At 72.4% G+C, this 56911-nt stretch carries 49 protein-coding genes, 2 tRNA genes and 1 riboswitch (1 of these 52 running past the window's edge); of the genes, 17 read left to right on the forward strand and 34 right to left on the reverse strand.

The genetic code is table 11. From position 1 onward, the window contains the following. Positions 1–211: 211 nt before the first annotated feature. From BM385_RS17945 to BM385_RS18015, 15 genes are all read right to left on the reverse strand, one after another. Positions 212–5083: an Rne/Rng family ribonuclease gene (locus BM385_RS17945; protein WP_093843670.1), complete on the reverse strand. Its 4872-nt coding sequence runs from the start codon at positions 5081–5083 to the stop codon at positions 212–214. Positions 5084–5289: 206 nt separating this feature from the next. Further along, positions 5290–6093, reverse strand: a complete 804-nt coding sequence (locus tag BM385_RS17950) for a TIGR03936 family radical SAM-associated protein (protein WP_019432867.1) — start codon at positions 6091–6093, stop codon at positions 5290–5292. Positions 6094–6216: 123 nt separating this feature from the next. Further along, positions 6217–6774 carry a GNAT family N-acetyltransferase gene (locus BM385_RS17955; protein WP_175543030.1) on the reverse strand — a complete coding sequence of 186 codons (558 nt, stop codon included), beginning with the start codon at positions 6772–6774 and terminating at the stop codon, positions 6217–6219. Positions 6775–6777: 3 nt separating this feature from the next. After that, positions 6778–8706: a TIGR03960 family B12-binding radical SAM protein gene (locus tag BM385_RS17960; protein ID WP_019432865.1), complete on the reverse strand. Its 1929-nt coding sequence runs from the start codon at positions 8704–8706 to the stop codon at positions 6778–6780. Positions 8707–8991: 285 nt separating this feature from the next. Continuing rightward, on the reverse strand, positions 8992–10122 hold the full coding sequence (gene rodA, locus BM385_RS17965; RefSeq protein WP_078575918.1) for a rod shape-determining protein RodA: 1131 nt from the start codon (positions 10120–10122) through the stop codon (positions 8992–8994). A 61-nt stretch (positions 10123–10183) separates the two neighbouring features. Further along, positions 10184–12496 carry a penicillin-binding protein 2 gene (gene mrdA, locus BM385_RS17970; protein WP_093843671.1) on the reverse strand — a complete coding sequence of 771 codons (2313 nt, stop codon included), beginning with the start codon at positions 12494–12496 and terminating at the stop codon, positions 10184–10186. Then, positions 12493–13206, reverse strand: coding sequence for a rod shape-determining protein MreD (gene mreD, locus BM385_RS17975; RefSeq protein WP_019432863.1), 714 nt, complete (start codon positions 13204–13206; stop codon positions 12493–12495). Before mreD ends, mrdA begins: the two co-directional genes overlap by 4 nt. Before the next feature lie 3 nt (positions 13207–13209). Next, positions 13210–14289, reverse strand: a complete 1080-nt coding sequence (gene mreC / locus BM385_RS17980) for a rod shape-determining protein MreC (protein WP_093843672.1) — start codon at positions 14287–14289, stop codon at positions 13210–13212. A 129-nt stretch (positions 14290–14418) separates the two neighbouring features. Then, complete coding sequence (locus BM385_RS17985) at positions 14419–15438, reverse strand: rod shape-determining protein (RefSeq protein ID WP_019432861.1); 1020 nt, start codon at positions 15436–15438, stop codon at positions 14419–14421. 352 nt (positions 15439–15790) lie between these two features. Further along, a complete protein-coding gene (gene ndk, locus BM385_RS17990) occupies positions 15791–16204 on the reverse strand; it encodes a nucleoside-diphosphate kinase (RefSeq protein ID WP_019432860.1) in 414 nt (137 codons plus the stop codon). A 101-nt stretch (positions 16205–16305) separates the two neighbouring features. Continuing rightward, positions 16306–16653: a DUF4233 domain-containing protein gene (locus tag BM385_RS17995; protein WP_019432859.1), complete on the reverse strand. Its 348-nt coding sequence runs from the start codon at positions 16651–16653 to the stop codon at positions 16306–16308. Beyond that, a complete protein-coding gene (folC, locus tag BM385_RS18000) occupies positions 16653–18245 on the reverse strand; it encodes a bifunctional tetrahydrofolate synthase/dihydrofolate synthase (protein ID WP_093843673.1) in 1593 nt (530 codons plus the stop codon). The genes BM385_RS17995 and folC overlap by 1 nt, the downstream gene beginning before the upstream one ends. A 29-nt stretch (positions 18246–18274) precedes the next feature. Then, the gene (locus BM385_RS18005; protein WP_093843674.1) at positions 18275–19042 is read right to left on the reverse strand and encodes an ABC transporter ATP-binding protein; all 768 of its coding nucleotides are present in this window, start codon (positions 19040–19042) and stop codon (positions 18275–18277) included. Positions 19043–19092: 50 nt separating this feature from the next. Then, entirely contained in the window at positions 19093–21906 is a 2814-nt protein-coding gene (locus tag BM385_RS18010; RefSeq protein ID WP_093843675.1) for an FtsX-like permease family protein, read from the reverse strand. A gap of 30 nt (positions 21907–21936) precedes the next feature. Next, the gene (locus tag BM385_RS18015) at positions 21937–22137 is read right to left on the reverse strand and encodes a hypothetical protein (protein WP_093843676.1); all 201 of its coding nucleotides are present in this window, start codon (positions 22135–22137) and stop codon (positions 21937–21939) included. 273 nt (positions 22138–22410) lie between these two features. On the opposite strand from BM385_RS18015, the gene BM385_RS18020 reads away from it, so the two are divergent. Genes BM385_RS18020 through BM385_RS18040 form a run of 5 tightly spaced genes read left to right on the forward strand, consistent with a single transcriptional unit; the run spans position 22411 to position 26550 of the window. Continuing rightward, positions 22411–23184, forward strand: a complete 774-nt coding sequence (locus BM385_RS18020) for an AfsR/SARP family transcriptional regulator (protein WP_093843677.1) — start codon at positions 22411–22413, stop codon at positions 23182–23184. 54 nt (positions 23185–23238) lie between these two features. Continuing rightward, a complete protein-coding gene (locus BM385_RS18025; protein ID WP_093843678.1) occupies positions 23239–23769 on the forward strand; it encodes a MauE/DoxX family redox-associated membrane protein in 531 nt (176 codons plus the stop codon). After that, the gene (locus BM385_RS18030) at positions 23766–24272 is read left to right on the forward strand and encodes a thioredoxin domain-containing protein (RefSeq protein ID WP_093843679.1); all 507 of its coding nucleotides are present in this window, start codon (positions 23766–23768) and stop codon (positions 24270–24272) included. The genes BM385_RS18025 and BM385_RS18030 overlap by 4 nt, the downstream gene beginning before the upstream one ends. Then, positions 24269–26056 carry an ABC transporter ATP-binding protein gene (locus BM385_RS18035; RefSeq protein ID WP_093843680.1) on the forward strand — a complete coding sequence of 596 codons (1788 nt, stop codon included), beginning with the start codon at positions 24269–24271 and terminating at the stop codon, positions 26054–26056. The genes BM385_RS18030 and BM385_RS18035 overlap by 4 nt, the downstream gene beginning before the upstream one ends. 38 nt (positions 26057–26094) lie before the next feature. After that, on the forward strand, positions 26095–26550 hold the full coding sequence (locus BM385_RS18040; protein ID WP_093843681.1) for a S26 family signal peptidase: 456 nt from the start codon (positions 26095–26097) through the stop codon (positions 26548–26550). Here the strand turns inward: BM385_RS18040 and BM385_RS18045 are convergent. Next, positions 26519–29152: a valine--tRNA ligase gene (locus tag BM385_RS18045; protein ID WP_093843682.1), complete on the reverse strand. Its 2634-nt coding sequence runs from the start codon at positions 29150–29152 to the stop codon at positions 26519–26521. The two genes, BM385_RS18040 and BM385_RS18045, sit on opposite strands and share 32 nt — an antisense overlap. Positions 29153–29330: 178 nt before the next feature. Here BM385_RS18045 and BM385_RS28245 point away from each other — a divergent pair, with 178 nt between their 5' ends. Continuing rightward, positions 29331–30182: a hypothetical protein gene (locus tag BM385_RS28245; RefSeq protein WP_093843683.1), complete on the forward strand. Its 852-nt coding sequence runs from the start codon at positions 29331–29333 to the stop codon at positions 30180–30182. Positions 30183–30294: 112 nt separating this feature from the next. Further along, positions 30295–31392, forward strand: coding sequence for a hypothetical protein (locus BM385_RS27220; RefSeq protein WP_175543031.1), 1098 nt, complete (start codon positions 30295–30297; stop codon positions 31390–31392). Between the two features lie 120 nt (positions 31393–31512). On the opposite strand, the gene clpX is transcribed toward BM385_RS27220, so the two are convergent. The 5 genes from clpX to BM385_RS18085 form a co-directional block, all read right to left on the reverse strand. Continuing rightward, positions 31513–32817, reverse strand: coding sequence for an ATP-dependent Clp protease ATP-binding subunit ClpX (clpX, locus tag BM385_RS18065; protein ID WP_019432846.1), 1305 nt, complete (start codon positions 32815–32817; stop codon positions 31513–31515). 200 nt (positions 32818–33017) lie between these two features. Next, entirely contained in the window at positions 33018–33677 is a 660-nt protein-coding gene (locus tag BM385_RS18070; RefSeq protein ID WP_019432845.1) for an ATP-dependent Clp protease proteolytic subunit, read from the reverse strand. Positions 33678–33734: 57 nt separating this feature from the next. After that, complete coding sequence (locus BM385_RS18075) at positions 33735–34400, reverse strand: ATP-dependent Clp protease proteolytic subunit (RefSeq protein WP_086024446.1); 666 nt, start codon at positions 34398–34400, stop codon at positions 33735–33737. Between the two features lie 187 nt (positions 34401–34587). After that, complete coding sequence (tig, locus tag BM385_RS18080) at positions 34588–36012, reverse strand: trigger factor (protein WP_093843685.1); 1425 nt, start codon at positions 36010–36012, stop codon at positions 34588–34590. 147 nt (positions 36013–36159) lie between these two features. Next, positions 36160–36236: transfer RNA gene (locus tag BM385_RS18085), tRNA-Pro, on the reverse strand. A 139-nt stretch (positions 36237–36375) separates the two neighbouring features. Between BM385_RS18085 and BM385_RS18090 the strand changes: the two genes are divergently transcribed. Further along, positions 36376–36446 (forward strand) — tRNA-Gly (locus BM385_RS18090). A gap of 46 nt (positions 36447–36492) precedes the next feature. Here BM385_RS18090 and BM385_RS18095 read toward each other — a convergent pair. Beyond that, positions 36493–36708: a hypothetical protein gene (locus tag BM385_RS18095; RefSeq protein ID WP_019432842.1), complete on the reverse strand. Its 216-nt coding sequence runs from the start codon at positions 36706–36708 to the stop codon at positions 36493–36495. Between the two features lie 199 nt (positions 36709–36907). On the opposite strand from BM385_RS18095, the gene BM385_RS18100 reads away from it, so the two are divergent. Then, the gene (locus tag BM385_RS18100; protein WP_051131070.1) at positions 36908–38059 is read left to right on the forward strand and encodes an acyltransferase family protein; all 1152 of its coding nucleotides are present in this window, start codon (positions 36908–36910) and stop codon (positions 38057–38059) included. 65 nt (positions 38060–38124) lie between these two features. On the opposite strand, the gene BM385_RS27875 is transcribed toward BM385_RS18100, so the two are convergent. Next, positions 38125–38847, reverse strand: a complete 723-nt coding sequence (locus BM385_RS27875; RefSeq protein WP_093843686.1) for a M23 family metallopeptidase — start codon at positions 38845–38847, stop codon at positions 38125–38127. Between the two features lie 183 nt (positions 38848–39030). Next, positions 39031–40185, reverse strand: a complete 1155-nt coding sequence (locus BM385_RS18110; protein WP_019432839.1) for a PP2C family protein-serine/threonine phosphatase — start codon at positions 40183–40185, stop codon at positions 39031–39033. A 128-nt stretch (positions 40186–40313) separates the two neighbouring features. Here BM385_RS18110 and BM385_RS18115 point away from each other — a divergent pair, with 128 nt between their 5' ends. Further along, entirely contained in the window at positions 40314–41543 is a 1230-nt protein-coding gene (locus BM385_RS18115; protein ID WP_093843687.1) for a GNAT family N-acetyltransferase, read from the forward strand. A 127-nt stretch (positions 41544–41670) separates the two neighbouring features. Here BM385_RS18115 and BM385_RS18120 read toward each other — a convergent pair whose 3' ends face one another. The 5 genes from BM385_RS18120 to BM385_RS28395 all read right to left on the reverse strand — a co-directional run bounded on the left by BM385_RS18120 (position 41671) and on the right by BM385_RS28395 (position 47262). Next, positions 41671–43284: a dipeptide ABC transporter ATP-binding protein gene (locus BM385_RS18120; protein WP_093843688.1), complete on the reverse strand. Its 1614-nt coding sequence runs from the start codon at positions 43282–43284 to the stop codon at positions 41671–41673. Further along, positions 43284–44246, reverse strand: coding sequence for an ABC transporter permease (locus BM385_RS18125; protein ID WP_093843689.1), 963 nt, complete (start codon positions 44244–44246; stop codon positions 43284–43286). The genes BM385_RS18120 and BM385_RS18125 overlap by 1 nt, the downstream gene beginning before the upstream one ends. Continuing rightward, complete coding sequence (locus BM385_RS18130) at positions 44246–45193, reverse strand: ABC transporter permease (RefSeq protein ID WP_019432835.1); 948 nt, start codon at positions 45191–45193, stop codon at positions 44246–44248. The genes BM385_RS18125 and BM385_RS18130 overlap by 1 nt, the downstream gene beginning before the upstream one ends. Beyond that, entirely contained in the window at positions 45190–46872 is a 1683-nt protein-coding gene (locus BM385_RS18135; protein ID WP_093843690.1) for an ABC transporter substrate-binding protein, read from the reverse strand. The genes BM385_RS18130 and BM385_RS18135 overlap by 4 nt, the downstream gene beginning before the upstream one ends. Before the next feature lie 246 nt (positions 46873–47118). Continuing rightward, positions 47119–47262 carry a putative leader peptide gene (locus BM385_RS28395; RefSeq protein WP_354341114.1) on the reverse strand — a complete coding sequence of 48 codons (144 nt, stop codon included), beginning with the start codon at positions 47260–47262 and terminating at the stop codon, positions 47119–47121. A 50-nt stretch (positions 47263–47312) separates the two neighbouring features. Continuing rightward, positions 47313–47431, forward strand: a riboswitch (SAM riboswitch). Positions 47432–47532: 101 nt separating this feature from the next. Here BM385_RS28395 and BM385_RS18140 point away from each other — a divergent pair. After that, positions 47533–48870, forward strand: a complete 1338-nt coding sequence (locus BM385_RS18140) for an aminotransferase class V-fold PLP-dependent enzyme (protein ID WP_254791635.1) — start codon at positions 47533–47535, stop codon at positions 48868–48870. On the opposite strand, the gene BM385_RS18145 is transcribed toward BM385_RS18140, so the two are convergent. From BM385_RS18145 to BM385_RS18155, 3 genes are read right to left on the reverse strand one after another with little or no spacing between them, the layout of a single operon-like run. After that, positions 48855–49667, reverse strand: coding sequence for an Fpg/Nei family DNA glycosylase (locus tag BM385_RS18145; protein WP_019432832.1), 813 nt, complete (start codon positions 49665–49667; stop codon positions 48855–48857). The two genes, BM385_RS18140 and BM385_RS18145, sit on opposite strands and share 16 nt — an antisense overlap. Further along, the gene (locus BM385_RS18150; protein ID WP_019432831.1) at positions 49667–50143 is read right to left on the reverse strand and encodes a ribose-5-phosphate isomerase; all 477 of its coding nucleotides are present in this window, start codon (positions 50141–50143) and stop codon (positions 49667–49669) included. Before BM385_RS18150 ends, BM385_RS18145 begins: the two co-directional genes overlap by 1 nt. A gap of 33 nt (positions 50144–50176) precedes the next feature. Continuing rightward, positions 50177–50758: a biotin transporter BioY gene (locus BM385_RS18155; RefSeq protein WP_019432830.1), complete on the reverse strand. Its 582-nt coding sequence runs from the start codon at positions 50756–50758 to the stop codon at positions 50177–50179. Positions 50759–50939: 181 nt separating this feature from the next. On the opposite strand from BM385_RS18155, the gene BM385_RS18160 reads away from it, so the two are divergent. Further along, positions 50940–51209 carry a hypothetical protein gene (locus BM385_RS18160; protein WP_026047260.1) on the forward strand — a complete coding sequence of 90 codons (270 nt, stop codon included), beginning with the start codon at positions 50940–50942 and terminating at the stop codon, positions 51207–51209. Between the two features lie 152 nt (positions 51210–51361). Here BM385_RS18160 and BM385_RS18170 read toward each other — a convergent pair whose 3' ends face one another. Then, a complete protein-coding gene (locus tag BM385_RS18170) occupies positions 51362–52705 on the reverse strand; it encodes an NsdA family TPR-like regulatory protein (protein WP_093843692.1) in 1344 nt (447 codons plus the stop codon). A 126-nt stretch (positions 52706–52831) separates the two neighbouring features. Between BM385_RS18170 and BM385_RS18175 the strand changes: the two genes are divergently transcribed. The 4 genes from BM385_RS18175 to BM385_RS18190 all read left to right on the forward strand — a co-directional run bounded on the left by BM385_RS18175 (position 52832) and on the right by BM385_RS18190 (position 55269). Beyond that, the gene (locus BM385_RS18175) at positions 52832–53959 is read left to right on the forward strand and encodes a tetratricopeptide repeat protein (protein WP_093843693.1); all 1128 of its coding nucleotides are present in this window, start codon (positions 52832–52834) and stop codon (positions 53957–53959) included. Continuing rightward, complete coding sequence (locus BM385_RS18180) at positions 53956–54201, forward strand: hypothetical protein (protein WP_254791637.1); 246 nt, start codon at positions 53956–53958, stop codon at positions 54199–54201. The genes BM385_RS18175 and BM385_RS18180 overlap by 4 nt, the downstream gene beginning before the upstream one ends. Before the next feature lie 170 nt (positions 54202–54371). After that, the gene (locus BM385_RS18185; RefSeq protein ID WP_019432825.1) at positions 54372–54557 is read left to right on the forward strand and encodes a hypothetical protein; all 186 of its coding nucleotides are present in this window, start codon (positions 54372–54374) and stop codon (positions 54555–54557) included. A gap of 73 nt (positions 54558–54630) precedes the next feature. Continuing rightward, positions 54631–55269 (forward strand): superoxide dismutase, encoded by a 639-nt coding sequence (locus tag BM385_RS18190; RefSeq protein WP_026047259.1) that lies wholly within the window; start codon positions 54631–54633, stop codon positions 55267–55269. Between the two features lie 90 nt (positions 55270–55359). Here BM385_RS18190 and BM385_RS18195 read toward each other — a convergent pair whose 3' ends face one another. Beyond that, complete coding sequence (locus BM385_RS18195; RefSeq protein ID WP_019432823.1) at positions 55360–55989, reverse strand: mycothiol-dependent nitroreductase Rv2466c family protein; 630 nt, start codon at positions 55987–55989, stop codon at positions 55360–55362. A gap of 152 nt (positions 55990–56141) precedes the next feature. Here BM385_RS18195 and pepN point away from each other — a divergent pair, with 152 nt between their 5' ends. Beyond that, a protein-coding gene (gene pepN, locus BM385_RS18200) for an aminopeptidase N (RefSeq protein ID WP_093843811.1) crosses the window boundary here: on the forward strand, positions 56142–56911 show its 5' portion. 1819 nt of this gene lie beyond the right edge of the window; the window shows 770 of its 2589 coding nt (coding positions 1–770); its start codon is at positions 56142–56144; its stop codon lies off the right edge, out of view.

A 56911-nucleotide genomic window follows, 5' to 3' on the forward strand; every position in this document is an offset into this window, starting at 1 on the left:
AGCCGGGCGGGGCGGCGGTGAAGCACGGTGCCCGGCCTCTCCCGGGGCGCTGACGCGCACAGCACGGGAGGTGGATGCTCAGAAGCAGTGACGGGTCTGCTGACACGCCGAGGGTCAACTTTAGTTTTCACCGGGTGACGGGGTCAAATTCCGGACAGACGGCTGCCCCGTACCCGCCGGCGGGTACGGGGCAGCCACGGCCCGGGGCCGGTCAGTCCTCCGCGGAGGCGGACACCGACGGCGGTGCCTGCTGCTCCGCCGCCGCCGTCTTCTTGGCGGTGGACTTCTTCGCGGTACCGCTCTTCTTGGCCGCGGTCTTCTTGGCGGTGGCGGTCTTCTTCGCCGCCGTCTTCTTCGCCGTGGCCTTCTTGGCGGTGCTCTTCTTCGCCGTGCTCTTCTTGGCCGCCGTCTTCCGGGCGGTCTTCTTCGCCGGCGCCTCCTGCTCCGGCGCCTCCTGCCCGGCCTCGGGGGCCTTGGGCCCGGCCTCGGGGCGCTCGGCCTCCGGCCGCTCGGACGACGCGATCACCGTCACCGCCGCCTCCGCACCGCCCTCGGGCGAACCGGCCGGCGCGGACACCCGCCGCACCACCCGGCGCCGCCTGGGCGCGGGCTCCTCGGCCACCGGCGCGGGGGCCGGCTCCCGCGGAGCGGGCTCCTCGGCCCCGGCCACCGGCTCGGACGGCACGACCACCAGGGCCGGCGGCTCCTCGGCGGCCGGCTTGGGCGACCCGGCCGGAGCCGACGCCTTACGGGTACGGCGCCGCGGCGCGGGCTCCTCCGCCGCCGGGGCGGGCTCGGCGGGGGCCACCGGCTCCGGCGCGGCCTCGGTCGCCGGAACGACTGTCACCGCCTCCTCCTCGGCTGCCGCCACCGGCTTCGGGGACCCGGCGGGGGCACCCGCCCGGCGCCCGGCCCGCCGCCGGCCACGCGGACCGCGCCGCGCCGCCTCCTCGGCCTCGGCCACACTCCCGTACAGCTCCTCGTCCGGCGTGATCACCGTCGCGGGCTCGCTGACGGGCACCACCTCGGGACGGGTCTCCTCCCCGGCCTCCGGCAGCGGGGCGGGGACCGCCTCCGGCTCCGCCACGGGCTCGGGCACCGGCGCGGCCCCGACCTCGGGAGCGGGCGCCGCGGCGGCCTTCTCCTTGCGGCCGGCCTTGCCGCCCTTGCCCTTCTTGCCGCCACCGGCACCGGCGTGCGTGTGCGGCTGCTCCATGTGGACGATGACGCCCCGCCCGTTGCAGTGCACGCACGGCTCGGAGAACGACTCCAGCAGCCCCTGCCCGACCCGCTTGCGGGTCATCTGCACCAGACCCAGCGAGGTGACCTCGGCCACCTGGTGCTTGGTCCGGTCCCGGCCCAGGCACTCCAGCAGCCGCCGCAGCACCAGATCGCGGTTGGACTCCAGCACCATGTCGATGAAGTCGATGACGATGATGCCGCCGAGGTCCCGCAGCCGCAGCTGCCGCACGATCTCCTCGGCCGCCTCCAGGTTGTTCCGGGTGACGGTCTCCTCCAGGTTGCCGCCCTGCCCGGTGAACCGGCCGGTGTTCACATCGATGACCACCATGGCCTCGGTGCGGTCGATCACCAGCGAGCCGCCGCTGGGCAGCCACACCTTGCGGTCCAGCGCCTTCATCAGCTGCTCGTCGATCCGGTAGGTGGCGAAGACGTCCACCTCCGAGGTCCACCGCTGGAGCCGCTCGGACAGATCCGGCGCCACCTGCGAGACATAGCCGTGGATGGTGTTCCACGCCTCGTCACCGCTGACGATGACCTTCGAGAAGTCCTCGTTGAAGATGTCCCGCACCACACGCACGGTCATGTCGGGCTCGCCGTACAGCAGCGTCGGGGCGTTGCCCTTCTTCGCCCGCTTCTGGATCTCCTCCCACTGCGCCTGGAGCCGCTCGACGTCGCGGGTCAGCTCCTCCTCGCTGGCGCCCTCGGCGGCGGTCCGCACGATGACGCCCGCGTCCTCGGGAAGGATCTTCTTCAGGATCTGCTTCAGCCGCGCCCGCTCGGTGTCCGGCAGCTTGCGGCTGATCCCGGTCATCGACCCCTCGGGCACGTACACCAGGTACCGGCCGGGCAGCGAGATCTGACTGGTCAGCCGCGCGCCCTTGTGCCCGATCGGGTCCTTGGTGACCTGGACGAGCACGGGCTGGCCGGACTTGAGCGCCGACTCGATACGGCGCGGGCCGTTGCCGAGCCCCAGCGACTCGAAGTTGACCTCACCGGCGTACAGCACCGCGTTGCGGCCCTTGCCGATGTCGACGAACGCCGCCTCCATCGAGGGCAGCACGTTCTGCACCTTGCCGAGGTAGACGTTGCCGACGTAGCTGGAGGACTGCTCCTTGTTCACGAAGTGCTCGACGAGGACGTTGTCCTCCAGCACCCCGATCTGGGTACGGTCGCCCTGCTGCCGCACCACCATGACCCGCTCGACCGCCTCGCGGCGGGCGAGGAACTCGGCCTCGGTGATGATCGGCACCCGGCGCCGGCCCTGCTCCCGGCCCTCGCGGCGGCGCTGCTTCTTGGCCTCCAGCCGGGTGGAGCCCTTGATGGACTGCACACCGTCGCCGGCCTCGGTCGGCTCGTCCTTCTTCTTGCGCGGCTCGCGGACCTTGATGACCGTGCGCTCGGGGTCGTCGGTGCCGGTGGCCCCGCCCTCGCCCGAGTCCTCGCTGCGCCGGCGGCGACGGCGGCGGCGCCGGGACGAACCGGAGCCCGACCCCTCGCCCTGCGCGTCCTCGGCGCTCTCCTGCTCCTCGGCGGCCTCGGCGGCCTCGGCTGCGGGCTCCGCCGGGACGTCCTCGGCGGCGGTCTCGGCCTCGGTCCCGGGCCGGGAGTCGCTGTCGCCATCGGTGTCGGTCTCGGAGGCGCGCTCGGCGCTCTCCCCGCGCCGGCGGCGGCGCCCGCCACGGCGACGGCGGCGCGAGGGCCGCTCGTTCTCCTCGGCGAGCTCGGCGTCGTCGGTCTCCTCCACCAGCTCGGCCTCGTCGGGCTCGGCCTCGGCCTCGGCCAGCGCGGCGGCCTCGGCGGCGGCCCGCTCGGGCGTCTGGAACATCGGCGCCTGGAAGACCGGCGGCTGGAACACGGCGGTGGCCGGCACCGGCACGGCGGGCGGCTGCGGCTCCGATGCGCTCCCCGCACGGTCCTCGGTCACAGATCCCCTGGCCTTTCCCTCATCGATCGGCGCGGCGGCCCGCACGGCCCGCCGACGCCGGCGCGGCGCGGCGGCGTCCTCCTCGGAACCGCTCAGGTCAGCCTCCACGGCCCGCGCCCCGTCACCGCCCTGCGACACGCCCCGATCGCGGGACGGCTCGGCGGCGGCCGACCGGGTGGCCTGGCGGCTCCGGCGCGGCGCGGCGGTCTCCTCCGCCGCGTCCGTGCCCCGCGCGCTCTCGCTCGCGGCGGTGCTGTCGGGGGCGGACGCGGCCCGGGTGGCCCGGCGGCGGGTACGCGGCGCGGCGGGCTCCTCGGTTCCGGCTTCGGTCCCGGGCGCGGAGGACGGCTCGTCCGCCGCTGCGGCGGCCCGGGTGGCCCGGCGCCGGGTACGCGGCGCGGCGGGCTCCTCGGTCTGCTCGGTCTCCTGGGTGGCGGCCTGCGCCGGTGCGGCGGTCTCGGTGCCGGACTCGGCCCGGGTGGCCCGGCGGCGCTTGCGCGGCGCCGGCTCCTCGGACTCCGCCGGCTCGGCGGGAACGGCGGCGGGCTCGGCAACGGCCTCCGGCGCGGCAGCGGGACGCGTGGCACGACGGCGCTTGCGCGGCGGCGCGGCCTCGCCCGCCACCGGCTCGGCACCAGCCTCCGCCGGAACACGCGCGGGCTCCTCGGGGGCCACCGACGCGGCGGCAGCACTGTCCGCGACAGCCTCCGGCGCGGCAGCGGGACGCGTGGCACGGCGACGCTTGCGCGGCGGCGCGGCCTCGTCCGGCACCGGCTCGGCGGCGCTCTCCGCAGGCGCGGCAGCAGGCTGCTCGGCAGCCGGTGCGGTCGCGGTCTCCGCGACGGCCTCCGGCGCGGCAGCCGGACGCGTCGCCCGGCGGCGCTTGCGCGGCGCCGCGGCCTCGTCCGCCACCGGCTCGGCGGCGCTCAGCGCGGCGGAGGCGTCGGCCGCGTCGCTGTCCTGCACCGGCTGGTCCGTCCCGGCCGGGGTCTCCGGCGCGGCGGCCGGACGCGTCGTGCGGCGGCGCTTACGCGGCGCCGCGCTCTCCTCCTGGGGGGCGGTCTCGCTCGTGGCGGGTGCCTCGGTGGTCTCCGGTGCGGACGCCGCGGCCCGGGTCGTACGCCGGCGCCCGCGCGGCGCGTCGCTCTCGGCGGCGGCGTCGTCCGGGGCCGTGGCCTCGGCGGTCGCCGCCGGTTCCGGGGCGGACGCGACGCGCGTCGCCCGCCGCCGGCGGGCGGGGGCCGCCGCTTCCTGCGTGTCCTCGGACGTGACGCGCGTCGCGTCGGGCCCGGGCGCGCTGTCCTGACCGGCCGGCGCGGACGCGGCGCGGGTCGCGCGGCGGCGGCGCGGTGCCGTGGCCCCGGTGCCGCTCTCCGGCTCGCGCGTGTCGTCGGCCGGTGCGACGCGCGTCGCACCGCCGTCCTGCGTGCTGTCCTGGGCGGTGCCGTCCCCGGCGGCGGTCGTCCCGGCCGGAGCCTCGGGCGCCGCGGCGGGGCGGGTGGCGCGCCGGCGCGTTCGCGGCGCGGGCGCGGCGGTCTCGGCCGCTGTCTCGGCCGGCTCGGCTGCGGCAGCGGAAGCGGCGGTGCGGCGCCTGCGGCGCGGCGCGGCGGGCTCCGCCGTCCCCGCGTCGGCGGCGGTGTCCGCGGCGCTCGCGCCGCGCGTCACCTCGCCCGTCGCCGTACCGGCCCCGGCGGGCTCGGATGTCTGTCCGGCGCTGTCACCCGATGCGGGCGCCACCTGGGAGGCCGTCGTCTCGTTGTCGGTTGCGGCCGGCGGTCCTGCCGGCCGACTCGCCGCCCGGCGCCGCCGGCGCGGGGGCAGCGTGTCGCTGGGGGTGTCGTGGTTGTCGTCACGGTCGCGACCGAGGTCGCGTCCTGTGGTCTCGTCCGCTCCCGCGGACCCGTTCGATGCGTGCATGCGGGCGGTTCTCCCGTCACGCTCCCGGGCGCCTCGCCGATGGGCGGCGGGCAGCGCCGCTCAGGAGCTGTCGTGTCGCTCGCCGGTTCCGGTCCGTTCCCTGCGGTCCGGCTACGGCGAAAGTCTGCTGGTCGGTGCGCCTGCCGGTAACAGCCGGGCCCGAGTGGCTCCCTGGCACCATGCGGTTGGGCGGCGCGGTGACAACGTCACTGTCCGGTGATCTCCGGCGCCGCCGCGGCCTGCTGCCCGGCGGCCGTGGGTAGGGCGGCCGTGGCAGCGTCGCGGTCGGGCGCAAACGGGTCGGTCACCGTCCCGGTCCGCTCATCGAGCGGCCCCTGCGCCAGCCTGGTCACCCCAGCGGGGACCGGCGGCGCCAGGTCGGCCACACTACGCAGACCGGACAGGACGTCATCGGGTCGTACGGCAGGTGTGAGATGCCGTACTACCAGGCGCAGTATCGCACAAGGGACGGACGCGAGCGCATCGGACCCGCCGGAGGGCGAAGGGGAGGCGAACGCGTCCGCGGCTTCCAGTGCGGTGACCGCGGCTCTGGCGTCAAAAGTTCTGATGCCCTTCTTCGTCTCTCTCGACACCTCGACGGACGAAGTCGTCAGAAAAACTTTCGCGGCCCGCTCCGCTTCGGCCGGATCCACGCCCTCCAGGCGCAGTTCCCAGGCGGACGCCTCCAGCCGTTCGGCGAACCCCGAGGTCTTCGCCTCGACCGCGTCCACGATGTCCAGGCCGGCCGGCAGCGACTCGTCGAGCCGCTCCCTCAGCCAGGCCACCTCGCGCGGCGCGGCCAGCGCGATCTCCAGATACTCGGCCTCACTGGCCGTCCCGGTCGGCGCCGCGTTGGCGTAGCTGACCTTGGGATGGGGGGTGAATCCCGCGGAGTAGGCCATGGGCACCTCGGCCCGGCGCAGTGCGCGCTCGAAAGCGCGCTGGAAGTCGCGGTGGCTGGTGAACCGCAGGCGACCGCGCTTGGTGTAGCGCAGTCGTACACGCTGCACGGCGGGCGCCGGCGGCGGGCCTACGGGCTGTCGCTTGCCCAGTGTCGTCAGTCCTTCGGTGGGTACGTGCCGTACGTTTCCGTAACGGTGGCCGCCCGTGGGCGACGTTGTCTGCCCACCAGGTTACGCGCCGCCCGCGTGCGCCCCGGTCGGGATCCAGTAACGGAGCTTCTCGGCCCGCCGGTCCTCGAACACGCCCCCGGCCGCCTCGATCACCTTCCGTGACCCCACGTTGTCGAAGTCGCAGGTCAGCAGTACCTCGTCGAGCCCGAGCGCCCGCGCCCTCGGCAGCGCCGCGCGCAGCATCGCCGTCCCGTGTCCGCGCCGCCGGACCGAGGGGCGCACGTCGTACCCGATCAGCCCGCCCCACTCCAGCAGCCGCGGGGTCAGCCGGTGCCGGATGGAGAGCCGCCCCAGCCACTCGGTCCCGTCCACCCACCACAGGACGGTGGACGGGACGAACCCGGCCGGCCGGCCGCTGTCCTCGTGCGCGTCGGCCAGCGTCTCCTCGACGTAGGCGGCGAACACGGCAGCTTCCTGCCAGCGCGGCGCCCAGCGCAGGATGTCGCGCCCCAGCATCGAGTTGTCGCCCGCGCCGCCCCGGCCCTCGGCGCGGAACTCCTCCACCCCCGCGAGGAAGGAGTCCCGTACGGTCTCGGTCGGCCGGACCAGCGCGGGCACCGGCTACTTCCCGACCACGGTCAGCGGCAGCAGCTTCTTACCGGTCGGGCCGATCTGGATCTCGGTCTGCATCTGAGGACACACACCGCAATCGAAGCACGGAGTCCAGCGGCAGTCCTCGACCTCGACCTCGTCCAGCGCGTCCTGCCAGTCCTCCCAGAGCCAGTCCTTGTCCAGACCGGAGTCCAGGTGGTCCCAGGGCAGGACCTCCTCGTAGGAGCGCTCGCGGGTGGTGTACCAGTCGACGTCCACGCCGTAGCCGGGCAGCACCCGGGCCGCGCACTCCATCCACTGGTCGTAGGAGAAGTACTCGCGCCAGCCGTCGAACCGGCCGCCCGCCTCGTACACCGCGCGGATCACCGCGCCGACCCGCCGGTCGCCGCGCGACAGCAGGCCCTCGACGATGCCGGGCTTGCCGTCGTGGTAGCGGAAGCCGATGGAGCGGCCGTACTTCTTGTCGCCGCGGATGCGGTCCCGCAGCTTCGCCAGCCGGGCGTCGGTCTCCTCGGAGGACAGCTGCGGCGCCCACTGGAACGGGGTGTGCGGCTTGGGTACGAAGCCGCCGATCGACACGGTGCAGCGGATGTCGTTGGAGCCGGACACCTTGCGGCCCTCGGCGATGACGCGGGTGGCCATGTCGGCGATCTGGAGCACGTCCTCGTCGGTCTCGGTGGGCAGCCCGCACATGAAGTACAGCTTCACCTGCCGCCAGCCGTTCCCGTACGCCGTGGAGACGGTCCGGATCAGGTCCTCCTCGGAGACCATCTTGTTGATGACCTTCCGGATCCGCTCGCTGCCGCCCTCGGGCGCGAAGGTCAGGCCGGAGCGGCGGCCGTTGCGGGTCAGCTCGTTCGCCAGATCGATGTTGAACGCGTCCACCCGGGTCGAGGGCAGCGACAGACCGATCTTGTCCTCTTCGTAGCGGTCCGCGAGCCCGCCCGCGACATCCGCGATCTCGCTGTGGTCGGCGGAGGACAGCGACAGCAGCCCGACCTCCTCGAAGCCGGTCGCCTTCAGGCCCTTGTCCACCATGTCGCCGATACCGGTGATCGACCGCTCCCGCACCGGACGGGTGATCATCCCCGCCTGGCAGAACCGGCAGCCGCGCGTGCAGCCCCGGAAGATCTCCACCGACATCCGCTCGTGCACCGTCTCGGCGAGCGGCACCAGCGGCTGCTTCGGGTACGGCCACTCGTCCAGGTCCATCACGGTGTGCTTGGACACCCGCCACGGCACCCCGGAGCGGTTCGGCACCATGCGCGCGATCCGGCCGTCCGGCAGGTACTCGACGTCGTAGAACCCCGGGACGTACACCCCGCCGGTCTTCGCCAGCCGCAGCAGCAGCTCCTCGCGCCCGCCGGGGCGGTCCGCCGCCTTCCAGGCGCGCACGATCTCGCTGATCTCCAGCACGGCCTGCTCGCCGTCCCCGATCACCGCGCAGTCGATGAACTCCGCGATCGGCTCCGGGTTGAACGCGGCGTGCCCGCCCGCCACCACCACCGGGTGGTCCTCGGTGCGCTCCGCCGCGCTGAGCGGGATGCCCGCCAGGTCCAGCGCGGTCAGCAGGTTCGTGTAGCCCAGCTCGGTGGAGAAGGACACCCCGAACAGGTCGAAGGCGCCCACCGGGCGGTGCGCGTCCACCGTGAACTGGGGCACCTCGTGCTTGCGCATGAGTTCCTCCAGATCCGGCCACACGCTGTAGGTGCGCTCGGCCAGCACGCCCTCGCGCTCGTTCAGCACCTCGTAGAGGATCATGACGCCCTGGTTGGGCAGCCCGACCTCGTACGCGTCCGGGTACATCAGCGCCCAGCGCACATCGCAGGCGTCCCAGTCCTTGACGGTGGAGTTCAGCTCACCGCCCACGTACTGGATCGGCTTCTGGACATGCGGAAGCAGGGCCTCCAGGCGCGGGAACACCGACTCGACAGGCATGAACTCGTGTCTTTCCGAAGAGGGCTGAATCGCCTGCCCAGGTTACAGCTCCCGTTCGTACCCCTCGGCCAGTTCCCGCTCCCGCCCGCAGCGGCGGCGCGGCCAGCAGGTGCGCCAGCGCGTCCCGCAGCGCCCGGTACCGCTCGCTCTCCAGCGCCCGCACGGCGGCCACCGGCCCGGTGCCGGTCACCTCCGGCAGCGGGCCGGTGGCCTTCTCCAAGCGCTCCGTTCCGCTCGCGCCGCCGACCGCCATACGCCCTCACCTCCACGGTAGGGAGCGATGGCTCAGGCCGACAGCGGGCGCTTCATCCGGATGGACTGGAGCAGCCCTATCGCGATCCAGCCGACGAACATGGAGGTGCCGCCGTAGGAGAGGAACGGCAGCGGGATCCCGGCGACCGGCATGATGCCCAGCGCCATGCCGATGTTCTCGAAGGACTGGAACGCGAACCAGGCGACGATCCCGGCGGCGATCAGCGTGCTGTACAGATCGGTGGCTTCCTTGGCGATGCGCAGCGCCCGCCACAGCACGACGCCGATGAGCAGGATTATCCCGCCGGCACCGACGAAGCCGAGTTCCTCGCCGGCGACGGTGAAGATGAAGTCGGTCTGCTGCTCGGGCACGAACTGGCCGGTGGTCTGGGTGCCCTCGAAGAGGCCCTTGCCGAACACGCCCCCGCCACCGATGGCGATCCGGGCCTGGTTGGTGTTGTAGCCGACGCCCGCCGGGTCGAGCGCGGGGTTGGCGAAGGCGGCGAAGCGGTTGATCTGGTACTCGTCGAGGATGTCGAGGAGCCAGACGAGGACGCCGCCGACGACGGCCGCCGCGAGCAGTCCCGAGGTCCACCACAGGGAGGCGCCGGAGGCGAGCAGCATGCCGAGGACGATGACGCACAGGACCATCGCGGTGCCCATGTCGTCGATGAGGACGATGGTCACCGGCACCATGGCCAGGGCCAGCGCCTGGAGGACGGCGCGGCGCCTGGGGTGTTCGCTGTCGCCGGCGTCGACCTGGGCGGCGAGCACCATGGCCATCACGAGGACGACGGCGACCTTGGCGAACTCTCCCGGCTGGATGGTGTAGCTGCCGATGGAGAGCCAGTTGCGCTGGCCGTTGATCTCGGTGCCGAGCGGGGTGAAGACCAGCAGCATCACCACGAGGGTGAAGCCGAAGTAGACGGGGACCGCGCTGCGCAGCCGGTGGTGTCCCAGCCACATGACGGCCACCGCCAGGGCTATGCCGACGGCGAGGTTGATGGACTGGCGGATCAGGAAGTACTGCGGGTCGCCGTTGTTGATCTCGGTGCGGTTGCGGGTGGCGGACCACACCAGCAGGCAGCCGACGACGGACAGCGCGCCGGCCGCCAGCAGCATGATCCAGTCGATGCGGCGGGCGGTGGAGTCGCGGGCGACCATCCGCCGCCAGGCGCTCTTGCGGGGGGCGAAGCGCCCGATGCTCAGGGAGTAGTCGCCCACGTCAGTCGTTCGATCCTTCGTCGCGCCTGACCACGTTCCACTGCTCGCCGGACGGGTCGTCGCCCGGGGGTTGCTGGTTGCCGTCGCGGTCGCCGCCGCCGACGCCGTCCGGGAGTTGCCGGTCGCCCGGGTCCTCCTCCTCGCCGTCCTCGCCGTCCGCTCCGTCGCGGCCCTCTTCGCCCTCTTCGCCTTCCTCGCCTTCCTCGCCCCTGGGCTCGTCCCGCTCGGCGACGATGGTGCCGTTCTCGTCGATCTCGGGCAGCGCGGCCTGCGGGGTGGGCAGCAGGGCCAGGTCGGCGTTGACCGACCCGTCCTCGCCGACGCCGTAGATCGCCTCGTAGATGTTGCGCACGGCGGGGCCGGAGGCACCCGAGCCGGTGCCGGCCTGGGAGATGGTCATCACCACGGTGTAGTCGGGCGAGAAGGTGGCCAGCCAGGAGGTGGTCTGCTTGTCGCCGGAGGCTTCGGCGGTACCGGTCTTGGCGTGCAGCGGGATCTCGCTCTGCGGCCAGCCCATGAACCGCCAGCTGGCGCTGCCGGTGGTGATGACGGACTCGGTGGCGGACTGGAGGTCGGCGACGGTCTGGGCGTCGGCGGGCAGCTGGCCCGCGACCACCGGGTCGATCTCCTCCAGCAGGGTGCCGTCCGCGCCGATGATGGCCTTGCCGACGGACGGCTCGTACAGGGTGCCGCCGTTGGCGATGGCCGCGTAGACGCTCGCCATCTGGATCGGGGTGACCAGCACGTCGCCCTGCCCGATGGAGAAGTTGAGCATGTCACCGGCGCGCATCTTCATGCCCTCGGCGCAGTTCTCGCGGGCGATGCGGGCGGCGTAGTCCTCGCGGTCGGTCTCGGCGACCTCGCACCAGTTGTCCTTGTTCAGCTCCCAGTAGTCCTGCTTCCACTGCCGGTCGGGAACCCGGCCGCTGGCCTCGTCCGGCAGGTCGATGCCGGTGCGGGCGCCGAGGCCGAAGCCGTGGGCGGTGGTGAACAGCCAGTCGTCCGGGTCGTCCTTGGGGTTGATGCCGCCGTCCCGCTCCCACTCGCGGTGCGCGATGCCGTAGAAGACGGTGTTGCAGGACACCTCGATGGCGCGGTGCAGGCTGATCATGCCGTAGCCCTGCGACTCGAAGTTCTTGAACGTCTGGTTGCCGATGCTGTACGAGGAGCCGCAGTCGTAGCGGCCGTCGAAGTCGTAGCCGGCGTTGACGGCGGCGGTGGAGGTGATCACCTTGAACGTGGAGCCGGGCGGGCTCTGGCCCTGGATGGCCCGGTTGAGCAGCGGGTAGTTGGAGTCGTCACCGGTGAGGGCCTGGTAGTTGTCGGTGGAGATGCCGCCGACCCACACGTTCGGGTCGTAGTCGGGGGCGGAGGCCATGGCGACCACGCGGCCGGTGGCGTTCTCCAGGACGACGACGGCGCCGGAGTCGGCCTCGTAGTTGCGGCCGGTGATCTCGTCCCGCTGGTTGCGGGCCTCCTCCATGGCGCCGATGAGTTCCTGTTCGGCGACGGCCTGCACCCGGGAGTCGATGCTGGTGACGACGTTGGCGCCGGCCGCGGCGTCCTCGCCCTCGGCCTCGCCGATGACCCGGCCGAACTTGTCCACCTCGTAGCGGGTGACGCCCGGCTGGCCGCGCAGATAGCTGTCGTAGGTCCGCTCCAGGCCGGCCCGGCCGATCTGGTCGGAGCGCAGCAACGGCGCGTCGGTGTCCTTGGCGTCGGCGACCTCGTCGTCGGTGACCGGCGAGAGGTAGCCGAGCACCTGCGCGGTGTGCGCCCCGTACGGCGCGGGGTAGCGGCGTACGGCGGTGGGTTCCGCGCTGACACCGGGGAAGTCCTCGGCGCGCTCGCGGATCTGGAGCGCCTGCTGCGGGGTGGCCTCGTCCGTGATGGGGATCGGCTGGTAGGGCGAGCCGTTCCAGCACGGCTGCGGGGTCTGCGCGTCGCACAGCCGGATGCGCTGGGCGATCTCCTCGTACTCCATGCCGAGCAGTTCGGCCAGATTGGTGAGGACCGCTTCGCCGTTGTCCTTCATCCGGGTGAGTTTGCTGCGGTCGGCGGAGACCACGAGCCGGGTCTCGTTGTCGGCGATCGGCACGCCGCGCGCGTCCAGGATGGCGCCGCGCACGGCGGGCTGCACGACCTGCTGCACATGGTTGCCGGCCGCGGCGGCGGCGAACTCGTCGCCCTGCCGGATCTGGAGGTACCACAGCCGGCCGCCGAGGGTCAGCAGCAGCGAGAAGACCAGTATCTGGATGATGATCAGCCGGATGGTGACCCGCGAGGTCCGCCCGGTCTCCGGGATATTGCTCACAGTCGCTTGACCCCCTTGATGCGCCCCGCCCGGTTGCGGGCCGAGCGGCTGAGCAATGTGCTGCGCTGGCCGCCGATCCTGGCGGCCTTGCCGTAACGGGTACGGCGGCCCCCGCCGCGGGTGCTCAGGCCGGTGCCGCCGCCCATCCAGCCGGCGAGGCCGTCCCCGCCGGAGGAGGAGCCGCCGGAGCCCTCGCCCTTGAGCGGGTCGTTCTCCAGCCGGCGGGCCATGCTCATCACCAGCGGCACAGTGAACGGGGCCAGCAGCAGGTCGTAGAGCGTGGCCGTCAGCAGCAGCCCGGTCAGCCCGACGTGGCGGGCGGCGGTGTCGCCGACGAGGGCGCCGACGCCCGCGTACAGCAGGGTGGAGGAGAGTGCGCCGCCGGCCACCACCAGCATCGGGACGGTCGCCGAACGGTGCTGGCCGGTCTCCGGCTTGGTCAGCCCGGCCGCGTAACCGATGACGCACAGCACCAGGGCGTAGCGGCCCACGGCGTGGTCGGCGGGCGGGGCGAGGTCGGCGAGCAGGCCGGCGCCGAAGCCGACCAGCGCGCCGCCGACGTGGCCGTAGACCAGGGCCAGGCCGAGGACGGTGAGGAGCAGCAGATCGGGGACGGCGCCGGGCAGTTGCAGCCGGGCGAGCACCGTGACCTGGAGTACGAGGGCCACGACGACGAGGATCACCGCGAGGATCGTGCGGGATACGCGCATGGGTCAGCTCCTGGTGGCGGGGTCGTCGTCGTCCTGGTCCGCGTCCTGCTCCCGGCGGCCGGTGCTGTCGCCGGTGCCGTCCTCGCCGGTGCCGCCGGGGGACTCGCCGGGCGTGGAGCGGTTGCCGATGCCGGCGTCGGACTCCTCGTCCGTGCCCTCCGTCCCGTCCTCGCCGCCGCCGGCGCGCTGCCCGGTGTCGTCCTCGGACGTCTTCTCGTCCTCGGGCCGGGGCGGCAGCACCGCGTCGCGCGGGTTCTCGCGCGGCGGGTCGACGACGACGCCGACGAGGTCGAGCCGGGTGAAGGCCACGTACGGGCGGACCTGGACGGTACGGGTCAGGTCCCCGGCCGTGCGGTCCACGCTGATGACCTCGCCGACCGGGACGCCCGGTACGAACGGCTTGTCGTCGGCGGAGCCGAAGGTGACCAGCCGGTCGCCCTTCTTGACCTGGGCGGCCTGGTTGAGCAGCTGCACATCGAGCGCGTTGTCGCCGCGTCCGGTGGCGAAGCCGAGTTCGTCGCTGCCCTCCAGCCGGGTGCCGACGGTGAAGCCGGGGTCGTTGGCGAGCAGCACGGTGGCGGTGCTGGGGCCGACGGTGGTGACGCGCCCGACCAGGCCGTCGCCGTTGAGCACCGTCATGTCGCGGGCGATGCCGTCCTTGCTGCCGGCGTCGATGGTGACGGTCCAGGAGAAGCCCTGGGTGGCGCCGATGGCGATGACCTGCGCGCCGACGATGCCGTACTGGCCGGCGCCGGCGGTCTGCAGCATGTCGTCCAGTTGCTGTATCCGCGAATCGCGGTGCGCGTCACTGCCGAGCTGCTGGCGCAGTTCGGCGTTCTCCCGTTCGAGTTCGCTGATGCGGTCGTGCCGGCTGCCGGATTCCCGGACGGCGGCGATCGCGTTGCCCACCGGGTCGACCGCCGAGGCGACGCCGTTCTCGACCGGGCCGAAGAAGGCCGCGGCGGCCTCCCGCGGGCCGTTGAGCGGGGACTCCTCCCCGCCCCGGATGTCCATCGTGATCAGCGCGAACGCGATGGATACCAGCAGAACGAGAAGCAGTCGGCTCTCTCGTGTGTCCCTCACGTGCGGCGGCCGTGCCTTTCTGGAACAGGAAATCGATGGGGAGTCTCCACCACTAACGATCCGCCGCGTGGATTGGTGTCCTCCACGCGGCGGATCGGGGGTGTCCGGCCGGGCTGCGCGGCGGGGTGCTCAGCGCCTGGGCTGGGCGTCGAGGACCTGCTGCAGGGCCTCGAACTCCTCGACGCACTTGCCGGAGCCGAGCGCGACCGAGTCCAGCGGGTCCTCGGCGATGTGGATCGGCATGCCGGTCTCGCGGCGCAGCCGCTCGTCCAGGCCGCGCAGCAGGGCGCCGCCGCCGGTCAGGACGATGCCGCGGTCCATGACGTCGCCCGACAGCTCCGGCGGGCACTTGTCGAGCGTCGTCTTGACCGCGTCGACGATGGAGTTGACCGGCTCCTCCATGGCCTTGCGCACCTCGGCGGAGGAGATCACCACGGTCTTCGGGAGCCCGCTGACCAGGTCGCGGCCCCGGATCTCGGTGTGCTCGTCCTCGTCGGTCTCGTAGGCCGAGCCGATGGTGATCTTGATGCTTTCCGCGGTGCGCTCGCCCAGGAGGAGGCTGTACTCCTTCTTGATGTGCTGGATGATCGCGTTGTCCAGCTCGTCGCCGGCCACCCGGATGGACTGCGCGGTGACGATGCCGCCCAGCGAGATGACCGCGACCTCGGTGGTGCCGCCGCCGATGTCCACCACCATGTTGCCGGTGGCCTCGTGGACCGGCAGGCCGGACCCGATGGCCGCGGCCATCGGCTCCTCGATGATGTGCACCTGGCGGGCACCGGCCTGGGTGGACGCCTCGATGACGGCGCGCCGCTCGACCCCGGTGATACCGGAGGGCACGCACACCACGACCCGGGGGCGGGCGAGATAACGCCGCTTGTGGATCTTGAGAATGAAGTAGCGGAGCATTCGCTCCGTGATCTCGAAATCGGCGATGACCCCGTCTTTCAGGGGACGTACCGCGACGATGTTGCCGGGGGTCCGGCCGATCATCTTCTTCGCCTCGGCACCGACCGCGAGAATGCCGCCGGTGTTGGTGTTGATGGCGACGACCGACGGCTCATTGAGTACGATCCCGCGACCCCTGACGTACACCAGCGTATTGGCCGTCCCGAGGTCGACTGCCATGTCACGTCCGATGAACGACATATTGTTCGCCATAGGGATACATCTGGCCTTCCAGCTGGAGCGATGTGGGCGGGGAGGTCGGCACGGGGGTGCGATGAACGGTGCGCGCCTGGGGGGTACTCCCTCGCCCGGACGGGAGTCCGGGGAGGAGTGTGGCGGCTGATGCCATCGTATCCACGGCCGGTCGAACACGGAGCGCCGGAGCGCCGCTTTCGCCATTGTCGCGGGAACCGTGCCCGCCCTCCATCATGGTGACGTCGTGTTCGGGTGACGGGTTCCCTCGTTCGACTGTACATACCACAAAGGCGGAATGCGCTCAGGCTGATGCCGCAGGCCGGACCCCGTGTCGGACTGACGGGGATTCAGCGGGGATTCAGTCGCGCCCGGGGAAGAAGATTTTCAGCTCGCGCTCGGCGGATTCCTCGGAGTCCGAGGCGTGGATCAGGTTCTCCCGGACGATCGTCCCGAAGTCGCCCCGAATGGAACCGGGCGCGGCGGCGATCGGGTCGGTCGGGCCCGAGAGGGTGCGCAGCCCCTCGATGACCCGCTCGCCCTCCACCGTCAGCGCCACCGAGGGGCCGGAGGTCATGAACTCCAGCAGCGGCTCGTAGAACGGCCGGCCCTTGTGCTCCGCGTAGTGCGTCTCCAGCGTGGCCCGGTCCAGGGTGCGCAGTTCGAGCGCGGTGATGGTCCAGCCCGCCTTCCGCTCGATGCGGCCGATGATCTCGCCGATCAGACCCCTCCTGACCGCGTCCGGCTTCAGGAGGACAAGGGTGCGCTGGGACATGGTGGGCGGCTCCTGGGGAGACAGGGGAATCCGGGAAATCCGGGGAAGTCTGAGCGGCACCTTACCCAAGATGCGGCCCCCGTCTCTCACCAGGGCCGGGGCTACTGGGGCACGGCCGCGGCCCCGGCCGCGTGCGCGGCCTTGATCTCGTCCACCTTCCGGCCGAAATGGACCGATGCCCACCACAGCCCGGCGAAGATCACGCCGAGCACGAACATCGCCGGGACCACGAACCCGCTCGCGATCAGCGCGATCTGGAGGGCCCAGCCGAACTGCACCCCGCCGGGCCGGGTCACCCAGCCGCACAGCAGCAGGCACAGCACCATCGCGGTGCCGCTGACCGCCCAGATGGTGGTCGCCGAGGTGTCGGTCAGCCGCACCGCGACCAGCCCGGCCAGACCGATGACCAGCACCTCGGAGATCAGCGTGGAGGCACACAGGGTACGCATCAGCGGTCCCCCGTTTCCCGGCCGCCGCCGCGCCGGCCCGGGCCGCGCAGCAGCATGCGCGCCTCGCCGACCGTGATGACGGAGCCGGTGATCAGCACCCCGGCGCCGGCGTACTCGTCCTCCGCCTCGGCCAGCGAGATCGCCGCCTCCAGCGCGTCGTCCAGCCGCGGCTCGACCTGCACCCGGTCCTCGCCGAAGACCTCGACGGCCACCGCGGCGAGCTGGTCCACGTCCATGGCGCGGTGGCTGGAGTTCCGGGTCACCACGATCTCGGTGAAGATCGGCTCGAAGGCCTCCAGCACCCCGGTGACGTCCTTGTCGGCGCTGGGGCCGACCACCCCGATGAGCCGGCTGAAGCCGAACGCCTCGGAGACGGCGGCGGCTGCCGCCTGCGCGCCGCCCGGGTTGTGCGCGGCGTCCAGCAGCACCGTGGGGCTGGAGCGGATCACCTCAAGACGCCCCGGCGAGGTGACGGCGGCGAACGCGGCCCGCACCACCTCGATGTCCAGGGTGCGCGAGGCCTGGGTGGCGCCGATGCCGAAGAACGCCTCCACCGCCGCGAGCGCCACCACCGCGTTGTGCGCCATGTGCTCGCCGTGCAGCGGAAGGAAGATGTCGGGGTACTCACCGCCGAGGCCGCGCAGCGTCAGCAACTGCCCGCCGACCGCGATCTCCCGGGACACCACGCCGAACTCCATGCCCTCCCGGGCCACCGTGGCGTCCACCTCGACGGCGCGGCGCAGGATCACCGAGGCGGCCTCAATCGGCTGCTGGGCCAGCACCACCGTGGCGTCCTGCTTGACGATGCCGGACTTCTCGGCGGCGATCTCGGCGGGCGTGCCGCCCAGCCGGTCGGTGTGGTCCAGGCTGATCGGGGTGATCACCGCCACCCCGGCGTCCAGCACATTGGTGGCGTCCCAGGTGCCGCCCATCCCGACCTCGACCACGGCCACGTCCACCGGGGCGTCGGCGAAGGCCGAGTAGGCCATCGCGGTGAGCACCTCGAAGAACGAGAGGCGGTACTCCTCCCGGGCGTCCACCAGCTCCACGTACGGCTTGACGTCCTCGTACGCGGCGACGAACCGCTCGGCGGGCAGCGGCGCGCCGTCCAGGCTGATCCGCTCGGTGATGGACTGCACATGCGGGCTGCTGTACCGGCCGGTGCGCAGCTCGAAGCCGCCGAGCAGCGCCTCGATCATCCGGGCGGTGCTGGTCTTCCCGTTGGTGCCGGTGATGTGGATCGCCGGGTAGGCGCGCTGGGGCTCGCCGAGCACGTCCATCAGGGCCTTGATCCGGGTGACGGACGGGTCGAGCTTCGTCTCGCCCCAGCGCTTGGACAGCTCCGTCTCGACCTCGCGCAGCGCCCGGTCCACCTCCGGGTCGGCCGGGCGGTCCGGCACGCCGTCCCCGGCGGGCGGGCCCGCCTGGGTGCGCAGCGTGCGGCTGCCGGCCTCGATCACCGCGAGATCCGGGTCCCGCTGCGTCTCGGCACCGATCAGCTCCTCGAAGGCCGCGGCGTCGAAGTCGCCGGGGGTGCCGGCCTCGCCGGAATCGCCGGAATCGGGGGGCTCGGGGCGGGAGTGCTCAGTCACGGTGCCAGTCTACGAACCCCCACCGACACTCACCGCTCCTTATCCGGATCGGTATCCAGGTGAGAGGTGGCGGCGGGCTCGTCCCGGCCGGTGCGGACGTCCGCGACGAGCTGCCCGTCGCGCAGGGTCAGCACCCGGGAGCAGCGCCCGGCCACCGCCTCCTCGTGGGTGGCGATGAGCAGGGTGCAGCCGTGCTCGGCGGCCAGCCGCTCGATCAGGTCCATGACGCGGGTGCCGGTGGCGGAGTCGAGATTGCCGGTCGGTTCGTCGGCGAGCAGCAGCCGGGGCCCGGCGATCAGCGCGCGGGCGATCGCCACCCGCTGTTGCTGCCCGCCGGAGAGCTGGGACGGCAGCGCCTTCTCCCGGCCGGCCAGGCCGACCGCCGCCAGCAGGCCGGTGGCGCGCTCGACGCGGTCGAACGGGGTGTCGGCCCGGCGGCGGGGCAGCAGCGGGGCCAGCACATTGTCCAGCGCGGTGAGCGCGGGCAGCAGATGGAAGCGCTGGAAGACGAACCCGATCCGTCCCCGGTAGCGGGCCAGCTCGCGGCGGCCGAGCGCGGTGATCTCCTCGTCCCCCACCCGGATCACGCCCGCGTCGGCGCGCTCCACGGCGCCGATGAGGTGCAGCAGGGTGGACTTCCCCGACCCGGAGGGGCCGGTCAGCGCCACCGACTCGCCGGCCGCGATGTCCAGGTGCACCCCGTCCACCGCGGTGATCCGGTTCTCCGGTCCCGAGCCGAACGTCCGGCGCAGGTCCTTGACGGTCACCGGGACGCCGCCGGGTTCCGGGCTGTTCATCGGGCGGCCACCTCTCGTGGGGACGGACGGGTCGGGGAGGGTCACGGAGGTCACTGACGGCTGAGCAGGGCGGCCAGGGGCAGGCCCCGCACCAGCCGGACCGGGAACAGCGAGGCGGCCACCGCGAGAGCCACCCCGCCCACGGCGGCCCCGAGGGCCGTGCCGAGGACGCCGGCGGGCAGCGCGCCCACCACCCACGCCACCAGGCCGGCCCCGGCGGCGGCGCCCAGTACGGCACCGGCCGCGCCCAGCAGCGCGCCCTCGGCCATCACCAGCCGGGTCAGGGCGCGGTCGCTCCAGCCGGTGGCGCGCAGCACGGCGAGTTCGGCGTCCCGCTCGCGCAGGCCGACGTACAGGACGTCGGCGAGCGCGAACGCGCCCAGCAGCACGGTGAGCACCACGGCGGCGAGGTCCACCGCCCGGATCTCCAGCGTCACGGCCTGGCCGAGCAGCGTCCCGGCGGCGGCGCCCCGGAAGTGCCACAGGACGGCGGTGACAAAGGTGACGGCGGCGATGCCGACGGCCAGCGAGAGCACGGCCAGGGCGGCGCGTACCGGCACCCGGGTGACCTGGGCGGCGGCCAGCGCCACCACCGAACGGCGGGCCCGGGCCCGTCCCCCGGCCAGCACCGGTGGGCGCAGCACCCCGGCGGGCCCGATCCGGGCGGCGCGCAGGGCCGGGCCGAGCGCGGCGAGCAGGGCGAGAGCGAGGACGAGCGGCACGGTCAGCAGGACGAGGGCGGGCCGTACCGTCAGCCCGGTGAGCCCGGCCAGCAACGGGGCCAGGACGGCCGCGAGCACGGCGGCGGTGGCCGCGACGGCGGCGACCTCGCCGAGCACCAGGGCGGCGAGCCGGCGCCCGGACCAGCCCAGGCAGGCGAGCGTGCCGAGTTCGGCGCGCCGGGTGCGGACGGAGGCGGCGACCAGATTGCCGGTGAACAGCGCGCACACCAGCAGCACCAGACCGGACAGCAGCACGCTCTTGCGGTCCGCCTCCCGCACGAGGTCGACGGCGGCGCCCTTGCGGGTCCAGTGCTCCTCGATCAGCAGCGCGGGCCGCCCGAACTGCCCGGCGGCGACCTCCACCTCGCGCGGCGCGGGCGAGGAACCGACGGTGATGTCGACGGTGAGCCCGGTCCCGGTGGCGATCCGCTCGGCGACCTGCCGCACCCGCTCCTGGGAGGCGTCGTCCAGTCCGGTCACCCCCGCGACCCGCACCCGCACGGCGGACAGCGGGGCGGCGGCCTGCGGGGAGGCGGGGTGCAGCAGGTGGTCGAGGGAGGCGAGGTTGGTGAGCAGCTGGGGCGGGGTGGCGAGATACCCGGTCGGGTTGCTGTTGGGCAGCCAGGGCCGCTCCCCCAGCAACTCCCGCGACCGCTCGTCCGCCCCGGAGGCGGCGGCGGGGCGGTAGGACTCCAGCGGGACCTCGGAGAGTCCGGAGAAAGTGCTGATGGCGGTGGGGTCGAAGGTGCCGACCTGGGTGGGCCGCAGGGAGACGCCGGGCAGGTTGATCTCGGCGTTCCCGTACAGGCGGCGGAAGCCGGTGTCCTGGCTGAGCCAGGGCGGCGGGGTGCCACCGAACTGCATCACTTCCTGCCATGCGGTCGCGACGTTCTGCTCCACCTGTTCCGGGGTCAGCGGGCCGGCTTCCAGGAGGTAGTGCGGCGGGTCGGCCTGGACGGTGCGGTTGTACGAGACGGGGGCCCGTCCCTCGCCCGAGAAGACGGACCGGTAGACGTCGGCGTAGTCCCGTTCCTCCGAGTCCAGGGCCCGGTGCGGGGCAGCGGCCAGGTGCCGGGCCACGTCGAGGGAGGAGGCGCCGTGGATCCCGGTGGCGTCCGAGGTGACGCGGCTGATGTCGTACCGCACCGCCTCGTCCGCCTGGGGATCGGCGGTCGCCAGCAACGGGACCGGGATGATCTCGTCGGGCCCCTCCCGCTCGGCCTCGGGAGGCTCCGCGCTCAGGTACTCCCCGGTGGTGACGGCCTCGTCCAGACCGACCAGCCGCGCCTCGGCCCCCGGATCGACGGCCGCCGTCAGCAGGGTGGTGGCCCACGGCATACGGATCACCACACGGTCACCGGTCTCGGCATTGTCGACCCAGGCCTGGCCCGAGGTGTGGAAGGTCCCGTCCTGGCGCCAGTGGACCACGATCAGCCGGGCGCGCCCTTCGGGGGTCATCTCACCGAGGCCCTCCATGACGTTGAGCGGGCACAGCGTCCGCGGCTGTCCGTCCGGCTGGATCTCCAGGACCGGCCGCCGCTGCTCGCAGTGCGCCGTGTCGGCCGTCAGCGGTTGCCCGTCGTACTCGTATTCGCGGACGAGTTCGGTACCGAACTCGGTCTCGCGGGTCAGCGGCCACACCAGGTCGTGCCGTGAGACGTAGACATAGTCGGCGCCCGGGTCCTGCGCTCGGGTCAGCCCCCGGTCGGAGATCCAGGTGCGGTCGATGCGCAGCAACTGGCGGTCAAGAGAGGGGTCGAGGAGTTCGGTGACGTCGAGTTCGCTCCACAGAACGACCCGCTGGTTGCCCACCATGGCGAGCGGGGCGGCGACCTCCACACCGTCGAGGGCGGCGATGCGCTCCCACTCCTCCAGTGTGATGCCGCCGTACTGGCCGGACAGGAAGTTGGGGCTCACCTCCCCCGCCGCCCGCTCCACCTCGCCGGCCGCGCCGGCCGGGCGGACGAGGATGTCGTACGCGGCACGGAAGTTGGCGTCCGCGGTGGACTCCACCCGCAGCCGGGAGGTGTCGACGGAGCCGGTGAGCAGGATGAATCCCATGCTCGCCACGAGCACGCCCGCGAGCAGGGTCACTGCCCGTGCGGAGCGGCGGCGCAGTTGCTGGGTGATGTGGGCGAACACGGTGTCCTCGGGTGTGCTGTGGTCAGGCGGTCACAAACGGAAGCAGCAACCGTTCTCCCGCCAGGAGCAGCCCAGCGAGTCGCAGGTCCAGACGATGCGCCGGTGGGTTCCCTGTGTCGTGCTGAAGCGACAGGTGACGCCCCAGTCGCAGATGGCGGACGCGGCCTCCGCCCGTGGCGTGGGCAGGACCCGGCGCAGGGCGGCGTCGGCGAGCTGGTTCAGCAACTTCATCGTTCTCACCCTTTCTCGCGTTCCGGACAGCGGCCCGGCGGGCCGCCGTTCCTCGTGGCGGAGACCGTAGGGCGCCCGCGCACACGGTCGATACACCGTGCCCCCCCGCGCGTCGATACGCTTCGACGGACCGGCCGGTGGGGTACCGGACCGGGCGCGGCCACCCCGGTACCGCACGCCGGTTCCCCTGTGAAGCGCTTCACCTCTAAGGTCGGACCTTGCGTCACCGGCACGATTCGTTCCGTAGTTCCCCAGGGGTGGGAGAAGTCTTCGATGATGCCCGAACCGCGCCTCGCGTTCCGGCTGTTGGGTCCGGTCGAGATCTGCACCGGCACGGCCGCACCGCCGCGTGTCGGCAAGCCGCACGCCGTCCTCGCCGCGCTGCTGCTGCGCCCCAACCGGGCGGTGTCCTTCGACACGCTCAGCGAGGCGCTGTGGGACGGCGAGCCGCCGCCGTCCGCGCTGTCCAATCTGCGCACCTACGTGCACCGGCTGCGCAGGGCCCTGCCGGGTGGCGGCGCCGGTGTGCTGCTCAGCCACCCGGGCGGCGGGTACGAGGTGCGCCTCGCCCCGGGCGACAGCGACCACCTCGTCTTCACGCACCTCGTCCGCCGGGGCCGCGATCTGCTCGCCGCCGCCGATCCGCGCGGTGCCGCCGTCGCGCTGCGCCGCGCCCTGGAACTGTGGCGCGCCGAGCACGCCGCCACCGGACTCGACCGGCGCGGACTGCTCGTGCCCGAACTCGCCCACCTCGACATCGAACGGCTGCGTGCCCTGGAGGACCTGGCCGGCACCTGGCTCGCCCTCGACGAACCGCGCCGCGCCCTGGACACCGCCTGGCAGGCCGTCTCCGCCGACCCGCTGCGCACCCGCGGCTGGCAGCTCGTCCTCCGCGCCCACCACCGGCTCGGCGAACACGGCCGGGTCACCGAGTCGTACGCGATGGCCCGCGCCGCCTTCCGGGACGGGCTCGGCCGCGACCCCGACGCCGAACTCGCCCAGTTGTGCGAGCGCTTGATGTATCGGCCGTATGCGGGGGCCTCCTAACGTACGGGCCCGGCCGGCCGGAGCGGCCGGAGGTCGAGGTGTGGAGGCGGGCCGATGGCGTATGTCCTGCTGAGCTGCCAGGTGCTGCTGGCCGTGGTGTTCCTGGTGTCCGCCACCGGCAAGCTGCGGCCGTCCGGGGTCCGCGCCCTGCGCCGTACCCTGCGGGAACTCGGCCTGCCCGCCCGCCTCGTCCCCTTCACCGCCGGTGCCGTCATCACCGCCGAGGCCGCCGCCGGACTGCTGGTGCTGCCGACACCCACCGCCCCGTACGGCCTGGTGCTCGCCGCGCTGGTGCTGGCGGCGCTCACCGCCGGAGTGGCCCGGGTGGTGGTGGGGCGGCGCGCGGTCAGCTGCGCCTGCTTCGGGCCGAGCGTCCGGCCGCTGCGCGGCGTCCATCTGGTGCGCAACGGGGCACTGCTGCTCGCCGCCGGGTGCGGGCTGGCGCTGCTGCCCGCCGCCGGGCCGGCGCACGCCGAGGTACTGGCCGTGGCGGTCGCGGTCGGCTCGGTGGCCGCGCTGGTGCTCATCGGGCTGGACGACATCGCGGAGCTGTTCTTCCCGTCCACGATCAGGAGGCGCGTGTGATCGCCCTGGTGCTGTCCGTCCTCGCGCTGGGTGTCACCGCCCTCAATCTGCTGCTGTGCTACGGCATCATCCGCCGGCTGCGCGCGGAGCCGGCCCCGGGCCCCGGCGTTCTCCCGTCCACCGGCCACACGGTCACCGGGCTGCGGGTCGGCGTTCCCATCGCGCTGCCCGCCGGGTCCCCGACCCTGGTCGGCTTCTTCTCCCCCGGCTGCGACGCCTGCGAGGACCTGCTGCCGGCCTTCACCAGGGCCGCCGAGGCGCACCCGGGCGGTACGGGGAAGGTCACCGCCGTCGTCGTCGAGGTGGACCAGGACGTGGACGGCCGGAGCTATGCGGACGCGCTGTCCCCCGTCGCCGAGGTGCTGCGGGTCCCGCCGGCCTCCCCGTGGGTGACCGCCTTCGGGGTCACCGGCTTCCCCCAGGTGCACGCCCTCACCGAGGACGGCGCGCTGCGCTGGTCCGCGCTGGGCCCCGCCGACCTCGAACGGCGGCTCGCGGGGTGAGGGAGTCCGCCCGTACCGCGTTCTCGCTGGCGCTGCGCGCCCGCCCCGCGGTGCTCGCCGCCACCCTCGTGCTCACCATCATCGAGGCGCTGATCCCGGTGGCCGCCGCCTGGTGCACCGCGCGCCTGGTGGACGGGCTGACCGGCGGCGAGCCGGACCTGGCCGGGTACGCGGCCGGGCTCGCCGGCTGCGGGATCCTGGCCGCGCTGCTGCCGTACGTCCAGCGGCTCGCGCAGGGCGAACTGTCCCGTGCCGTCGCCCGGCAGGCCCAGGACCGCCTCTTCCGCGCCGTCACCGCCCAGCCGGGCCTCGCCTGGTACGAGAACCCCGACCGGCTCACCCAGCTGCGGCAGGCGCAGGACTGCGGGCAGCACACCCCGACCGATCTGCTGGAGTGCGCGATGGCGCTGGTGCGTTCGGCGCTCACCCTTCTCGGCTTCGCCACCGTGCTGATCGGCATCCACCCCACGCTGGCCGCCCTGGTCGCGGTGGGCACGGTGCCCAAGCTGCTCGCCGAGATCCGGGTGGCGCGGATCAGGGCCGGCGCGGTGCACGGGCTCACCGCGCACCAGCGGCGCGAGGTGTTCTACATGCTGCTGCTGGCGGACGTGCCGGGGGCCAAGGAGGTACGGCTGTTCGGCATCGGCGAGTTGCTGCGCCGCCGGATGATGGCGCAGCGGCGCCTCGCCGACCGGGAGCGGCTGCGGCTCGATGTGCGGGAGCTGCTGCTGAACGGGCTGCCGACGCTGATCACGGCGGGTGTGGCGGCGGCCGGCCTGCTGTGGGCGGTGGGGCGGGTCCGGGACGGGGCGCTGAGCGTCGGCGAACTGACGCTGGTGGTCGCGGCGATCGCCTCCGTGCAGAGCACGCTGGGCACCCTGGTCGGCGCCGTCGCGAACGGGCACCAGCACCTGCTGGTCTTCCGCGCCTACACGGACCTGGTGGCCGCGCCGCCCGTGCTCGCCACGCGCGAGCCGGCCCGGCCGATCGGCCCGTTGCGCGGGGCGGTGGAGCTGCGCGATGTGTGGTTCCGGTACGGGCCGGACCATCCGTGGATCCTCCGGGGTGTGAACCTGCGCATCGCGGCCGGTGAGTCCCTGGGGCTGGTCGGGGTGAACGGCGCGGGCAAGAGCACGCTGATCAAGCTGCTGTGCCGGTTCTACGACCCGGAGCGCGGCAGTGTGCGCTGGGACGGCACCGATCTGCGCGACATCCGGCCGGAGGCGCTGCGCGAGCGGCTGAGCGTCGTCTACCAGGACCACATGAACTACGAGATGACGGCGGCCGAGAACATCGGCCTCGGCGACCCGGCGCACGCCGATGACCCGCGGCGCGTGACGGAAGCGGCGCGCCGGGCGGGTATCCACGACGTGCTGGCGGCGCTGCCGGCCGGCTACCGGACCATGCTCAGCCGCGGCTACTTCGGCGACAGCGGCGAGGACGACGGCGTGGTGCTGTCCGGCGGGCAGTTCCAGCGCCTGGCCCTGGCCCGTTCCCTGATGCGCGAGGACCGGGACCTGTTCGTCCTGGACGAGCCGACGTCCGGTCTCGATCCCCTCGCCCAGGCCGAGGTCGGCCGGCTGATCCACCACCACGGCGCGGGACGCACCCGGGTGCTCGTCTCGCACCGGCTGAGCGAGATCCGCGACGCGGACCGGATCGCGGTGCTCGCGGACGGCCGGATCGCCGAACTCGGCACGCACGCGCAGCTGCTGGCGGCCGGCGGCCACTACGCGACGGCGTTCCGCAGCCAGGCCGCGGGCTTCCAGCTGGACGGCGCGTGACCGGTCGCCGGGGCGGACGGGGACGGTGGGCGGGCTCCATGGCCGCGATCGGCGCCTGCGGCGTACTGGTGGCGTGGGCACGCCGGGGGTTCCTGTACAGCACCGTCGAGGGGTGCAGCATGGAGCCGACCCTGTACGCCGGGGACCGGCTGCTGGTGCGGCGGGTGGCGGCGGGGCGGTTGCGGGTGGGGGATCTGGTGGTGTGCCCGGTGCGGTTGCCCGGCGGTGCGGTGTTCCTTCCCCCGCCCGGGGAGAGCGTCCCCCGGCTGTGGGTGAAGCGGCTGGCCGCGCTGCCCGGGGACCCGATGCCGCCGGGCATGGTGGCCGCCGGGTACGGCGGTACGGTGCCGCCGGGTGTCGCCGTCCTGCTCGGCGACAACCCGGCGGCCAGTACCGACTCGCGGGCCGTGGGGCCCGTTCCGCTGAACCGGGTGCTGGGGCGGGTGGTGTGGCGCCCCGGGCTCAGCCGGGAAGGTTCGCCAGCTGGGTGGTGAGGCGGTCGATGTCGGCCTCGGCGGTCGCCTTGCGGGCCTTGATCTTCTCCACCACCTCGGCCGGGGCCTTGGCCAGGAAGCCCTCGTTGCCGAGCTTGGCCGTGGCCTGCTTCAGCTCCTTCTCCGCCAGGCCCAGGTCCTTCGTGAGCCGCTTGCGCTCGGCCGCGAAGTCGATGGCGCCCGACAGGTCGAGGGCCACGACCGCGCCCGCGACCGGCAGCGAGGCGGTGGCCGCGAAGCCGTCCCCGGCCGGGGTGAGGCGCAGCAGCTGCCGCACGGCCTCCTCGTGCGCGGCCAGACCCGTACCCGACAGGTCCAGGGTGGCGGGCACCCGCTGGCCGGGCTGGAGCCCCTGGTCGGCGCGGAAGCGGCGGACCTCGGTGACCAGCTTGCGGACGGTGGCCAGTTCGGCCTCGGCGGCCTCGTCCCGGTAGCCGGAGTCCTGCGGCCAGGTGGTGATGACCAGCGACTCGCCGTCGGTGAGCGTCGTCCACAGCTCCTCGGTGACGAACGGCATCACCGGGTGCAGCAGCTTCAGCGTCACATCCAGGACCTCGCCCAGCACGCGCTGGGAGACCTCGGCGGGCCGGCCGCCGGCCGCGAAGACCGTCTTGGACAGTTCGACGTACCAGTCGAAGACCTCGTCCCAGGCGAAGTGGAACAGCAGGTCGCTGGCCTTGGCGAACTCGTAGCCGTCGTAGGCGGCGTCGGCCTCGGCGACGACGGTGTTCAGCCGGGACAGGATCCAGCGGTCGGTCGCCGACAGTTCGGCGGCGTCCGGCAGCGGGCCCTCCACGGTCGCCCCGTTGATGAGGGCGAAGCGGGTGGCGTTCCAGATCTTGTTGGCGAAGTTCCGGGAGGCCTGCACCCAGTCCTCGCCGATCGGCACGTCCGCGCCGGGGTTGGCGCCCCGGGCCAGGGTGAAGCGGACGGCGTCGGCGCCGTACGCGTCCATCCAGTCCAGCGGGTCCACCGAGTTGGGGTTGGACTTGGACATCTTCTTGCCGTGCTCGTCCCGGACGAGCCCGGTGAGCGCGATGGTGTGGAACGGCTCCTTGCCGTCCATCGCGTACAGGCCGAACATCATCATCCGGGCGACCCAGAAGAAGATGATGTCGTGGCCGGTCAGCAGGACGTCGGTCGGGTAGAACTTCTCCAGGTCCTTGGTGTTCTCGGGCCAGCCGAGGGTGGAGAAGGGCCACAGGCCGGAGGAGAACCAGGTGTCGAGGACGTCCTGGTCCTGGGTCCAGCCCTCGCCGGCCGGCGGCTGCTCGTCCGGGCCGACGCACACGGTTTCGCCGTCCGGGCCGTACCAGACGGGGATGCGGTGGCCCCACCACAGCTGGCGCGAGATGCACCAGTCGTGCATGTTGTCGACCCAGTCGAAGTAGCGCTTGGCCAGCTCCGGCGGGTGGATCGCCACCCGGCCGTCGCGCACGGCGTCACCGGCGGCCTTGGCCAGCGGCTCGACCTTGACCCACCACTGCATGGACAGCCGGGGCTCGACCGTGGTCTTGCAGCGCGAGCAGTGGCCCACGGAGTGCAGGTAGGGGCGCTTCTCCGCGACGATCCGGCCCTGTTCGCGCAGCGCGGCGACGATCGCGGACCTGGCCTCGAACCGGTCGAGTCCTTCGAACGGGCCGTGCACGGTGATGACGCCCCGCTCGTCCATGACGGAGAGCGAGGGCAGGTCGTGGCGCTGCCCGATGGCGAAGTCGTTGGGGTCGTGGGCCGGGGTGACCTTGACCGCGCCGGTGCCGAACTCGGGGTCGACGTGGCTGTCCGCGACGACCGGGATGGTCCGGTCGGTCAGCGGCAGCTTGATCCGCTTGCCGATGAGGTGGGCGTACCGCTCGTCCTCGGGGTGGACGGCCACCGCGGTGTCGCCCAGCATCGTCTCGGCGCGGGTGGTGGCCACAACGATGCTGTCGTCACCCTCGCCGTAGCGGATGGAGACGAGTTCGCCGGCGTCCTCCTGGTAGTCGACCTCGATGTCGGAGATCGCCGTCAGACAGCGCGGGCACCAGTTGATGATGCGCTCGGCGCGGTAGATCAGCCCGTCGTCGAACAGCCGCTTGAAGATGGTCAGGACGGCGCGGGAGAGCCCTTCGTCCATGGTGAAGCGCTCACGGCTCCAGTCGACGCCGTCGCCGAGCCGCCGCATCTGGCCGAGGATGCGACCGCCGTACTCCTGCTTCCACTTCCAGACGCGCTCGACGAACTCCTCGCGCCCGAGGTCGTGCCGCGACTTGCCCTCGTCGGCGAGCTGCTGCTCGACCTTGTTCTGGGTGGCGATGCCCGCGTGGTCCATGCCGGGCAGCCACAGGGCCTCGTACCCCTGCATCCGCTTGCGGCGGGTGAGCGCGTCCATGAGGGTGTGCTGGAAGGCGTGGCCCAGGTGGAGCGTGCCGGTGACGTTGGGCGGGGGGATCACGATGGTGTACGGCGGCTTGTCGCTCGCCGCGTCCGCCTCGAAGTAGCCCCGCTCCACCCAGCGCTCGTACAGCGGCCCCTCTACCTCGGCCGGCGCGTACTGCGTCGGGAGTTCGGTGGCTGCGCTGTGGGGCCCGGTGGTCGCGGGCGGCTGAGTGTTCTCGGTCACGGCGCCCAGTCTACGGGCGGGGCGGGGCCGTCCTCGAATCGGTTACGGCGCGGTGGTCCTGGGCTCCGGGGCGGACGCGGTGGCGGCCGAGAGGTGCGGGGCGTCCCGGCATCTGCGGCACAATGCCGGGTACATGAGGCATCCGATCGGATGAGATGCCGGCCACACGGGGATCACCATGACGCAGCAGCCACCGCCCGGACCGTACGGATCGCACCAGCCGCCCCCGCACGGCTACGGAGCGCCGCAGCCGCCGTCCACGCCGTACGGAGGTGCGCCCTACGGCGCCGCACCCTACGGCCAGGCCCCACCGCCCGCCGCCCCTCCGGCCGCCGATGGCGGCAACGGCAAGCGGATCGGCATCGCCGTCGGCGTGCTCACGCTCGCCGCCGCGCTCGGCGTCGGCCTGGTACTGGTCCTGAACGGGGACGACGCTCCCGCGCTGAAGGACGACGGCACCCGGTACACGCTGGCCGCCCCCGAGGAAACAGGCGGCTACGCCCGAACCTACGGCGAGGAGAGCGACGAGTTCTTCACCGCGGAGGAGGCGAGGCGGGTCGGCTTCACCGAGGAGGGATCGGTCATGGCCTCCTACGCCCAGGACGAATCGTCGGCTGACTCCAACGTCCTCTTCTTCCAGGGGTCCTGGGGCACCGTGACGGACCCGGCGAGCACCCCGGACGAGATGTTCGCCATGATCGCCGAAGACCTGAACGAGGACGCGGACGACGACGCCGATCGCCTGGAACTCGTCGGCTCCCCCTCCGCCATGAACCCCAGCGCCCTGCACAACGCGGCGCTCTCCTGCCAGGAGATGCGGCCGGGCCGGCCGGAGCCCGGCGAGCCCGAGACCTCGTTCGTCTGCATCTGGAGCGACTTCAGCACCATCGGTGTGGTGTACGGCGTCCCGGGCGTCGCCGAGGGCACGGTCCCGCTGACCCTGGAGCGGACCGCGGAACTCACCGCCGACCTGCGGGCTTTCGCGCTGGTCGAGGTACCCGCCGGGGACGCCGCGCCGAGCGACGGCTGAGCGCCGCCGGGGCGGCGGCATCGGGAGGCGGCACCGGGGTGGATGTACACCGGAGCATTTCGTCGGACAGGATGAGCGGTAGACGCTTGTCGCAGTGATGAGGGGACAACCCATGAGTCAGCACCAGCCGGGCCCCTACGGGCAGCAGCCCCCGCCGGGCCAGCCCGGGCAGCCCGGCCCGTACGGGGCGCCGCCGCCGCAGGGCCCGCCGCCCGGCGGCCCCAACCCGTACGCGCAAGGCGGCGCTCCCGGCGCACCGTCCGGCCCGGGTTACGGCTACCCGCAGCAGCAGCCGGGTCAGCCAGGACCGCCCCCGCCGCCCGGCGCGTACCCCGGCCAGCCGGGACAGCCGGGGCCGGCCGGTCCGCCGCCCCCGCCCGGCACCCCGTACGGCCAGCCGCAGCCGCCCGGCCCGTACGGCGGCCCGCCGCAGGGTCCGCCCGGGCAGTACCCGGGCCAGCCCGGCTACGGGCACATGCCGCCCCCGCCATCCGGTGGTGGCAACGGCAAGAAGATCGGCCTCGCCGTCGGTGCCCTGGCCGTGGTCGCCGCGCTCGGTGTCGGCCTGGTGGTGGCGCTCGGCGGGGACGACGAGAAGAACGAGACGCTCATCGGCTACTCACTGAGCTACCCGGAGACCTCGGGTGAGTACCAGCTCGTCGAGCAGCGGGACACCACCGGTATGTCGGAGGAGGAGCTGGCCCAGTTCGGTCTGGGCCCCGAGGCGGAAGGGGCCACCGCCAGGTACCTCGCGGGGATCGACCAGTCCGAACTGGAGGCCATGGAGGACCCCAGCGAGCTGGGTGCCACCCCCCTGACCTCGCTGATGAGCGTGGGCCTGTGGGGCGAGGTGGACAACCCGGAGGCCACCGTCGACGCGCTGCTCGCCTACGCGGCCGAGCAGGCGACTGCCGGCGAGGGCGGCCGGCTCCTGGACAGCCCGCAGGCGGTCAACCCCAGTGGGCTGAACGGCGCGACCATGAAGTGCCAGTACGCCGAGGTCGAGGACGCCAACCTGGGCCAGGACGTCGAGGTCCCGCTGTGCGTATGGGCCGACAACAGCACCATGGGTTTCGCGGCGTTCCAGAAGCAGGCCGGCCTCACCGGCCCGCTGGACATGTCCATCGACGAGGCCGCCGCCGCGACCGCCCAGCTGCGTTCCGACGCGCTCGTCGCCCCCAGCGGCGGCGACAGCGAAAGCGACAGCTGACCGGTACCGCGTACGACGGCGGGGCCCGGACACCATCGCGATCCGCGATCGGTGTCCGGGCCCCGCCGTTTCGTCTCGTACCCGTCCCCGTCGTGCCGTCCCGTCGTACCGGCCTCCGGCTCAGGCCGTCTTCTCCTGCGGCGGAACGCCGCTGCCGCCGCGCTGCTTCGCCAGCCGGGAGCGCGGCACCAGCGTCGGGTTCACGTTCGAACGGACGACATCCTCGGTGATCACCACGCGGCCGACGTCCTGGCGCGAGGGCACCTCGTACATCACCGACATCAGGACCTCCTCCATGATGGCCCGCAGACCGCGCGCCCCGGTGCCGCGCAGGATCGCCTGGTCGGCGATCGCCTCCAGCGCCGGGAGGTCGAACTCCAGCTCCACGCCGTCGAGTTCGAACAGCCGCTGATACTGCTTGACCAGCGCGTTGCGCGGCTCGACCAGAATCCGCAGCAGCGCCTCGCGGTCGAGATTGTGCACCGAGGTGATGATCGGCAGCCGGCCGATGAATTCCGGGATCATCCCGTACTTCACCAGGTCCTCCGGCAGCGCGTCCGAGAGCAGCTCCGCCGTGTCCCGTTCCCGCTTGGAGCGGATATCCGCGCCGAAACCGATGCCGCGCCCGCCCGAACGGGCCCGGATGATCTCGTCCAGACCCGCGAACGCGCCGCCCACGATAAACAGCACATTGGAGGTGTCGATCTGGAGGAACTCCTGATGCGGATGCTTGCGCCCGCCCTGCGGCGGGACCGCCGCCGTCGTCCCCTCCAGGATTTTCAGGAGCGCCTGCTGCACGCCCTCACCGGAGACATCGCGGGTGATCGACGGATTCTCGCTCTTGCGGGCGACCTTGTCGATCTCGTCGATGTAGATGATGCCCTGCTCGGCCTTCTTGATGTCGTAGTCGGCCGCCTGGATCAGCTTCAGCAGGATGTTCTCGACATCCTCGCCGACATAACCCGCCTCGGTCAGCGCCGTGGCGTCCGTGATGGCGAAGGGGACGTTCAGCATCCGGGCCAGGGTCTGGGCGAGCAGCGTCTTCCCGGAGCCGGTCGGGCCGAGCAGCAGGATGTTGGACTTGCCGAGCTCGATCTCCTCGTCGCGCGCCGCGCCCGCGTCGGACTCGCTCGCCCGCACCCGCTTGTAATGGTTGTACACGGCCACCGACAGCGCCCGCTTGGCGTCGTCCTGGCCGACCACATAGCTTTCGAGGAAGTCGTAGATCTCGCGCGGCTTCGGCAGCTCGCTCAGCTCCGAACCGGGCGACTCCGCCAGCTCTTCCTCGATGATCTCGTTGCACAGGTCGATGCATTCATCGCAGATATAGACCCCCGGACCCGCGATGAGCTTCTTCACCTGTTTCTGGCTCTTGCCGCAGAACGAGCACTTGAGCAGATCGCCGCCATCACCGATGCGTGCCACGAGGTGCTTCCCCTTCGCCTGCGCACCGCCGGGGAGACGGTGCCTGGTGCTTGCTTAGACGACGGTACCTTGTCGCCCCGACGGAATGGCCCCCCTTGGCGGGAATCCCCCGGCGCGGGGGCCTTCCCGTCCAAAAGGGGCGGCCAGTTACAGCCTTGTCGTACTGCCTCTTGCTCAGCCGTGCGGTCCTGCCGCGCCGGTCAGACCGAGACGGTGGAGCGGGTGGTGACGATCTGGTCGATCAGCCCGTACTCCACGGCCTCCTTGGCCGTGAGGATCTTGTCCCGCTCGATGTCGTCACGGATCTGCTCGATCGGCCGGGTGGAGTGCTTGGCCAGCATCTCCTCCAGCTGGTCGCGCATCCGCTGCACCTCGCGGGCGGCGATCTCCAGGTCGGACACCTGACCGCGGCCGGTCTCGGAGTACGGCTGGTGGATCAGCACCCGGGCGTTCGGCAGCGCCAGCCGCTTGCCGGGGGTACCGGCCGCCAGCAGCACGGCCGCGGCGGAGGCCGCCTGGCCCATGCACACGGTCTGGATCTCCGGCTTGACGAAGTCCATCGTGTCGTAGATGGCGGTCAGCGCGGTGAACGAGCCGCCGGGGCTGTTGATGTAGATCTGGATGTCCCGGTCCGGGTCCATCGACTCCAGGCACAGCAGCTGCGCCATGACGTCGTTGGCCGAGGCGTCGTCGATCTGCACGCCGAGGAAGATCACCCGCTCCTCGAAGAGCTTCGCGTACGGGTCGTACTCGCGCACACCCTGCGAGGTGCGCTCGACGAAGCGCGGGACGATGTAACGGGACTCGGCCGGGAGACGGTCGTAGAGCCCGGAGCCGGGGAACCGCTGGGAAGAAGTCATGTGGTGTCTACCGCCTTAGGAAGGGCCTGCGAAGCGAGGGAGGGGTACGGATGCGGCTCAGGCGCCCGTACCGCCGCCGCCGGTGATGTCGGCCGCGCTGGTGATGACCCGGTCCAGCAGACCGTAGTCGCGGGCCTCCTCCGCGTTGAACCAGCGGTCGCGGTCGGCGTCGCGCTCCCACTGCTCCTCGGACTGGCCCGAGTGCAGGGCCGAGAGCTTCGCCATCTTGCGCTTGGTGCGCAGCAGCTGCTCGGCGTGGATCTTGATGTCCGAGGCGGAGCCGGCCAGGCCCGCGGACGGCTGGTGGATCAGGATCTCCGCGTTCGGCAGCGCGAAGCGCTTGCCGGGAGCGCCGGCGGTCAGCAGGAACTGCCCCATCGAGGCGGCCATGCCCATCGCGATGGTGACCACGTCGTTCTTCACGTACTGCATGGTGTCGTAGATCGCCATGCCCGCCGTGATCGAGCCGCCGGGGCTGTTGATGTAAAGGAAGATGTCCTTGTCGGGGTCCGCGGCGAGCAGCAGCAGCTGCGCGGTGATCTTGTTGGCGATGTCGTCGTCGACCGGCTGGCCGAGGAAGATGATGCGCTCGTCGAGCAGCCGGTTGTAGACCTGGTCGCCGAGGCCGCCGTGGGAGGGTTCAGCGGCGGCGGAGGGCATGGGGAGCGTCACGTATCCACCTGCTCGTTGTCGGACGGCGGCACTGTCGCCAGGCCGTCGCATGGCTTTAGCGTTGTACTTCTTACGGACCCTAACGCGCGGCGCCGCCCGACCCGTCCCGGCCAGGGAACTGTTCGCTGTGAGCGCAGGGTGCCGGTGCGCGGGGCGGCCGGGGGTGCGCGACGGGGCCGGACATTGTCATATCCGGCCCCGTCCCTGACGCTTCCGCGCTCGCCCGCGCGGGGGGAGATCAGTCCTTGTCGGCCTTCTCGGCCTTGTCGCCGGCCTCCGCGGCGGCGCCCTCGGTGCTGGTCTCCTCGACGACCTCGGCGGCGGCCTCGGTGGTCCCGGCGGCGTCCTCGTCCTCGTCGTCCAGGTGGACGGGCTCACCGTTGGTGTCGGTCACCTTGACGGCTTCCACGACGGTGGCCAGCGCCTTGCCGCGGCTGACCTCGCCGACGAGCATCGGCACCTGGCCGCCCTCGACGACGGCCTGCGCGAACTGGTCGGGGGACATGCCCGAGGACTGCGCCCGGCGCACCAGGTGCTCGGTCAGTTCCTCCTGGCTGACGGTGAGGTTCTCCGTCTTGGCGATCTGGTCCAGCACGAACTGGGTGCGGATGCCCTTCTCGGCCTGCTCCTTGAGCTCGGCCTCGAACTCCTCGGTGGTCTTGTCCTGGAGCTTCAGGTACGCGTCCAGGTCCATCCCGAGCTGGCCGAGCTGGTGGTGCTCCAGGTTGTGCTTGCGGGTCTCGACCTCGTCCTGGAGCAGCTTCTCCGGCATCGGGACCTCGACCAGCTCCAGGAGCGCGTCGAGGACCTTCTCCTGGGCCTCGGTGGCCTGCTGGTACTTCTTCTGGTCGGCGAGCCGGCGGCGGCTGTCCGCGCGCAGCTCCTCCAGGGTGTCGAACTCGCTCGCCAGCTGGGCGAACTCGTCGTCCAGCTCCGGCAGCTCGCGGGCGGAGACGGAGATCACCTTGACGGTGACCTCGGCCTCGCGGCCGGCCGCCGAGCCGCCCTTGAGGGTGCTGGTGAAGGTGGCGGTGCCGTCGGCCTCCAGGCCGGTGACGGCCTCGTCGATGCCGTCGAGCAGCTGACCCGAGCCGATGGTGTAGTCGACGCCCTCGGCGACGCCGTCCTCCAGCACCTCGCCGTCGACCTTGGCCTCCAGGTCGAGCTTGACGACGTCGCCCTCGGCGGCGGCGCGCTCGACGACGGAGGTGGAGGCGAAGCGCTCACGGAGCTGGTCGACGGCCTCGGTCACGTCCTCGTCGGTGACCTCGGCGGCCTCGACGGTGACCTCGATCCCGGTGTAGTCGGGGATGGTGATCTCGGGGCGGACGTCCACCTCGGCGGTGAAGGTCAGCAGCTCGTTGTCCTTCAGCTCGGTGATGTCCACCTCGGGCTGACCCAGCGGGTTCAGCTCGCCCTCGGAGACGGCCTCGCTGTAGAACTTCGGCAGCGCGTCGTTGACGGCCTCCTCCAGCACGGCGCCACGGCCGAAACGCTGGTCGATGATGCGGGCCGGGATCTTGCCCTTGCGGAATCCGGGCACCGTGACCTGCTGGTTGATCTTCCGGTACGCCGCGTCGAGGCTGGGCTTGAGCTCCTCGAAGGGCACCTCGACAGTGAGCCGAACCCGGGTGGGGTTCAGGGTCTCCACGGCGCTCTTCACGGTCGGTCTCCTTGGGGCTGACTTCTGGGAGGAAATGCGGTGCTGCTGTGATGCTGTACGACCGAGCTTATGGGTGCCGGTCTGACCGCTGGTACCCGGTACCCGGTCCCCGGGCACGCCACAGGCGCACGATCTCTTCATAGTACGTGGTCGGGGTGGCCGGATTCGAACCGACGGCCTTCCGCTCCCAAAGCGGACGCGCTACCAAGCTGCGCCACACCCCGTGGTCGCTCATGACGCGACACGTAGCGTACAGGCCCGCTCGCCCCCCGGCTCCCCCGCCTCCGGGCGGCGCGGCGCTGGTACGATGCTGTCCGCACGGTGATCGTCGCGGTGGCGCAACAGCCCGGTGATCCCCGGCAGGCGGGCGTAGCTCAATGGTAGAGCCCTGGTCTTCCAAACCAGCTACGCGGGTTCGATTCCCGTCGCCCGCTCCGTCACACCGGGCCCGGCTCCCTCGGGGGCCGGGCCGCGGCATTGTCAGGGACCGCTCGAATTGATGGAATCGTCCACGGAGCTGACGGAGTTCGAGATCGACTCCAGGAAGTCCCGTATCGGGTCCGCCGCGCCGGTGGAGGCGAGTGAGAAGCCGAAGAGGATGGCCACGATGGCCGGCCCCCATTTGATGTTGCCGCTGCGGGCGAGAAAGAACAGCACGACACCCAGCAGCAGCGTCAGGGAGAACGAGATAACCACGACTGATCACATCACCTTCGGACGGTACGCCTGCGCTCCAGCGAGAGCTTGACCACGGCTGTCCTACCCCCGCTGGGCCCCTATCGTGCCATCAACCGGGTGAGCCATGGGGGTTGATGGGGTAGGCGACCCGGCAGTTGACTTGTTCACACACCCCCCTGCCGGACAGTACCCACCGTGAGGCGCTATCGTGCCGTCAATGTTGCGCGTCCGTAATCCACGAGCCAGCCTGCCCACAGCACGGGCGCGGACGGCTGATCCCCCACCGGAGGCCACGGACGGCCCGCCGAAGGGCAAGCCCCGCGATCCGTATTTCGACAACGCCAAGTACCTGGCGATCGTGCTGGTGGCCATGGGGCACGTCTGGGCCCCCCTCATGCCCGACTCCCGGGCGGCCACCGCGCTCTACATGTTCGTCTACGCCTTCCACATGCCGGCGTTCATCATGCTGGCCGGATACTTCTCCCGCAGCTTCACCGGTAAACCCGCCCAGATAGGGCGGCTGATCTCCGGCGTGCTGGTGCCCTACCTGATCTTCGTGGTCGGGTACACCCTCTTCGACCGCTGGGTGAACAACACCGACAAGCCGCTGTTCGAGCCGTTCAGCCTGCTCGACCCGTACTACCTGACGTGGTTCCTGATCGCGCTGTTCTGCTGGCGGCTGTCCGCCCCGCTGTGGCGGGCGCTGCGCTGGCCGCTGCCGGTCTCGCTGGCCGTGGCCGCGATCGCGACGGTCTCCCCCGACCTGGGCAACGACTTCAACATCATGCGGGTGTTGCAGTTCCTGCCGTTCTTCGTGCTCGGGATGCTGCTGCGGCGCGAGCACTTCACCTGGCTGGTACGGCGCGAGACCAGGATCGCGGCGGCGGTGATCGGCCCGGTCGCCCTGCTCTTCGCGTACTGGGTGGCGCCGCGGATGGACTACCACTGGTTCTACCGCAGCCACAGCGCGCAGGGTCTCGGCTTCACCTGGGACTACGGCGTGATCATGTCGCTGGCGCTGTTCGGCTGCGGCCTGGTCCTCACCGGCTGCTTCCTGGCCTTCGTGCCCGGCCGCCACATGTGGTTCACGGCGCTGGGCGCCGGCTCCATCTACGGCTATCTGCTGCACGGCTTCCTGATCAAGGGCTCCCGCTGGTGGGGCTGGTACGACCTGGACTGGGTGAACACCCCCGCCGGGTACGTGGCCATCACCCTGATCGGTGTCGCCTTCGTGACGCTGCTGTGCACCACGCCGGTGCAGAAGCTCTTCCGGTGGGTGGTCGAGCCGCCGCTGGGCTGGGCCTTCAAGAAGGACGACCCGGCCTCCACCGCCACGGCGCCGGCCGCGAAGGTACCGGCCGGGAAGTAGCGCCGCCGCGTCCCGCCGCACCCGGGGAGGGGTGGTCCCGTACGGGGCCGCCCCTCCCGGTGTGTTCAGCCGGTGGCGACGCCGTGCGAGGCGAGATAGGCCAGCGGGTCCACGTCGCTGCCGTACGCCCGTGAGGTGCGCACCTCGAAGTGCAGATGCGGCCCGGTGCTGCGGCCGGTGTTCCCGGACAGACCGGCCCGCTCTCCGCCGTTGACCACCTGCCCGTCCTTGACGTGGATCTCCGACAGATGGGCGTAGAGCGTGTAGTACCCGTCGGTCATCTCGATCAGCACCGCCTTGCCGTAGTCGCCCCAGTCGCCCGCGAAGATCACGGTGCCGGGCCCGGCCGCCTGAACGGGGGTGCCGACGGGGACGGCGAAGTCGGTCCCGGTGTGCCGGCCGGCCGCCCAGCCGCCGGGGATGCCCCAGTGCGCGCTGATGGGGAAGCCGGTGACCGGCATGGTCCAGATCTCGGCCTGCGCTCCGGTGGCCGCCGAGGCGCGGGCGAAGACGGTGGCCACGTCCCCGATGACCGGGGGGTCCTCGCGCGGCGCCGCGGAGCGCGGTGCGGCGCGCGAGGTCCTGGCCGGGGGCCCGTACGCGGCGCCGAAGGCGACCGGGCCGTAGGTGTCGTGGGTGTCCGCGGGGGACGGCGCGGCCGGGTCGCTGCTGGCGGCGGCCGGCACCGTCCAGGGTCCCGCTATCACCACGGCACCGAGCAGGCTGCCGGCCAGGGCCCGGCGCAGCGTACGGGGATCGGAACGCTGGGTGCGCGCACGGATGCTCATGGTGTCGAGCCAAGTTCACCGGCCGCCGGTCCGCATCCGCCCGCCGCCCGCGGGTGCGGGCCGTTCGGCGCAGGGCGCGCGGGCCGGCCGGGTGCCGTCCCGGCTGTCGTGGCGGGCCGGGGGCGGCCGGGCGGGCGGCGCCCCCGCCGCGCTCCATGATCACTCTCCCGGGTGACCGTCCGATTACTCTCGGCTGATGAGGAGCAGGGCGCGGTCGTCGTTGACGTCCTTGGCCACGGCCTCGATGAGATGCCAGGCCGCGCCCCGGAAGCCGGTCGGTACGTAGCGGTCGGCCTCGCCGGTGAGCCGGTCGACGCCTTCGGAGAGGTCGCGGGCCGGGCGTTCCACCAGTCCGTCGGTGAAGAGCATGAGGACGTCGCCGCGCCGCAGGGTGCCCTTGGCCGGATGGAACTCGGCGCCCTCGTACACGCCGAGCAGCGGTCCCTCGGCGGCGACCTCGGTCCAGCGGCCGGTTCCGGCGTTCAGCTGGAGGCCGGGCACGTGGCCGGCCGAGAGCAGTTCGTAGTCGCCGGTGTCCAGGTCGAGCACCAGGTGGATGGAGGTGGCGAAGCCCTCGTCCCAGTCCTGCCGCAGCAGATAGCCGTTGGCGGCGGGGAGGAAGGAGTGCGGCGGGAGCGAGCCGAGGAGGCCGCCGAACGCGCCGGAGAGCAGCAGGGAGCGGGAGGCCGCGTCCATGCCCTTGCCGGAGACGTCGGTGATGACCGCCTCCAGGGTGCGCCCGCCGGGTCCGGTGCGGGCGGCGACCACGAAGTCGCCGGAGAAGGACTGGCCGCCGGCCGGGCGCAGCGCCATGTCGTGGTACCAGCCGGCGGGCAGCTTCGGCAGGGCGCTCTGGGCGCGAATGCGTTCGCGCAGGTCGAAGAGCATGGTGCCGCCGCGCCGCCAGGGGACGCCGACGCGGCTGCGGAACTGGGCGATCAGCAGCCCGGCCAGGGCCACTGCGGCGACCACCAGGATGGTGCCGGGGGTGACCGGGTCGATGTTGGCGCGGCTGTTGTCTATGAGGGCGGTCTCGGCGACGAGCGCGGTGGCGGCGACGCCGTAGAGGCCGAGCAGGCTGGCGGGGCGCAGCAGCAGTCCGCCCGCGACGAGCGGGAGGGCGAGCGCTTCGGGCGGGCACCATTCGGAGCTGATGAGGGTGCCCGCGGCGAGCAGGGGCACGGAGCACAGCAGCACGGTGAGCGCCGCGGAGTCCGAGCCGCCGCCCCGGAAGGAGTCGACGGCGGCGCGGCGGACGGAGGTGCGCAGGCGGTGGTAAGCCTTGTGCGCCCGGAGTCTCGGGTTCGCCGGGGGTGCGTTGTCACTGCCGCGTGCCATGTCCTGGGACCTTATCCACCCATTCGGGGGTGCGTCGAACCTCCCACGCTTCCGTACCTGCGTGCGGAGGGGCGGTGAGGCGGAAATCTCTTCGCCTCGTCGGAAAGGAGGTTGATAGGGATGGAGTTATGACGATAGAGCTGCGTGTTCTGGACGAAGCGGACTGGGAGACCTGGTTCTCCACCGTGAGCTGGGCGTTCGGTGGTGCGTTCGGCTCGGACGAGGAGCGCGCGCTGTGGCGTTCGCTGACCGAGACGGAGCGGTCGATCGGGGTGTGGGACGGCGACCGGGTCGTGGGAACGGCGGGCACCTTCTCGTTGGGCCTTTCGGTACCGGGCGGCGCGGTGGTGCCCGCCGGTGGGCTGACGATGGTGGGAGTGGCGCCCACGCACCGGCGGCGGGGCATCCTGCGGCGGATGATGCGGCAGCAACTGGACGATGTGCGGGCCGCCGGGGAGCCCCTGGCGGTGCTGACGGCCTCCGAACCCTCGATCTACGGCCGCTTCGGCTACGGTACCGCGACCTGGGAGCTGTCGGCCGAGATCGAGACGCGCGATGTGCGGCTTTCGGCGCCACCCGGTATCGACGAGGTGGAGATCCGGGTGGCGGATCCGGCCGATGTGCTGGACGCGTGCGAGGAGTTGTACGCCCGCCAGGTGCCGCTCCGGCCCGGGATGCTGGCGCGCCGCCCCGGCTGGGAACGGGCGGCGCTGTGGGTTGCGCCGGACGTACGGGCCGGTGCCGCGCCGCAGTTGTGCGTGCTGGCGGAGCGGGACGGTGAACTGCTGGGCTACGCCCGCTACCTGACCCGCCCGTCGTGGCAGCCGAGCGGCCCGGACGGCACCGTACAGGTCCGGGACCTCCAGGCGACGGAGCCGGCCGGGTACGCGGCGTTGCTGCGGTATCTGCTGGACATCGACCTGATGTCGACCGTCGCCCTGGCCAGACGGCCGGTGGACGAACCGTTCACGCAGCTGCTGTCGGACGTGCGCCGGTGCGATCTGCGGGTGCGGGACGGGCTGTATCTGCGGCCGGTGGAGGTGGGGCCCGCGCTGGCGGCGCGGCGGTACGCCACGGACGTGGAGGTGGTGCTGGAGGTCACCGACGCCTTCTGCCCCTGGAACGAGGGCCGGTGGCGGCTGTCGGGCGGGCCGGAGGGCGCGGTGTGCGAGCGGACGGCGGACCCGGCCGAGCTGGCGCTGACGGTGAACGAGGTGGGGGCGGCGTATCTGGGCGGGGTGTCGCTGAGCGCGCTGGCGGCGGCCGGGCGGGTGCGGGAGCTGCGTCCGGGGGCGCTGGGGGCGGCGGCCACGGCGTTCGGTTCGCCGGTGGCGCCCTGGCTGTCGCACGGGTTCTGAGCGGTCCGGCCGCCCGGGCCGCCGGGCCCGGGCGGCCTGCGGGTGGGCGGGCGCGGCGGGCGGCAGACGTACGCCGTGCCGGGCAGGCTCGCCGGCACGCCCTGGGTGTGCTGTCCGGAGAAGCGGGTCACCCCGGCTGGGGCGTGCGGGCGCGGCGGCCGGGGATGGCGGACAGCAGTTCCTGGGTGTACGGGTGTCCGGGGTGGTCGAAGACCCGGGCCACCGGGCCGGTCTCCACGATGCGGCCCCGGCGCATCACCGCCACCCGGTCGCAGACCTGCCGCACCACGGCCAGGTCGTGGGAGATGAAGAGATAGCTCAGGCCGAAGCCGGCCCGCAGTTCGGCCAGCAGGTCGAGCACGCTCGCCTGCACCGAGACGTCCAGGGCCGAGACCGGTTCGTCCAAAACGAGCAGCCGCGGGGTGAGCGCCAGCGCGCGGGCGATGGAGACGCGCTGCCGCTGGCCGCCGGAGAGTTCGGCGGGGCGGCGGCCGGCGGCGGTGGCGGGCAGCCGTACCAGGTCCAGCAGTTCGGCCACCCGCCGCTGCCGGCCGCGCCGCCCGGTGGTGCGGTAGGCGCGCAGCGGCTCGGCGATGGACTGGGCGACGGTGAAACGCGGGTCGAGCGAGCCGTACGGGTCCTGGAAGACCGGCTGGATGTCGCGGCGCAGCCGGCGCAGCGCGGCCGGGCCGAGCGAGCCCAGGTCGTGGCCGTCGAAGGTGATGGTGCCGGCGTCCGGGCGGTCCAGGCGCAGCACCAGCTGCGCCGTGGTGGATTTGCCGGAGCCGGATTCGCCGACGATGCCGAGCGAGCCGCCGGCGGCGAGGGTGAAGCCGACGCCGTCGACGGCGGCGGTCCGGCCGCCGTCGAAGGAGCGGCGCAGGCCGCGCACCTCAAGCAGGGGCGGTCCCGCCGGGGCGGGGGCGGCGGGTGCGGCCGTCATGTCGGGGACGGCGGCGACGAGTTCGCGCGTGTAGGGGTGGGCGGGCGCGGTCAGCACGCGGTGTCCGGGGCCGCGTTCGACGATCTCGCCGCGCGACATGACGGCGATCTCGTCGGCGCGGTCGGCGGCCACCGACAGATCGTGGGTGATGAGGAGCAGCGCGGTGCCGTGCTGCTCGGTGACGGTCTCCAGGTGGTCGAGGATGCGGCGCTGCACGGTGACGTCCAGCGCGCTGGTCGGCTCGTCCGCGATGAGCAGCTTGGGCCGGCCGGCGAGCGCGATGGCGATGAGGACCCGCTGGCACATCCCGCCGGACAGCTCGTGCGGCAACGTGCGTGCCACCTCGGCGGGTTCGGGCAGTCCGGCGTCGGCCAGCAGGTCGACGGCCCGGGCGTGGGCGGCCTTTCTGTCCTCGGCGAGGCCGTGGATCAGCAGCACCTCGGCGACCTGGTGGCCCACCCGCCGCACGGGGTTGAGCGAGACCATCGGGTCCTGCGGGACGAAGCCGATCTCCCGGCCGCGTACGGTGCGCCAGGCGCGCTCGCGCAGGGCGGTGAGGTCGCGTCCGGCCAGGGTGACGTGGCCGCCGGTCACCTGGGCGCCGGGTGGCAGGAGGCCGAGGACGGCGAGCCCGGTGGTCGACTTGCCAGAGCCGGACTCCCCCACCAGGGCCAGGGTGCGGCCGGGCGCCAGGTCGAGGTTCACGCCGCGCACCGCCCGCACGGTGGAGCGGCGGGAGCGGAAGGCGACGTGCAGGTCGCGGACGGAGAGCAGGGGCTGCGGTGCGTCGGTGGTCATCAGCGCACTCCGGTCCTTTCGAGGGCCCGTCCGATGCGGTTCGCGCACAGCACGATCAGCGCGATGGCCAGGCCGGGGAAGGTGGTCAGCCACCAGGCGGTGGAGATGTAGTCGCGGCCCTGGGAGACCATGGCGCCCAGTTCCGGCGCGGGCGGCGCGGCCCCGTACCCCAGGAAGCTGAGCGCGGAGACGGACAGCACGGCGCCGCCGATCTCCAGGGCGGCCAGCACGAGCACCGGCTGGGAGGCGTTGGGCAGGACGTGGCGCAGCAGGATCACCGGGGTGCGGGTGCCGCTGGTGACGGCGGCCCGGAAGTACACGCTGGATCTGATGCGCAGCACCTCGGCGCGGATCACCCGGGCGAACGCCGGGATGCCCGAGATGCCCACGGCGATCGCGACGTTGGTGACGCCGAAGCCGAGGATGGAGACGACGGCGAGGGAGAGCAGCAGTCCCGGGATGACGATGAGGACTTCCACGCACCGCATCAGGGTCTGGTCGACCCAGCCGCCGAGGTAGCCGGAGAGCACGCCGAGGACGGTGCCGGCCAGCAGGGAGAGCGAGACGGCGATCAGGGCGGCGGTGAGCGAGGTGCGGGTGCCGTGCACCACGCGGGTGTACAGGTCGCGGCCGAGGTTGTCGGTGCCGAACCAGTGGTCGGCGCCGGGCGGGGTGAGGGAGGCGGCCGGGTCGGTGCGCAGCGGGTCGGTGCCGGCGAACAGCGAGGGGGCGAGCGTCCAGGCCAGGATCAGCGCCAGGTAGAGGACGGCGAGGAGCAGCCCGGGGTGAGCGGCGAGGGTGCCGAGCGCGGCACGCAGCCGGGCGGCGCGGCCGTGCGTCTGTTCCTGTCCCGGGTCGGCGGGGGCCGCCGGTGCGGGGGGTGCGGGCGGCCGGCCCGGTTGCCGCGGGTCCTGCTCGGTGGTGAGCGTCATCGGGGAACTCCGGTCGATGTCGGCGGACATCAGGCGGGCTGGAGGACGATCCGCGGATCGACCTTGGGGTAGATGAGATCGACGGCGAGGTTGACCACGACGTACAGGGCGCCGGCCAGGAAGATGATCGCCCGGATGACGGGGAAGTCCTGGTCCGCGATGGCGTCGGCGGTCAGCCGGCCGATGCCGGCGCGGGCGAAGACCGTCTCGGTGATGATGGCGCCGGCCAGGATGTTGCCGATCATCATGCCGAGCATGGTCAGCGCCGGGATCGAGGCGTTGCGGAAGGCGTGCGTCCACACGGTGCGCAGCCGCCCGGCCCCCTTGGCGCGGGCGGTGCGCACATACGGTTCGGCCAGCGCCATCCGCAGCCCCTTGGCGAGCAGCTGGGCCAGTACGCCCGCGCTGGGCAGGGCGAGCGCGATGGCGGGCAGCACCAGCCGGGAGGTGTCGCTGTCGCCGTACGCCGGGAACCAGCCCAGGCCGAAGGAGAACACCTGGATCAGCAGGATCGCGGTCCAGAAGCTGGGCAGCGAGATCCCGGCGACGGTGCCGGAGAGCACCGCGTTGCGCAGCGGCGCCCAGGGGGCCAGGGTGGCCGCCAGCGCGGCGGCCACCCCCAGGACGGCGGTGAGCAGCAGGGACGCGGTGGCCAGCTCCAGGGTGGAGGGCAGGGCGCGCCCCAGCATGGCGGCGACCTCGTCCCCGGTACCGAAGGAGGTACCGAAGTCCAGGGTCAGCGCGCGGGAGACGAAGTCCGCGTACTGGGCGTACAGCGGACGGTCCAGGCCCAGCTCGGCGCGGAGCGCGTCGGCCTGGGCCCGGTCGACCCCCACCGGGTCGCCGCCGCCGGCGGAGCGCAGCATGATCGACACCGGGTCGCCGGGGACGAGATGCAGCACCAGGAAGGACAGGCTCAGCGCCGCCCACAGGACGATCAGTCCGTTGGCGAGCCGGACCAGGACGTAGCGCCTCACGACGCGATCCACACCTCGTTCAGCAGCGGCTTGCCCTCGATGTCGGCGCGGAAGCCGCCGACGGAGGGGCCGTAGCCGTAGGACCAGAACCGGTCGTAGACGGGGATGGTGTAGCCCTGCTCGATGATGCGCTGCTGGGCCGCCTCGCCGATGGCCTGCCGCTCGTCCGGGTCGACGGTGGACTGGAGGGAGTCCAGGAGGGCGTCGAGTTCCGCGTCCGGGTGGTTGTACAGCATGCTCATCTCGGGGTGGGAGGAGCCGTAGACGAGGCGGATGACGTCCACGTCGGCGCGGCCCTGGCTCCAGGTGGTCAGGTCGCCGGGGAACTCGTCGATCGGCACGTCCGGGAGGGTGGCCACCGGGTCGAGGACGAGTTCGACGCCGATCTCCTTCCACTCCTGCTGCACCAGCTGGTGCTGTGCCTCGGCGTCGGTGCTGCCGGACTGGTAGGTGATGGTGAGGGAGAGCCGGTCGCCGTCGGCGTTCTCGCGGATGCCGTCGGCGCCGACCCGGTCGTAGCCGGCGCCCTCCAGGAGCGCGATGGCGGCCTCGGGGTCGTGCCGGATCTCCGCGGACTGGTCGGTCCAGCCGGGGGTGGCGGCGGTGAGCACGCCGGTGGCCGGCTGCTGGGTGCCCTGGAAGATGGCGTCGACGATGGCCTGCCGGTCGATGCCCAGGCTCAGCGCGCGGCGTACGTCCGGGTCCTGGAGTTCGGGGCTGGAGGCGAGCGGGATGTACGGGATGGCGATGCCGGGCGAGGCGCCGGTGGCCAGGCCGTAGCCGGGGAGGTTGGCAAGCTCGGCCTGGTTGGTGAAGGGGATGCCGTCGGCGAGGTCGATCTGGTCGCTGGTGACCGAGCCGTAGCGGACGCCGCCCTCGGGGACGACTTCGAGGACGATCCGGTCGACGTAGGCGGGGCCCTGGTTCGCGGCGATCGGGGAGGCCCAGGCGTAGTCTTCGCGCTTGATGAGTTCGACGGACTTCTCGGGGGTGAAGGAGCCGAGGGTGAACGGCCCCGAGGCGGCGAAGTCGCCCAGGCACAGGTCGGCGGGGTCGTTGCCGAGGGAGGCCGGGGAGAGCTGGACGAAGGAGGCGGTGGCGGTGGTCTGGAGGAACTGGGCGTTGGGGCCGTCGAAGTCGACGCGCACGGTGTGGGTGTCCAGGACGGTGGAGCCCTCGTAGCCGGCGAGGAAGCTGCCGGCCTGCGGGGCGCGGGCGCCGAGGTCCACGATGGCGTCGAAGTTGGCCTTCACCGCCTCGGCGTCGAAGGGGGCGCCGTCGGAGAAGGTGACGTCCTCGCGCAGGTGGAAGGTGAACTGGCTGACGTCGTCACTGATCTCCCAGGAGGTGGCGAGCCAGGGCTTGATCTCCTTGGTCTCCGGGTCCTGTTCGGTGAGCTGGTCGCCGAGCTGGCGGCCGACGTTGCGGGAGGTGAGCTGGGGGCGCTGGCGCGGGTCGACGCAGTCGATGGTGTTGGCGAAGGCGTACCGCAGGGTGCCGCCGGCCACCGGGTCGCCGGAGGCGCCGCCGCCCGGGCCGTCGCCGGAGCCGCCGGTGCCGCTCTCGCCGGTGCCGCAGGCGGTGAGGGTGACGGCGAGCGCGGCGAGCAGCGCGGTGGCGTGGGCGGGGCGGGGTATGCGACGGCTGCTGCGCCGTCCTGGCGTGGGCGTGGTGGCCACGGAGGGGTTCCTTTCAGGACGAATCCCCCGGCCGGCGGCGCGCGTTCGGGCACGGCGCGGCGGCGGGTGGACACGGGTGCGCGGGGCGCACGGAAGGGAGAGCGGGCGAGGCGGCGCACCGCGGCACGGCACGCCCCCGGGCAGGGGCGGGCTGGGCGCGGGGCGCGGAAGTCCCGTGGAACGGGGGCCGGTTACGGGCGCGGCGGCTCGGGGCCGGCGCTCACCACCGGGGAGAGGAGGGGGAGATCAGCAGCCGGCACAGGACGCCGAGGCGACGCGGAGCAGATCCACGTGTCGGCGCGACGTCAAAAGCGGCAGGGCTGGCATGCGGCAAATATCGGCCAACCTCGGCGGGCTGTCAAGAACGCCCCGAGACGGAGATCTCGGCATCCGGACAGCCGGTGTTCACCGGGCGACCGGCATGGCATAGTCTCCGATCAGGTCACGAGTGACAGCGATCAAGGCCCCGGCCCGCTGTCCGGCAACCCTCCAACCGTCGGCGGGGTGCCCCGGGTGATGACCGGGCCGTAGGCAGCGAGGTCTGCGGCAAGCACGGTTCGCGAGGGAGTTTTCCGATGAGCAAGCGAATGCGATAGGGCGCACGCCCCCCACCCAGCCTGCCCCTGCCTGCTTTTCCTTCACCCTTTCCGGAGCTTCGCCATGCCCGTGACCCTGACCACCCCTGCCCGGAACACCGCCGCCCACCCCACCGACGCGCACCCCACCGACGCCGACTGTCGCCTGCCGGTGCTCGGCGACGAGGTCCGCGCCCCGCTCGCCGGCGGCGGCGAGATCGGCTACGCGGCCCTCGACTACGCGGCCAGCGCCCCCGCCCTGCGCGCGGTGTGGGACGAGGTCGCCGCGTACGCCCCGTACTACGGCAGCGTGCACCGCGGCGCCGGACATCTGTCGCAGCTCTCCACCGACCTGTACGAGGAGAGCCGGCGTACCGTGGCCGCGTTCCTCGGCTGCCGGCCCGACGACGAACTGATCTTCACCCGCTCCACCACCGACTCGCTCAACCTGCTGGCCGGCGCCCTGCCCGCCGGCACCCAGGTGTTCGTCTTCGAGACCGAACACCACGCCGCGCTGCTGCCCTGGGCGCACCACGGCCACACCGTCAGCTACCTCCCGGCCCCGCGCTCCACCGGCCAGGCCGTCGCCACCCTGGTCACCGCCCTCGCCGACGCCGCACCGGGCCCGAAGCTGCTGTGCGTCACCGGCGCCTCCAACGTCACCGGCGAACTGTGGCCGGTCGCCGAACTCGCCACCGCCGCCCGCCGGGCCGGCGCCCGTACCGTCCTGGACGCCGCCCAGCTCGCCCCGCACCGCCCGGTGGACATCACCGCGCTCGGCGTCGACTGGGTGGCCTTCTCCGGCCACAAGCTGTACGCGCCCTTCGGTGCCGGGGTGCTCGCCGGCCGCGCCGACTGGCTGCACGGCGCCCGGCCCTACCTGGCGGGCGGCGGCGCCAGCCGCGCGGTCACCGCCGAGGGCGGCGCGGTGACGGTGGAGTGGCAGGACAACGTCGCACGCCACGAGGCCGGTTCGCCCAACGTCATCGGTGCCTGCGCCATCGCCGCCGCCTGCCGGGCCCTGACCGGGGCCGGCTTCGAACGGCTGGTGGCGCGCGAGGAGGAACTGCTGTCGGGCCTGCGGGCGGGCCTGGCATCCGTCCCCGGCGTCCGCGAACTGTCGCTGTTCGGACCGCAGGCCGCCCGGGTCGCGGTGCTGTCGTTCGTCGTGGACACCTGGCCGAGCGAGGCGTTCGCCCGGGCGCTCTCCGAGCGGTACGGCATCGGCGTCCGCGACGGCCTGTTCTGCGCGCACCCCCTGGTCCGTACCCTGCTGGGCGCGGACCAGGAGGCGGCGGACGGCTGCGAGGGGCCGCTGAAGGCGATCCGGGTCAGCTTCGGCGCCGGCACCCCGGCCGAGCACCTGGAGCGGCTGGTGCGCGCGGTGCGCGAACTGGTCGCCGAGGGTCAGCCGGCCGCCTGACAGACCGGGCACCAGAACAGGTTGCGGGCGGCGAGTTCGGCGCGCCGGATCGCCGTCCCGCACACCAGGCACGGCAGCGTGGCGCGCCGGTACACGTACACCTCTCCCCCGTGCCCGTCCACCCGCGCCGGGCGGCCCATGGCCTGGGGCATGTGCTCGGGCCGCACGGTGTCGATGCGGTTCTTGCGCACGCCCTCGCGCATCAGCGCGGCGAGGTCCGCCCACATCGGCCGCCACTCGGCCTCGGTCAGGGAGCGGCCCTGCCGGTAGGGGTCGATGCCGTGCCGGAAGAGGATCTCGGCCCGGTACACGTTGCCGACCCCGGCGATGACCCGCTGGTCCATGAGGAGTTCGGCGATCGAGGTGCGGGCGGCGGAGATCCGCCGCCACACCAGGTCCGGATCGGCGTCGGCGCGCAGCGGGTCCGGGCCCAGCCGGCGCTGCACGGCGGACTTCTCGTCCTGGCTGAGCAGCGCGCAGGTGGTGGGGCCGCGCAGTTCGGCGTACCCCTCGGGGGAGGCCAGCCGCAGCCGGATCTGCCCGGTGGGCGCGGGCGGCGGCCCGTCGCCGAAGGCGACCTTCCCGTACAGGCCGAGATGGATGTGCACCCAGCGGCGCCAGCCGAAGCCGAGGAACAGGTTCTTCCCGTGGGCGTCGCACTCCCGCAGCACCTCGCCGTCGATGAGCGCCGCACCCCCGGCGAACCTCCCCTGCGGGGAGTCGGCCCGCACCGCCCGGCCGCCGAACCGTTCCCGGTAGTCGGCGGCCAGCCGGTGAATGGTGTGACCCTCGGGCATCAGGCGCCGTCGGGCAGCGGGGGCAGCGTGCCGTCGCTCTCGTAGGCGCTGAGCATGTCGATGCGGCGGCTGTGCCGGTCCTCGCCGGAGTACGGGGTGGCCAGGAAGACCTCGACGAACGTGGTGGCCTCGTCGGTGGTGTGCATCCGGGCGCCGACGCTCACCACGTTGGCGTTGTTGTGCTGCCGCCCCAGCTTCGCCGTCTCCACGCTCCAGGCGAGGGCGCAGCGTACGCCCGCGACCTTGTTGGCGGCGATGGCCTCACCGTTGCCGCTGCCGCCGATGACGACACCGAGCGCGTCCGGATCGGCGGCGACCGCCTCGGCGGCGCGCAGACAGAACGGCGGATAGTCGTCCTGGGCGTCGAACGTGTGCGGGCCGCAGTCGACCGGCTCATGGCCGTGGGCCGTGAGCCAGTCGACGAGGTGATTCTTCAGTTCGTAGCCGGCGTGGTCGGAGCCGAGATAGACGCGCATGGGGATGAGTCTGACATGCGCGCAGCGGCCCCCTTACCCGCGCCCCCGGCGGCCCGCGAGCCGCCAGGCGGTGGGCAGCGCGCCCATGGCGAGCACGGCCTTGAGGGCGTCCCCGATGAGGAACGGCACCAGACCGGCGGCCATCGCCTCACCGGCCGACATGCCGGTGGCCAGGGCGAGATAGGGCACGCCGATGGCGTAGGTGACGGCCATGCCGGTCACCATCGTCCCGGCGGTGCGCAGCACCGTACGGTCCCCGCCGCGCCGCGCCAGCTCACCGACGACACCGGCGGCCACGGTCATGCCGATGATGTAGCCGAAGGAGGGCATGCCGTACCCGGCGGACGCCTCCGCGAACCACGGCATCCCGGCCATGCCGGCCACCGCGTACAGCAGCATGGACAGCAGCGCACGCGCCGGCCCGAGCGAGACACCGACGAGCAGGGCGGCGAACGTCTGCCCGGTCACCGGCACCGGCGACCCGGGCACCGGCAGCGCGATCTGCGCGGCCACCCCGGTCAGCGCGGCACCTCCCACGACCAGTGCCACATCCCGCACCCGGGCCCGGGACAGCGTGGGCGCGGGCAACAGATCCGCGAGTACAGCGGTGCTCATACACATCCTCCAAAGAACGATTTCCCCCACCCCCATCCGACCCCACCCGACCGACCGAAAACAAGAGCCCAATCCACTGCCCGAACCCACCCGGGCTTATGGACCTCCCACAACCTTCCGCTCCCAGCGGCGCGTCACTAGACTCCCGTGGCCAGTGACAGTGCTCACACCGGGAGATGTCATGGCACGCCCATGGGAAGCGGATCCGTCAGCGTCGTTCGCGCACCGGCTGGGCAGGACGGCCCAGGAACTGGGGCTTTCGCAGGACGAGGAGTACTGCCCCGAGATGTGGCAGCTCGACAACGGGGATGTGGCCGTCATCGGACGCGATGTGACCACCGACTACGCGGGACGACTGCCGGACGGGGTGAAGCTGGGCCCCGATGAACGCCTGGTGGTCCTCCCGGGCAGCATGCTCCGCGCGGCGAAGCCGGACATCCCGGACGCGTAACCGCTCTCCGGACGGTCCCCTCCGGTGGTGGTGGCGGCGACACCCCCGCCTCCTCACCGGAGAACTCGGGCACGCGCTCCGCTCGGCCGGTGCCATCGGCACGGGCCCGGACGCTGTCTGACGTTCGGCGCCGTGGGACGGGTGGGCGGCTCTCAGGTGTGGAGCGCGGCCGGAGTGACGGCGCGGGCTCGTTCGTCCAGGGCCCGGGCGGTGGCGTTCTTGAGGTGCGGCCGGATCAGGCGGAACATCTCCCGGATGTGGCCGTCGACCCGGCCGGAATGCACCTGCGGATAGTGTTCGAGGACGCGGTCCCACGAAGAGCATGCCGCCTCCAGGTGACCGACCTTGAGTTGCCTTTCCGCAAGCTTGGCGTTGAAGCGCAGTCCACTTCTTCTGCTGTCGCTGCTGTCACGCAGCCGGAAGTGCGACTCCAGCGACCGGATGCTTCCGGGGACATCGCCCAATTCGCTCTGGACCTCTGCCGTGTGCATCGCGACGGTGGCGGGTGAATAGCCACCGAAAGTCGGAGCTTGACTGGTGGCCTTGTCCATGGCCACTTCCGTCTCCCGCAGGAGCCGGAGCGCCTTCGGGCGATCCCGGGCCAGGGCGTACGCGTGCGCCTGCTGTCCCGTGAGGAAGGCTTGCATGCGTGGCCCCGCTGCCGGCGCCGCAGCGGCTGCCGCATCGGCGTAGCGCACGGCCGCCTTGGCATGTCCAAGATCGGTCGCCTGCACGGACATGCCGCGCAGGATGTGGCAGTACGTCATGTGGTCGCCGGCAGCACCGGCGAGTTCCAGGCCCTTCACGTAATACCGCTGGGCGAGTCCGTGCCGTCCTTCGTCCATCGCCATCCACCCCGTGACGTAACAGAGAATGGACGCGGCCTCCATCATCCTGGCTCGCACGTCATCCGGGCCCGCGGCCCGTAAATACGGCGCCACCGTATTGACCAGAAACGCTGCCGCCATGGGACGGGCGTGCCGGCCACCGAAATCGTCATCGAGTTCGGATAGGCGTTCCGTCATCGCACGGACCACCTCGACGTCCGGATCCCCCACCCGCCGCAGGTTGCCGGCCTGCACCGCTTCCATACGGCCGACCACATCGGGCCAACCGGGCACGGTCAGGGCAACGGAGAAAACCCCCACACCGAGCACGCCGCGCCGGGATGGATCCATGTCCTGCCTCCCGAGGTCGATCAGAGCTTCCACCGTAGAGGCGCGGTTGTCGAAGGAGCCGGGAACAGGCGGAAATCCGGCCTCCATCGCCGTCACCGGGCGGCCAAGCCGTCGGGCGAGCGCTTCGAGGATCAGCGGACGCACCTGTGGCATCGGCAGACCACCGTTGAGCCACTGATGCACCGACGGTTCCCGGTATCGCAGCGGCATTCCGCACTCCGTGCCGAGACGGTTCACCGCCTGGGCGAACTGGCGGAGGGTCCAGCCCGTTTCCCGGTACAAGCGGTTGAGCGAATGATTCGGCGCGGAAATCGGCATGACCCACAACCCCTCATGCACTGAAAGCTCTTAAACGCTCACGCGGTGCCAACGGTACCGCTCTCCGCAATCGGACGGTTACCTCTGGCGAGTGAAGGTGTTCACCGCACAACCGAAGGACGTTCGATGATGAACGAGCAGGCCATCCCTGCGACAGCACAGGGCGACGCGCCCTCCACTTCCCCCGTGGACTGGGCCGCGTGGGAACGGGAACACTTCGTCCCCCTCGTCCAGGCCGCAGAGGCGGCTGGTCCCGACCGGTCCGCCTGGCTGCTGGCCGTCGTGCTCTGGGACACCAAGCTGCCTTCCCTGTCCCTGGAGGACTGGTCGGCCATTGCCGACCGGGGCCTGCGGGCCGTCCGCCGGCTCGGTGACCGGGCCGGTGAAGCGCGGCTGCTGGAATGCATCGGCATGGGTCACGCCCGGGTCAACCGGTTGACGGAGAGCCTGCGCTGCCATCAGCAGGCGCTGGAGATCCGCAGCGAACTGGGTGATCGACGGGGCGAGGCGTCGTCGACGAATCTGCTGGGGATCGTGCGTCTCCACCGGCGGGAGTTGAGCGCCGCCGAGGAACACTTCACGCGGGCCCGCGCTCTCTTCGAGGAGTTCGGCGACCGGCATCGGGCAGCGATGGCCCTGGCCAATCTGTCGAGCACCCGCTGCGCGGCGGGCCGGGTGGACGAAGCCGAGACGGACGCCCGGCGGGCCCTGGAGACTCACCGCGCGCTCGGCGCCCGGCGCAGCGTGGGTAACGCCCTGCGACAGCTCAGCGTGATCCACCGCGAGCGCGGGGAGACCGGGGCGGCTCTCGTCTGCGCCGAAGAGGCGGTCGCCCTGGCCCTGGAACTGCGCTCCGAGACGCTGGAGGGGTACTGGCTGCTCGCTCTGGGGAAGGCACAACGGGCGGCGGGCCGGTCCGAGGAGGCCCTGGCTTCCTTTCACCGTGCGGCCGACCTGCACGCCCGGAGTGGCAACCGCTCCCGGGAAGCGATGGCGTGGCGAGCGGTCGCACAGGTGCTGCTCGACCGGGGACGGCCGTCCGAGGCGGCCGGCCTCGCCGGGCGGGCCGCGTCCGTTCACCGAGAGCTGGACGACCCCTGGCACGAGGCGCTCGCGCTGGCCTGCCTGGCCGACGCCACCCCCGGCGAGGAATCCCGGGACCACCGAGAACGCGCGCTCCAGCTGCTGTCCCGCTACCCGGACGAGCGGGCGGCCGCCGTCCGGCGAACGATCGGTGAGGGCGGGCTTCGATGACGAACGAGCAGCACAGCACCCCGCCTGCCCTCCCCGATGTCGGGTCGCTGGTGCGCGACAGGTGGAACGGACGGATCGGGGTGGTCATGGACCGGGTCAGTGGGCGGGTCGCGCTGCGGCCACAAGGTGGTGGCGTGGAGTGGTTCGCGCTGCCGGAAGATCTGGAGGCGGTGGCGCTCTCGGAGGGGTTGTCGGAGCCGGTGCGCGAGGCCAACGCCCGGAGTCGGGGTGGGCGCCGGTGACGCCGCGTACTCCGTCTCCCGCGCAGGTGTGGCTGCGTACCGGCCTGTTCGCCGGCTGGGCGCAGAACGGGGCGTGTTCCATGTGCCGGGCCGGGGACGTGCCGACGGTGTGGGCCGGATCGGTAGCCGGGTTCGGGCGATCGAGAGCCGTGCACGCCTGTGTCCCGTGCATGACCACGCTGATCCGCTTCGTGCACGGCGAGGCGGCCTCGCCGTGCGGGCCGACGCGTTATGGCGCGGGGTTCGTCCGGCTGCGGCGGTTCGGGCCGCATCCGAAGGGCCGGGGCCGTGCCGCGGCCGGGGTGGTCGTGCTCGGGCTGTTCGTCGCCCTGCTGGGTGTCGCGGGCGCGCGCTGATGCTGCACTTGCTGCTAGGTTGTTATTGCAAGTGCTTCGCAATTAGTCGAGCGAGATGGGCAAGGCAACCGGCATGGCCACCTACACGCTTCCTGAGCTGCCGTACGACTACTCCTCCCTGGAGCCGGTCATCAGCGGGGAGATCATCGAGCTGCACCACGACAAGCACCACGCCGGCTACGTCAAGGGCGCCAACGACACCCTGGAGCAGCTGGCCGAGGCGCGGGAGAAGGAGCAGTGGGGGAACATCACCGGGCTGGAGAAGAACCTCGCGTTCCATCTGTCCGGGCACATCCTGCACTCCATCTACTGGCGCAACATGACCGGTGACGGCGGCGGGGAGCCGCTGGAGAAGGACGGGACCGGGGAGCTGGCCGACGCCATCGCCGAGTCGTTCGGGTCCTTCGCCCGGTTCAAAGCACAGCTCTCCAAGGCCAGCGCCACCACGCAGGGGTCCGGCTGGGGCGTGCTGGCGTACGAGCCGCTGAGCGGGCGGCTGGTCGTCGAGCAGGTGTACGACCACCAGGGGAACATCGGCCAGGGCAGCGTGCCGATTCTCGTCTTCGACGCCTGGGAGCACGCCTTCTACCTCCAGTACCGCAACCAGAAGGTCGACTTCGTCGAGGCGATGTGGCGGGTGGTCAACTGGCAGGACGTCTCCGCCCGGTACACCGCCGCCAAGGCCGGCGGCGGCAAGCTCCTGCTCGCGTGATCGTCTTCTCAACCGTTTCACCGGGCAGGTGAAAAAGGAGCGGCCCCCGCGTGTCAAGGACGCGGGGGCCGCTCCGGTGTGCGGGGCCGCTCAGTCGAACTGCGGCTTCGCGTCCCGGGTGCGCTTGATCTCGTAGAAGCCCGGGGTGCTCGCCACCAGCAGCGTGCCGTCCCACAGCCGCGCCGCCGCCTCGCCCTTCGGGGCGGGGGTCACCACGGGGCCGAAGAACGCGATCTGCTCGCCGTCCGCGCCCGGCACCGCGATCACCGGCGTGCCCACGTCCTGGCCCACCAGGTCGATGCCGGCCTTGTGCGAGGCCCGCAGCCGCTCGTCGTACGCGTCGGTGTCGCCCGCGTCCGCCAGCTCGGCCGGCAGTCCGACCTCCTCCAGCGCCTCGATCAGCGTCTCCTTGGTGCGCGGCTTGTCCTGGAGGTGGAAGCGGGTACCGATGGCCGTGTACAGCGGCCCCAGCACCTCGCTGCCGAACCGTTCCTCCGCGGCGATCAGCACCCGCACCGGCGCCCAGCCGCGCTGGAGCAGTTCGGCGTACTGCTCGGGCAGCTCGTCCGCCCGGGGCTCGTTCAGCACCGACAGGCTCATCACGTGCCAGCGGACCTCCACCGGCCGTACCTTCTCCACCTCCAGCATCCAGCGCGAGGTCAGCCACGCCCACGGGCACAGCGGGTCGAACCAGAAATCGGCGGGAGTCTTCTCCGGCATGACGTTCGGCTCCTCCATACGGCAACGGGCACTCGCGCGTACAACCGCGCGCCGCCCGGACGCATTCCCGGGCCCCGGGAGCGATCCGAGCGCCCCATGACATGCTGGCCGCGCCCTCTTTTTTCGCACGGAAGACACAAAGGAGACATGTGGTGCCCGGAGAGAACCTGACCCGCGACGAGGCGGGAGCACGGTCCCGGCTGCTCACCGTGCACGGGTACGAGCTGGTCCTGGACGTACGCGAGGCGGCAGGACCGGCGCCCGCCTCCGGGCCGCGGACGTTCCGTTCCACCACGACCATCCGTTTCTCCGCGCGCGAGGACGGCGCCGACACCTTCGCCGACCTCATCGCGCCGCACGTGCACTCGGTGACCCTCAACGGGGAGTCCCTGAACGTCGACCGCGTCTTCGACGGCTCCCGCATCCGGCTCGACGGGCTGCGCGCCGAGAACGAGCTGATCGTCGACGCCCGCTGCGCCTACAGCCGCACCGGCGAGGGACTGCACCACTTCACCGACCCGGAGGACGGCGAGACCTACCTCTACACCCAGTACGAGCCGGCCGACGCCCGCCGGGTCTTCGCCAACTTCGAGCAGCCCGACCTCAAGGCGCCCTACGACGTCACCGTGCTCGCCCCCGAGGGCTGGACGGTGCTCGCCAACGGGGCCGCCACCGGCGCCTCGGCTCCCCCGGAGGGCGGCGGCGTCCGGCACACCTTCGCCACCACCAAGCCCATCTCCACCTACATCACGGCGATCCTGGCCGGCCCGTACCACCACGTGCGCGACCACTACTCCCGCACGTTCGACGACGGCACCACGCTGGAGATCCCGCTCGGCGCGCTGTGCCGCAAGGGGCTGGCCAAGCACTTCGACCCGGAGGAGATCTTCGCCACCACCAAGGCGGGGCTCGACTTCTTCCA

Origin of the sequence: Streptomyces harbinensis, from assembly GCF_900116145.1 — a bacterium.
GTDB classification, from domain to species: Bacteria; Actinomycetota; Actinomycetes; order Streptomycetales; family Streptomycetaceae; genus Streptomyces; species Streptomyces carpaticus.

What these genes read in the sequence shown, in the direction of transcription:
- BM385_RS17945 (WP_093843670.1), bottom strand. Translation starts at nt 5,083, where the DNA reads ATGCACGCATCGAACGGGTCCGCGGGAGCGGACGAGACCACAGGACGC.
- BM385_RS17960 (WP_019432865.1), bottom strand. Translation starts at nt 8,706, where the DNA reads ATGCCTGTCGAGTCGGTGTTCCCGCGCCTGGAGGCCCTGCTTCCGCAT.
- rodA (WP_078575918.1), bottom strand. Translation starts at nt 10,122, where the DNA reads ATGGTCGCCCGCGACTCCACCGCCCGCCGCATCGACTGGATCATGCTG.
- mreD (WP_019432863.1), bottom strand. Translation starts at nt 13,206, where the DNA reads ATGCGCGTATCCCGCACGATCCTCGCGGTGATCCTCGTCGTCGTGGCC.
- BM385_RS17985 (WP_019432861.1), bottom strand. Translation starts at nt 15,438, where the DNA reads ATGTCGTTCATCGGACGTGACATGGCAGTCGACCTCGGGACGGCCAAT.
- ndk (WP_019432860.1), bottom strand. Translation starts at nt 16,204, where the DNA reads ATGTCCCAGCGCACCCTTGTCCTCCTGAAGCCGGACGCGGTCAGGAGG.
- BM385_RS17995 (WP_019432859.1), bottom strand. Translation starts at nt 16,653, where the DNA reads ATGCGTACCCTGTGTGCCTCCACGCTGATCTCCGAGGTGCTGGTCATC.
- BM385_RS18005 (WP_093843674.1), bottom strand. Translation starts at nt 19,042, where the DNA reads ATGAACAGCCCGGAACCCGGCGGCGTCCCGGTGACCGTCAAGGACCTG.
- BM385_RS18015 (WP_093843676.1), bottom strand. Translation starts at nt 22,137, where the DNA reads ATGAAGTTGCTGAACCAGCTCGCCGACGCCGCCCTGCGCCGGGTCCTG.
- BM385_RS18020 (WP_093843677.1), top strand. Translation starts at nt 22,411, where the DNA reads ATGATGCCCGAACCGCGCCTCGCGTTCCGGCTGTTGGGTCCGGTCGAG.
- BM385_RS18025 (WP_093843678.1), top strand. Translation starts at nt 23,239, where the DNA reads ATGGCGTATGTCCTGCTGAGCTGCCAGGTGCTGCTGGCCGTGGTGTTC.
- BM385_RS18040 (WP_093843681.1), top strand. Translation starts at nt 26,095, where the DNA reads ATGGCCGCGATCGGCGCCTGCGGCGTACTGGTGGCGTGGGCACGCCGG.
- BM385_RS28245 (WP_093843683.1), top strand. Translation starts at nt 29,331, where the DNA reads ATGACGCAGCAGCCACCGCCCGGACCGTACGGATCGCACCAGCCGCCC.
- BM385_RS27220 (WP_175543031.1), top strand. Translation starts at nt 30,295, where the DNA reads ATGAGTCAGCACCAGCCGGGCCCCTACGGGCAGCAGCCCCCGCCGGGC.
- BM385_RS18070 (WP_019432845.1), bottom strand. Translation starts at nt 33,677, where the DNA reads ATGACTTCTTCCCAGCGGTTCCCCGGCTCCGGGCTCTACGACCGTCTC.
- BM385_RS18075 (WP_086024446.1), bottom strand. Translation starts at nt 34,400, where the DNA reads ATGCGACGGCCTGGCGACAGTGCCGCCGTCCGACAACGAGCAGGTGGA.
- BM385_RS18100 (WP_051131070.1), top strand. Translation starts at nt 36,908, where the DNA reads ATGTTGCGCGTCCGTAATCCACGAGCCAGCCTGCCCACAGCACGGGCG.
- BM385_RS27875 (WP_093843686.1), bottom strand. Translation starts at nt 38,847, where the DNA reads ATGAGCATCCGTGCGCGCACCCAGCGTTCCGATCCCCGTACGCTGCGC.
- BM385_RS18110 (WP_019432839.1), bottom strand. Translation starts at nt 40,185, where the DNA reads ATGGCACGCGGCAGTGACAACGCACCCCCGGCGAACCCGAGACTCCGG.
- BM385_RS18115 (WP_093843687.1), top strand. Translation starts at nt 40,314, where the DNA reads ATGACGATAGAGCTGCGTGTTCTGGACGAAGCGGACTGGGAGACCTGG.
- BM385_RS18120 (WP_093843688.1), bottom strand. Translation starts at nt 43,284, where the DNA reads ATGACCACCGACGCACCGCAGCCCCTGCTCTCCGTCCGCGACCTGCAC.
- BM385_RS18125 (WP_093843689.1), bottom strand. Translation starts at nt 44,246, where the DNA reads ATGTCCGCCGACATCGACCGGAGTTCCCCGATGACGCTCACCACCGAG.
- BM385_RS28395 (WP_354341114.1), bottom strand. Translation starts at nt 47,262, where the DNA reads ATGCCGAGATCTCCGTCTCGGGGCGTTCTTGACAGCCCGCCGAGGTTG.
- BM385_RS18140 (WP_254791635.1), top strand. Translation starts at nt 47,533, where the DNA reads ATGCCCGTGACCCTGACCACCCCTGCCCGGAACACCGCCGCCCACCCC.
- BM385_RS18145 (WP_019432832.1), bottom strand. Translation starts at nt 49,667, where the DNA reads ATGCCCGAGGGTCACACCATTCACCGGCTGGCCGCCGACTACCGGGAA.
- BM385_RS18150 (WP_019432831.1), bottom strand. Translation starts at nt 50,143, where the DNA reads ATGCGCGTCTATCTCGGCTCCGACCACGCCGGCTACGAACTGAAGAAT.
- BM385_RS18155 (WP_019432830.1), bottom strand. Translation starts at nt 50,758, where the DNA reads ATGAGCACCGCTGTACTCGCGGATCTGTTGCCCGCGCCCACGCTGTCC.
- BM385_RS18160 (WP_026047260.1), top strand. Translation starts at nt 50,940, where the DNA reads ATGGCACGCCCATGGGAAGCGGATCCGTCAGCGTCGTTCGCGCACCGG.
- BM385_RS18170 (WP_093843692.1), bottom strand. Translation starts at nt 52,705, where the DNA reads ATGCCGATTTCCGCGCCGAATCATTCGCTCAACCGCTTGTACCGGGAA.
- BM385_RS18175 (WP_093843693.1), top strand. Translation starts at nt 52,832, where the DNA reads ATGATGAACGAGCAGGCCATCCCTGCGACAGCACAGGGCGACGCGCCC.
- BM385_RS18180 (WP_254791637.1), top strand. Translation starts at nt 53,956, where the DNA reads ATGACGAACGAGCAGCACAGCACCCCGCCTGCCCTCCCCGATGTCGGG.
- BM385_RS18185 (WP_019432825.1), top strand. Translation starts at nt 54,372, where the DNA reads ATGACCACGCTGATCCGCTTCGTGCACGGCGAGGCGGCCTCGCCGTGC.
- BM385_RS18190 (WP_026047259.1), top strand. Translation starts at nt 54,631, where the DNA reads ATGGCCACCTACACGCTTCCTGAGCTGCCGTACGACTACTCCTCCCTG.
- BM385_RS18195 (WP_019432823.1), bottom strand. Translation starts at nt 55,989, where the DNA reads ATGCCGGAGAAGACTCCCGCCGATTTCTGGTTCGACCCGCTGTGCCCG.